Genomic DNA, 54913 nt, shown 5'->3' with positions numbered 1-54913 from the left:
AGTGGAATCCCTTCAAGTTCCTACGCGGGGCGGCTCGCAAGTCCGATGCGGACACCTCGGAAAGCCCCCCGGCGAGCGAACAGTGGCGTGACTCGTGGCCTGACATTCCGCGATTGTTCACACGGGAACCGTGGCGTGCTTTGGAAGAGTTCTTCCATGACCCGTTTGCAGGTCGCGGCGCCCTCGAACGATGGTTTGGCGACTTCAGTTCATCGCGCTTCCAGCCGCGCATCGACGTGGTCGACGAAGGGCAGGTGTTGCGCGTGACCGCCGAACTGCCCGGGATGGAGCGCGAAGACCTGAGTGTGAGCGTCGAAGACGGGGCGATCGTGTTGCGCGGCGAAAAGAAACAGGACGTGCGCAGCGAGGAAGACGGCTGCTACCGGCTCGAGCGCGCCTATGGAAGCTTCATGCGCACGATTCCGATGCCGGAAAACGCCGACCCCGATCACGCCCTGGCAAAGTTTGACAATGGGGTGCTCACGTTGACCGTGCCAAAAACGGAGCCGGCGCGATCCACTAGCCGCACGATCGATATCGGCTAGGCCAAACAGGCAAGAAGTGCCCTGGTCGCGGTGGACATCGGGCGAGACGGGCCGTTAGCTCAGCTGGTAGAGCAGCGGACTTTTAATCCGTTGGTCACTGGTTCGAATCCAGTACGGCCTACCCCGTCGGCTCGCTTGAGTCGGACCTTTGCACGCGCGACTGGACTGGATAGCCGGTGGCCGGTCAGGGGGTGCCGGATGAGCGCATCGGCTCGAGCCCGGCTTGCGGAAAGTTTCTCGTCAGCGAGTAGCTTGGTCATTCGATGATCGTCTTGCGGAAGACTCGCCGAGCTTGATCGATGAATTCCACCAAGGGCGTCCAGCGACACTCTGCTAACGAGAAAGTTGAAGGTCTTTTCAGGGTCGGGAGTGTGAGTTCGCAGATGCAGGAAGCTGCCGTCGGGTTGCTCAATGCCGCCACCGTCAGCAATGCGCCGCCACATTGCTGACGACCTGCTGGCTCGCGCGGGAAATCATCTGTTCCGACTCTCCGCGCTTCTGCCTGGCTTCGGTAGTCGCTTGCGCTACTGGACGCGCGGCCGAACTCACCTGCGGCAGCGCCCCTTTGGCTGGCGCGGAAAGGGACCGGCCAAACTGAACCCGGCCGGCCCCACGATGGCTAGCGGCCTGTCGCATCCTGCACAGCTTCCTTCGTGGTTTCCCCAAGTGGGGCGGACTTCGGCGCTGCCACTTCGAGATGTGGTTGCGCGACGCCCGCTTTATGGCGCCTGCGCGAGTAATGCGCTGGCTTGCTAGCACCCTCCAGTCGCGTCGCGTGAGGCGCGCCCCCGGGACGATGCACGTCGTGCGTCACGAATCCCGAATCGTGATCCGGTATCGCAAACCAGTCCGGATGCTCAAACGATGCGCGAATGTCGTCCAGGCCCGTCTGCCAGTGCTCGCTCATCGTGTCGATGCTGAATTCGTAATCCTTATAGTGCCCCTCATACGCCTTGTTCTTGTATATGAGGTGCACAACATTGACCGTACTGCCATCGGCAACTTCCCGTGCCTCCCGGATGAGCGGATGCTGCTTCTCCAGGCCCGGCGGCACATGCTTCAGTAGCTCCTTGATGAGCTGTGCATGACGCTGGGTCGACCCGAGCATCGCGGTGATAGCGCGGGTCCGGCTGGAATACTGGATGTCCTTGGCGCGCTCGGACACATCCAGCATATCGCCCGGGAGGCCACCGCTCGCACTCCAGAGGTCAACCTGGAAGACCAGGGTGTCCTTGTGCTGCGGGTCGCTTACAACCTCGGTCAACGGGGTGTTCGACACCAGACCGCCGTCCCAGTAATATTCGCCATCAATCTCGACGGCAGGAAAGCCCGGAGGGAGCGCACCCGAGGCCATGAAGTGCTCTGGCGAAAGGCGCATCTGCGTGTTGTCGAAGTAGACCAGGTTACCCGTGCGCACGTTGACCGCGCCGACGGAGACGCGAATATCGCCGTCGTTGATTCTGTCGAAATCGGCGAATTGCAGAAGGGTCGCCCGAAGCGCGGTGGTATCGTAAAAGCTCACTTCTTCTGGCGAGCGCTTGCCCATCCCTGGGATGGGCACCGGAAGGCGCGGCGAGAAAAAGCCTCGCTGCCCTTCGGTGAGTGCGCGGCCTGCCGCCCAGCAGCTCGACCACTTGCGCGACAGGTCGTGCATGCCCGCGGCGCGGGGTAGCCACGCGCCAAGGTTCCCAAGCATGTCCGCCGGCTGGCAGATGGTGTTCCAGAATCCATGCAATGCCTCGGTACGCTTCCCCGGAGCGTTGCCCGCGATGATGGCTGTGTTAAGCGCGCCGATGGAGATGCCGGAAATCCAGTCCGGATGAATGCCAGCTTCCTCGAGGCCTTCGTAGACGCCGGCCTGATAGGAGCCCAGCGCGCCGCCACCCTGTAGCACGAGAGCGACCTCGTCATAGGCCGGAAGCTTGAAAGTCTTGCGAGGTGTGCCTGATGTTTCTTGATCTTGACGCACTGGGCGGCTCCTTAGTGCATCGACCAGCCGTGGCTGACGATAATGGACTGGCCCGTCAATGCGGACGATTCGAAGCCGGCGAGGAATGCCACGGTGTTGGCGACGTCTTCCACCGTCGTGAATTCGCCGTCGACCGTTTCCTTCAACATCACGTTCTTGACGACGTCTGCTTCCGAAATGCCCAACGCTATCGCCTGCTCCGGAATCTGCCTGTCGACAAGCGGCGTGCGCACGAACCCCGGACACACGACATTGGCCCGTACACCGCGCGAACCACCTTCCTTGGCTACCACGCGTGCGAGACCGAGCAGTCCATGCTTGGCCGTCACGTAGGCAGCCTTCAGCTTCGACGCTTCGTGCGAGTGGACCGAGCCCATATAGATAATCGACCCACCGTTGCCCGCAGCGTACATGTGCCCGACAGCAGCTTTGGTCGTGAGGAACGCGCCGTCCAGATGGATTGCGAGCATTTTTTTCCAGTCGGAGAAAGCATAATCTTCAATCGGGTTGACAATCTGGATGCCCGCGTTCGAGACCAGCACATCGATGCTGCCAAGCCTGTCGACAGCCTGCTGGATGCCGGCGTTGACCGCTTCTTCGCTCGTCACGTCCATTGATACAGGCAGCGCTTTGCCACCCTCCTTGCGGATGCTCTCGGCCACGCTCTCGGCAGCCTTGAGGTTCAGGTCCGCGATTACCACCGACGCGCCGAGCGCCGCGAGCTTGCGTGCGCACTGTTCACCGATACCACTTGCAGCGCCCGTCACGAGCGCGACCTTGTCTTTTACGGACATGCCTTTTCCTTAATATGTCAGAGGGTGCTTACTGATTCGCGGCAAGCTTGAGTGCCGGCGCCTCGGCGAGGTAATCGAAAGCCACCTCCCCGATGTCGAGCGTGAGATTGGCGATAACGTGCCGCGCGCCGACGATTTTGCGCACCGGCAAATCAGCCACCGGAGCCAAGGCATGGGGGTGCAGCTCAAGCGCGGCCGGACCGCCCCACGCGCCGAGCACCGTGACATCCCGCAGGAAGTAGCGCACGAGCTCGCAGATGCGGGCTGAACCGTCGACGTCCGGAATGACTTTCAGTAGATAGTTCGGCGTGTTTGCCAGCTTCTTGCGCTCGACCTCGAGGTCAAGTGGCTCGTACTTGTAGCCCATCGTGCCCGTGGCAATGCGCTGGGTGCCATAGTCGAGCGTTCCAAGCAGCGTGTCGTTGCCGTCAACACGCAATTTCGGACTCGCCAGCTTCTTGGGGAAACCCCAAATCTCACGACCGCCGGCAATCGGGCCTTCGTCGTCGAGGTACATCGCATGCGTGTAGCTGCCTGTCGTTCCGGTTTCATCTCTCACCGAGATAACCTGGCCGCTTTCCGTGTAATCGCCGAATCCCGACGAGTCTGGCATGCGAATGAATTCGTAATGCACGAGGGGGCTTGCGACTGTCAGTGGTTCCGGGACCACGGCGCGCAATGCGTCCATGTCGGTCTCGTACGAAATGATGAAGTACTCGCGATTAAGGAAGCGAAACGGCGGGCGGGGGTAGGAAGGATTGTGGACGGGCATCGCAAAAGCATCTTTGCGGATTTGTTCGATTTTCAACTATCTCTCCAGTAGTGACGTCAAATGACGTCGCGTCTTTAAAGCCCACGCATGCGCACCAGAGGTGCTGCGCTGCACACCGCGCCTCTGCCTTATCACAGCGTGTCGGTTTCGAGTGGCCCTGTGCTTTGCATCGTTGTACAGAGCACGGGCAATAGTAGCGCCTTGGTCCATGCATCGGTGTCCTTGCTGGCCGTAAAACACTGTCCCCCTCGCCGCAACAATTGGTTCGATCCTTGTGCGCGCCCGCTTCTCATCGGCGAAACGCCGCGTGTAGCGATGTCGCTTCGTGATAGGCAATGTCGCACATATAGGCGTACGTATTAATTGCCACATGGCTCGTTGTCTCGTCCCCGATGCCTCGCTTGCTTCAGGCATGTCGATTCGAAATCGCGTCCCCGAGAATATAAACGCGTGCAAGGTCACAGTTGGACATTAACGGAAGCCGCGACCATCATTGCGCCTGCGTTTCGCGGCGGCGGATCGCCTGCTCTGGGAGAGTACACGGCGTCGCCCGCCTCAATCGGATGACCGCTCAACACGCACGTCCCCGGCCCCTTCGCGATGAACACCCGTCAGGGCTGGTAATCACAGCGACCGCTGCACGAATCGCACCAGGAAACCGACAGGGTCTGCAAAGGGTTCGGCGCCACTTTCAGGTCAGGCGGATCTTCGGTTGGACGAGACCGTTGATCTGTTCCGCTGTCCACAGCAGCGTCGCCTTTCGAAAGCCATGGAGAGCCTGCTGATGGCGCCGGTAGAGCATGGCGTGACTCAGTTGAGCGAAACGTCCGCGCACGAAACCGCCACGAAAGAGTCCGAAGCGCCCAAGCGTGCCGAACGCGTTGTAGTCGCTCAGCGAGACGAGCGAACCGAAATCGCGGAAACGGAAATCGGCAAGTGGCTTGCCGGCAAGCCACCCCGGAAGGTGACGCGCGAGATGCTCGGCCTGCTGCGTGGCGACCTGCGCGGTCGGTGCAAGTTGCCGTTCGTGACCGGCAAGTGTCAGGCTTGCGCAATCGCCAAGCGCGAACACGTGATCGTCACGCGAAGACTGCAGACTCGCTCCGACGACGATCTGGTTGGACCGGTTCGTTTCGAGTCCGTCGAGATTGTTCATGAAATCCGGCGCCTTGACGCCCGCTGCCCAGACCATCAGATCGGCCTCGGCAAGCGTGCCGTCGCCGTGGCGAAAACCATTCGCCTCTGCCGCGGTAACACGCGCCGAAGTCAGCACGCGAAAACCGATATGCTCGAGCTGCGACTGGCTCGATGCCGATATCTCCGGCGCAAACGCCCCGAGCACGCGCGGGCCGCTTTCGAGCAGCGTCAGACTCAGCCGCTCTCGCACAGTCGGGTCTCCGTAACTCGACGCAACGTCAAGCAAGCGGCTCAGTTCAGCGGACAGCTCAACACCCGTTGCACCCGCGCCGACGATCGCCACACGCAGTGGTTCGTCCTTCGCGACGCTTCGAAATACGCGCGCTCGCAACGCGGCGTTGAACGCTTCGGCCTGTTTTTGACTGTCGATGAAATGGCAGTGCTCTTTCACGCCCGGCACGCCGAAATCGTTCGCCCGGCTACCCAGCGACAGCACAAGCACGTCGTACCCGACCGTTCGCGGACCGAGCACTACTTCACCTTCCGGCGTCCTGAGCTCGTCGAGCTGGACCAGCCGCCGGCTTCGATCGAGCCCGTGCATTGCGCCGGGCTGATAGGTGAAGCCGTGATCGCGGGCATGGGCGAGGTAGATCACCTGCTGCTGCTGAACATCGCGCGTGCCGGCTGCAATAGTGTGCAGCATCGGCTTCCATATGTGCGTCGGGCTGCTGTCGATCAGCGTGACGCTGGCCCGGCCGCTGCGCCCTAACAGGTCGCCGAGTCGGGTAGCCAGCAAAATTCCCGCAATCCCGCCGCCAACGATGACAATCCGTTTTGGTTGTGACATAATCAATTCAACGCGTGATGAATAAATCACATCGTAGCCTAAAGCACGAGCTCCGTCAAACCGTGGCCCTCCTCAGCCTCTCACGCGCCGTCAGTTAAACTTCGGCTGAATTGACGATCCACAACTCACACCCAAATGAACGACGTAAAGTCAGGACCTGCCAGGCTGATCGAGAAAAAGCGTACCCGCGGACGACCCGCGTACAGCGCTTCCGTCGGTGCCGACATCCTCCTGCGACATGCCCGGCACACCTTCGCAAAGCGTGGATTCGACGCTACCAGCGTGCGGGAAATCGCGCGCGACGCGGGTGTCGACCCGGCGCTGATCGCGCATCATTTCGGGTCGAAAGAAGCGCTATGGGTTGCGGTGGTAGAGCAGATCGCGGATCAGGCTGCGCCAATGATCGACGCCACAGCCAGGTTGCGCTCGGCCACGCTAGGTGCGCGTGAGCGTGTCGAACACGCAGTGGTTCTTTTCATCGATCAGGTTTTCGACGAACCCGACCTTGGTATGTTTTTTTCGACTGCCGCGACCGAAGAAGGCGAGCGCTTCAACATACTCATCGGGCGTCTGGTGCGCCCCTATCACGACGTGTTCGTGCCTTTGCTCGAAGATGCATCGAGGGCGAAGGAATTGAAACCGCACCACCCCGAAGTCATGTTTTCCATGCTGATGAACGCCATCAGCAATACCGTGGCTTACCACCATATGCTGCGGGCTTTCTCGTCACTTCCTGAAGATCAGACCAGGTTCAAGCGCGCGGTGCGGGACACGGCGCTGAACATGATCGGAAAGTAGTCAGCAAGACCCAATGCCCTTCGCGACAAGCCCAGAATCCGCCACCTGCTTATCGTGCGTGTCGTCCCCTGACGCATTCGCTGCCCAAGAGAACTACCATGGCGATGACCGCCCCAAGGAACGTGTCCACGATCCGCTCGCCGACGAGGGCGAGGGGAGCGCTCGTCCCGCCCACCGCTGAGATGGTCAACGCGGTTGGGGTAATGAAGGTCAGGGCCAGGGCGTAGTGCCGCGCGGCCACGACTTCGATCGCGAACTGGAGCAGCGCGAGGACCCCGACGAGCCAGAGGCCTTTCGGGTCGACGAGCTGGATCAAGCCAAAGACAGCCGCGCCCAAGACCGTGCCCACAACGCGGTGCACGGCCCGAATGGCACTTGAGCGCGAGACGTGGCTGCCCTGCAGCACCGCACCCGCGACCATCACCGTCCAGTAGGCACGGTGCTCCCCAAAACACAGGCTCAGCAAGCCGGCGCTGGCAACCGCCACGATCACCCTCGCGGCGATCGTGGCCTTTTCGCCGTCGAGCAAGCTGGGAGGAAACCGCATGCGCAAGCTGGGCGCTTCGCCCTTGCGCTGGTGCACAAGCGGCAGCGCGAGGGGTGCGATCACGAGCAAGTACGCACTGAGCGCGCCGACCGCGACCAGAGAGGGGATCATAAAGACGCCAAGGGGCGAACCGCTGAAACGCGCGGAAGCGGCCAGATGACCGCTGACACCGGCGACCAGCACGAACTGCATCGGCCCGGGCGGGCCCATTCCGACACCGAGCAGAATGATGCTGGCGAGCGCAGCCACGGCGACGAGGCAGGCGATGGTCAGCCACGCATTCGTCGCGCACAGTACGCCCAGCGTGGAGGCGGCCACGAACCCCGCCGCGACGAACGGCAAGGCCTGGAGCCGGTCGCCCAGGCGCAGCGTCGAGCCGTAGAGAGCCGTGAAGGCGCCGAGAGAAGTGATGAGCCCGAGTGACGGGTGGCCGGCCAGCATGAACGCGCTCAGAGGCACGCCCATGGCGACGCCCCCTCCGACGCCGGCCGACCACCGCCACGGGCCGTCGTTGAAGCCGAGCAGGCTTTTCAGTACGCGGGGCGGCAAGAAAGGTCTTCTCATTTGGGATTGTTTTGTGAAGCGGCCAGGCGATTGGAATGAAATTTGAATCGAAGGCCGGGATCGCGTTTTCGCTCCGACGGCGCTCCGGATTGCACGCCTTGTCTGTCGACACTTCAGAGCCGCATTCCGCAGGGTCGCAAGTGACCAACCGCCTTTTTGCGGCTTCAAGACGGCCCTCTCCTGACGACCCGTCGGTCTACACGTTCGTGCTACCAGTTCGTTCGTCGCAAGTGCCGCTTCCCCCGAACCCACCGAGGTTCAAGTGCGCGAGCGCGATCGAATGACGTTCACGTGACGGCCATCATGCGGACCGCTTGCCTCGCGCAACGGTGTGCGACGACGTGATGGCTCCGGTCCTCCGACTTTCAACCAACGCACGCGTACGCTGCGAGATTCGCGCCGCTGCCTCCCGGATCGATTCGACAAGACGGTCCAGATTGGCAAATTCGAGTCGCTGGGTCGGCACGATCACCGCAAGCGAACCGACTGCTTCACTGGAGTCGTCCGTAAATAGCGGCGACGCCAGTGCAGAAACGCTGCTTTCCAGTTCGCCCCTCGACAGATAAAAACCGGCACGCCGGATTTTGAGCAGCGACGCGCGAAACTCGTCGAGTGTCGCCCCAAGGCCGCTTTGCGCGATCTCGTCAGCATACTGATCGAACAGGACCGCGAGCTTGGCCTTCGGAAAGGTGGACAGGATCGCTTTTGGAGCGGCGCCGAGAAACAGGGGGCGAGGACGGCCCCGGCCGTACCGGAGGTCAAGCGCCGCGCCGTGAGTCTCACGATGCGTGTCCACGAGTTCGTTACCGTACCAGCGCGACATCACCACATCGAAGCCGGAGTGTTCACTCAACTCACGCATGATCGGCTGTCCGACCGCAAGCAGCGGATCCGACATGCGCAGATGGTAGTCAAGCTTGATGATGCGAGGGCCGAGACCATAGTCTCCTCCTGCAAACCGGATGAGCAAGCCTGCATCCAGGAGCTCGCGTACATAGCGATAAGCCGTTGGGGTTGAGCAATCGAGTTCGGCGGCAACGTCTTCGACGGACAGGAACGGCTTCGCCTCCGAAAACAGCTCGAGTATGGATAAAAGTCTCGTAATGCTCGACATCTATTGCGCTGCGCCTCCTCGTGTGTGAACGGAATTATATGCACTGGCAAGATCGCCATTGACGCCTTCAACGACCACCGCGCGGAAACAGTCGCACGCGAGTCACGCAGCGCCACGCTTATGCAAGCCCCATGCGCTCGGCCATTTCGGTTTGCCAGACACTTCGCGGCCTGAATCCCGATAGCGTTCTTGCGTGGCGTTCGACAGCCGCCATCAGTTCAGCATCGGGCAAGCCGAAGTCCACCGGCACCCGCATCGGCTGGTCGACGTACCACGGCGTGTCGATGTAGAGCTCGAGGCGATTGCCTTCGGGATCGCGCGCATAGATCGAAACCGAATTGCCGTGGGTGACGGGGTTGATTTCCTGCAGGCCTTCCGCAATGAACTGCCGATGAAACCGCCTCAACGTGGCAAGGCTGTCAGCTGTGAACGAAATCTGGTTGATCGGATTGAACGTCAAGTGCTCGGGGCGGCCGCTCGCGAGCACGATCTGGTGATGCACCGCGGGATCGCGGCTCAAGAATACCAACTGCACAGCGCCGTGCGGCGTCTGCAGCGAACCCCGATCCGTCACGGTGAATTCCATCACCCGCGTATAAAAGTCCTCCACGCGCGCCATGTCGCTCACATAGAAGCCCATGTGACTGAGCGACAGCCCTGCCCTTGCTTTCTTCATACCGTTCATGCTTGTCTCCAAGTAGTGATAAACCCTAGCAAAAAACACGTTGTGACCTTAGCTATATTTAGTCTATTCTCACTATAAGATAAATGCACGGGTTTTTTGCGAATCCGGGCCTTGATCCCACCTACTTTTTATCTACCCGGAGCATCAATGAAACTCGCCAGCTTTTCCACCCACCTTGGCTCATCGTTCGGCATCGTTCGCGATGAAACCGTGTTCGACCTTGGCAAGCGTCTCGGCGGCCGCTATGGCGATCTGAAGGCACTGATTGCCGCCGACGCATTCGGCGAGGCCGCGCAGGCCGCCGATGGCACGCAGGGCGACTACCCGCTGTCGGAAGTCACGCTGCTGCCTGTGATCCCGAACCCCGAACAAATCTTTTGCGTGGGACTCAACTACGCAGACCACGTCAAGGAAACCAACCGCGAAACCACCGAGCATCCGGTCATCTTCATGCGGGTGCCGGCTTCCCAGGTGGGCCATGGCCAGCCGATGCTGCGTCCGCCTGAGTCGCTGAAGTTCGACTATGAGGGTGAGATTGCCGTCATCATCGGGCGCGGTGGACGACGCATCGCCGAGGCCGACGCGTGGAATCACATCGCTGGCTACGCCTGCTACAACGACGGTTCCGTGCGCGACTGGCAGCTTCATACGGGCCAGTGGGGCCCAGGCAAAAATTTCTATCGCACCGGCGCGTTCGGACCGTGGATGGTGACGAGCGACGAGATCGAACCCAATGCGGTGATGACGCTCGTCACCCGCCTGAATGGACAGGAAGTGCAACGCGCGACGACGCAGATGCTGATTCACGGCATTGCCAGACAGATTGCCTACCTGTCGACGTTCACCCCGCTCTCGCCGGGAGACGTGATCGTGACCGGCACGCCTGGCGGCGTCGGCGCGAAGCGCAATCCGCCGCTGTTCATGAAGGCCGGCGACGTGGCGGAAGTGGAGGTTGATCGGATCGGCGTTCTGTCCAATCCAATCGCCGACGAAGCGTAAAAGTCGTAGCCGGGCGCGTTCGTGCGCGCTCGGCGTCTTATCTGGCGGAACAAGACATGTTAGAGAAAACTATTTCGACGCACGCGTGCGACTACGACGTGGCCGTTATCGGTCTCGGGCCCACCGGGGCGACGCTCGCGAACCTGCTGGCAATCGAAGGCTTGCGGGTGCTGGTGCTGGAGCGAGACAAGGAGATTTTCGCGCTTCCTCGCGCGGTGCATTTCGACGGTGAATGCATGCGCGTGTTCCAAACCCTCGGTTTAACCGACAAGCTGCTACCCAAGCTGTTCGTGGGTCCCGGCATGAAATTCGTGAACGGGGAAGGCAAGTTGCTGATCGACTGGCAACGGCCAACCTGTATCGGACCACAGGGGTGGAGTGCGAGTTACAAGTTCCATCAGCCCGATCTCGAGAATGCGTTACGCGAGCGTCTTGCGCAGCAATCGAGCGTTGACGTCCGGTTGCGCCACGAAGTGTTCGCGCTTGACGAGGCGAGCGATGGCGTCCAGTTGCGCTTCGAGGATACGTGCTGCGGCAAACTTGGACGTACCACCGCGCGATATGTAGTCGGCTGCGACGGTGCGCGCTCGATTGCGCGACGCTTCATGGGCACCGAATTGAGCGATCTGAAATCGCATGAACGCTGGGTTGTGGTCGACGTATTGCTCGATGCACCGCGGCCCGATCTTGGCGATTACTCGGTCCAATACTGCGACCCGGCGCGCCCGACCACTTACACGCGTGGTCCCGGAAATCGGCGCCGCTGGGAAATCATGGTGATGCCCGGTGATGATGTGACGCAACTCACGTCCCCCGAATGGCTGTGGGACAAACTCGCTCGCTGGATTTCTCCGGCCGATGCGCGCCTCGAACGTTCTGCCATATATACATTTCACTCGGTCGTGGCGAACGGTTGGCGCCGTGGCCGACTGCTGCTTGCAGGCGATGCCGCACATCAGACGCCACCCTTTATGGGCCAGGGGATGGGAGCCGGCATTCGCGACGCGTCGAATCTCGCGTGGAAGCTTGGTGCCGTCATTCATGGCGAAGTGCCCGATACCCTCCTCGACAGCTACGAATCCGAACGCTCGCCGCACGTGCGCTTATTTATCGAAACGGCGGTACAGCTCGGCTCAGTCATTCAAACGACGAGGTCAGACCTGGCCGAAGTCCGTGATGAAGAAATGAGCGCAGCGATTCGCAATTTCGTGACCCCACAACCCAGGCTTGGCCCGGGCGCATGGATCGATGAACCATCGGGCGTGGCCGGGCATATTGCACCGCAACCCCGCCTGCTGGACGGACAACTCGTGGACGACGTGGTCGGCTATCGGTTTGCGCTGCTTGCGCGACCCGAATTGCTCCGTGAATGCCCCGACGTCGCCAATAGCGCTGCGCAAGCGGGCGTCGGGATTGTGGCCAGCGATGGAGCGGCTGTTCGCGAGTGGTTGGAGTCGATCAACGCTCCAGCGGTGCTTGTACGCCCCGACCGGTATGTGTACGGCGTCGCGCAGGACGGTGAATCCTTGCAAAACCTTCTGCACCACGCCGTACCCGGCTTGCAAACCGAAGGTGCTGTGGCCATGTGAGCCCGCAACCCCCGTTGTCACGCGAGATGTCTCGCGGTCGACGCACATAGACCATCGGACAAAGAATCCGATAATCAAATTGGAGGAGTCATGGGAATATCCCACAACCCGGTCGGCGGCGCCGACCGTTCACAGCCATCCGGCTTGTCCCCGTCGCAGTGGAAGATGATTCTCATCGCAAGCCTTGGCGGCTCGCTGGAGTTTTACGATTTCATCGTCTACGGCTTTTTTGCCCATAACATCGCGGCCCAGTTTTTCCCGAACTCGTCGTCGCTGGTCAGCATGCTGGCTACTTTCTCCGTGCTCGCAATCGGGTACGTGATTCGACCGCTCGGCGGAATTGTGCTCAGTAGCTGGGGCGACCGGTATGGCCGGCGTCCAGTGTTTCTCGGCTCAATCATTGTGGTCACGACCGCGACGATCTGTCTTGGTCTGCTGCCCAACTTTCAGAGCTGGGGCATGACCGCATCGATCCTGTTGATCCTGCTGCGCATGCTTCAGGGTTTTTGCGTGGGCGGAGAAATGCCCGGCGCGATTACCTACGCAGTGGAAGCCGCGCCGCATCGGGCGGGGCTCGCCGCGGGCATTATTATCTGCGCGGTGAACCTGGGTGTTTTGCTGGCCACATTCGTCAACCTCGGCATCCAGACCTACCTGTCCGCCACGGACGCGGCGGCGTATGGCTGGAGGATCGCGTTTCTTTTCGGCGGCGTTTGCGGGATCGCGTCGTACCTGATGCGCCGTAATCTGGACGAGTCGCCCGAGTTCAAGAAGATGCAAGGAGCTGTCGTCAAACAGCCGTTTCGCGAGACCTTGCGACGTCATGGCAAAGCGGTCGCGACGGGGGCACTGGCGATCGCCGTGATGGCCGGCGTCAACGGCATACTTTATGGCCACATGCCCGCCTACCTCGTCCAGCAGCTGCACTATGCGCCACGGACCGCGGCAATTGCCCAGAACGCTTATCTGATCGTCAGTTCCCTCGGCCTCCTCACCGCAGGCTGGCTCGGGGACAAGATTCCACGCCGGTACCTGCTTCGAGCGTCAGCGGCGCTGCTGATCGCATTGAGCTACCCGTTCTATGAAGCGCTGGCGAGTCACACCGTCAATCCGGTGGTGCTGTTTGTGCTTGCCGGCGTGGTTTTTTCACTGGCAAGCGGGACATGGGCGTCGGTGCTCGCCGACCAATTCCCTGTCCAGGTCAGATTCAGCGGAATCGCGCTGGCTTACAACCTGGCCGTTGTCGTATTCAGCGGCTTTGCGCCCTTGCTGGCGACCATGCTGATTCGCATGACCGGCTCCTTGGCAGCGCCAGCCTGGTATGTCATCGCCGCATGCACGGTCGCGCTGCTTGCGAGCTATGGGTTGCCGACGGGAAAGTCTCGGGCCGGGTCGCCTTCGAAGACAGATGGACTGAGCGGCGAACTGTTGCGTTGAGCCGAATCGAGCGACGACGCGGCCGGCACCGTCTCTGACAAGAGGTATCCATGCAGTATTTTCGGGAGATTTACGATGAAAGATGCGTCCATTCAGGCCGCCGTCGAGGCGCTGGAACAACAGCGCTGCGACGCCACGGTGGCTGGAGACCTGCTCAAACTCGCGTCGCTACTCGACGACGATCTGACGTTCGTCCATTCAGCTGGCTACGTTCATGGCAAGTCGGAGTATCTGTCCTTCCTTACCGAGAAGATCAAGGTGCGTCAAATCGTGCGTCCGCAACCGCTCGCGTATAGGTTCCTGCCAGACACCGTGATCACGACCGGCCATCTCGAGCAATCCCTGGTGCGCAGGACCGATGGATCTGAGCTCAACATTCGCGCGCTCATAACTGAAATCTGGGTCAAACGCGAGGGCGGCTGGAAACTGCTGCATCTCCATTCCGGGCGCTTGCCGGATTGACGCAGATCCCTATCTTGCCATCCGTCTCGGGGTAAGCCTGGACACCGATCCTGAACAGGTTCGCGAACTCCCCCTGCTTGTGCGCGATGGAAGCAATCGTAACGATGCGTGGCCGGTCAGGCGATTCAGTCGCGGCAAGTTCGAGAGCGGGCATGAGCAGCGCCGAGAGTGTGTAGTGGCCAGGCATATTGGTGCCGAACTGCAGCTACAAGCCATCGGCGGCGTTCCGCGAGTTTCTTCTGCGCGAACGAGCGGACCGACGCGACGGAAGCGTGAAGATTGAATATGTGGGATCGAGACTATCGCGGCGGCGATCCAAAAACACTGCGCCGAACGAGATCAGCGTGCGCGGACCGAAGCGGTCGATCAGCTTGCCTTGAAACGGCGAAAAAAACGTCTGCAGAATGATTAGCAGCGCGAACGTCACCTGCAGTTCAGGCAACGCGATGCCCAATTTCGCGGCGAGCGGTTTGGTCATCAACGTCCAGACATATTGCGGACTCGAGATCGCCATCATGCAGACGAGACCCAGTCCAAGTTGAATCCAGCGGTTATGCGTGGCGGACGTCGAGACATTCTCGATACGCGGCGCCATCGGTTGCAAGCGTGTGTTCATGGTGTTCTCCGTTTCCTGAGCGCATGCCAGCCGGCATGCGCGAGACGTGCGTCGTCCTCCGGGCCTGAACGGCCGGAACGGCAAGTCGTTTGAGAAAAAGCGCGCGGTGTCTACCAGCCCGCAGCGGCCCCGTCACTGCGCGGATCGTAGCCCGCTTCGATTAACCCATCAGGGTGCCGAACGATTGCGCCGGCATGCCCCATCGCTTCATCGTAAGACGCCATCATCTCGACCTCGTGCCCGAACGCGCTGAGCGTTGCTGCCGTGTGCGCGGCGAAGCGTGGCTCGAGCTTGAGCGTGTCGGTCGATTGGCCCCATGTGCGGCCGAGCAGCCAGCGAGGCGCGCCGATCGCCGCCTGCGGGTTCCAGCCGAAATTCGCGATGCGTGAAAACACGGCGCTTTGCGATTGGGGCTGTCCGTCTCCGCCCATGTTGCCGTACACCATCGTGCGGCCATCGGCAAAGCGCGCCAGCGCCGGATTGAGTGTATGAAACGGCCTGCGCCGCGGCATCAGCGGATTGAGCGCGTGCTCGTCGAGCGAGAAACTGCAGCGCGCCGCGAGCGCATTCGGCGCGACGGCCATGCCCCTCGCGCCGCGCGTCGGATTCAGAAAACTAGATGACATATTGGACGGGGCTTTTGCTTGTATACATACCCATCACTGACGCGAGAAGCATGCCAGCACGCGAGTCGCCCGCTCATGCGCGCCAGATAGGGTTTCGCACGGCTCGGTACGCGCGGCGATGTCGCTACCTGGTGCCCCGCAACCTGGGTGGTGCATAGGGGACCGCATTCGGCCCCATTGCAGTGCGTGCGCGTTGCAGGCGCTCGCCCGTCAAGGTGCGCACCGCAACGCGGCTACCCTCGATATGGCGCGCGATCAACTCAACGCTACGATCCGTTTCCCGACAACGAATCGCATCGAGGATCGCGACATGTTCGTCGTAGGTTTCGTCGATGCAGTCGCCATACACGAGATCGAGCCGCCGCACGACCCGGATGCGATCGGTCACGCGCTGCATCGCATTGGTCAGCTCGGCGTTATCGGCGGCCTGCACGAGGGCGTGATGAAATGCTTCGTCGAGCGCGACCATCTCGCGGCCGTCACGCCGACGATGAGCAGGCGGGATCTTCCAGATTTGTTCAAGCTGACCGAGCATCTGTGCGACGCCTTCGGAGAGCTCTCCTTCGGCACTCGCAAGCTTCGAGACCGCAAAGGTTTCAATCAGCTTGCGCATTTCGTACAGGTCTTCGAAGCGTTTGAAATCGACCGGCACGACTTCCCAGCCGCCGCGCACATAGCCGCGCATCAGGCCGTCACTTTGCAGGCGCTGCAAGGCCTCGCGCGCAGGCGTACGGGACACGCCGAAGCGCTCGGCGATGCTGCCTTCCGTCACGCGGTCGCCGGGCAGCAGGCGCATATCGAAGATATCTTCGCGGACACTGACATAGACATGATCAGCCCGCGAGGGGGGAATGCCGGTGATGTCGTTCACGCTTGGAACCTGAGTTGGCGAGTGTCGGGGCTGAGATTATTGTCCGACCCGAACGCGCCATGTCAACACGCGATGAAAAAACCGGCATCGCACGGACATCAGCCGCGAGCGAAATACGCCTTTACAGCCGACAGAAACGTATCGATGTCCGCGCGCCTGCAGCGCGGACGATTTCGATTGAATTGAAAATCGGGTTATGCCGCCATGCGCTCACGAGTAGCTGCTGGCGAGCGAAAGCGCCGGGTTGCGCGAGGACTCTGACCTCGCCGGCCACCACGGCAAAACCACGTCCCTGGCTACCTGCCCGCGCGGCCTCGACCGCCGCATTCAGCGCGACGATGTGGTCTGGAACGAGATCCCGTCGATGACCGAGATGATCTCCGCGATGCGCGCCGACGACGCCCGTATCCCATGCATCGTCTCCACCACCCGCCCGACCGCCATGCCGCCTTCCCCAGCCGTTTCCGAGGCGTGCCTGGCAAGCTCGTCCGCGTGTCCCGCGTTCGCAGCGTTGGTGGCCACGCTCGCGTCGAATTCCTTGAGTGCGCCGGTGGCCTGCTCGAGCGCGCTGGCCTGGAGCTCGGTGCGCGCGCCAAGATCGGCATTGCCGGCGGCAATCGCGTGACTCATGTCGGCGACTGCATCGGCGCCATCGCGCACCTGTCCCACGATGTCCGCGAGCGCTTCTCTCATCCGCACGACAGTCGCCATCACGCTACCCGTATCGCCGGTGCGCAAGTCGGCGCACTGGGAAAGATCGCCGCGCCGGATCGCATCGGCGAACGCGATCAGCTCTCGCGGCTCGGTACCGAGCGACCGGCCTATGTTGCGCACGACAAGCACCGCAACGCCAAGACCGATCACGCACGCAAGCCCGGTCAGCGCGAGCATCATCAAGCGGAAATCGACGCTTATCTGGCGTGCCTCGGCGCTGCCCTGCCGGTTCAGTGCTTCCTGAAAGTCGATCAACTGGTTGATTGCCGCGAGCCACTCGAGCAGCGCGGGGGCTGACGTCCGTCTCGACGGCCAGTACCTCCTTCGCGCCTTCAGCAGCCACGCTGGCAATCGCCTGCGTCGCATGCGTCAGGCGGTCCTCACCCAGATCCGCAATGCACACGCGAAGCCCGAGCTGCGCGAATCGACGTGGTCAACGCCGTCAATGCGCAGAACCTGATCCTGCCGGGCGGCACCGCGAAGATCGGCACGAAGGAATACAACGTACAGATGAACGGCAGCACGGACACCGTAGCCGCGCTCAACGATCTGCCCACCGCAAAAAGAGTTTGACAGACAATCTTAAGATATATATCGTAAGATGCATCTTACGACACTCATAGGAGAGTCCCAGATGCGTCATCCTCATCATTTTTGCGGTCCGCGCGGCGCGCGCGACCGTTTTCATGCCGGTTTCCGCCTTCCGTCGCCGCAGGCGAGCGAAATCGCCGACCTGGGCGCCGCCGAAGCATGCGCTTCCTCCGGCGCCCGCCACCACTACCTGCTGCACGTTTTGCGTCACGCCTTTGGCCGCCATCACGAGTGGCGCTTCGGCGGCCGCGGCTCGCGCTTCGGCGGTGGTTTCGGCGGTCCGGGCAGATACGGTGGCGGCGGCCCCGGCGGCTTCGGCGGCGACGGCGATGGTTTCCCGCGTGGCCGCAAATTCAGCTCCGACGATCTGCAACTGCTGCTGCTATCGCTGATCGAAGCGCAGCCGAGTCACGGCTACGAGTTGATCAAGGCGCTCGAAACGCGCTCGAACGGCTTCTACAGCCCGAGCCCCGGCATGGTCTATCCAGCGCTGACCTATCTCGAAGAACTCGGCTACGTCACCGTGCAGCTCGAAGGCAACCGCAAGCGCTATGAGCTGGCGGATGCGGGCCGCGAATATCTGGCCGCGAACCGCGAGCGCGTCGAGCTGATGCTCGCGCGACTCTCGCATATCGCACGCAAGATGGATTCGGTACGCCGCGCGTTTGCCGGCGAGGAGCCGGCCGACGTCAGCGAAGGCGGCTGGGTGCCCGAGTTGAATGAAGCGCGCCGCACGCTGAAGAACGCGCTGCTGCGCCGCGACAACGCGCCGGCCGACGAACAGCGCCGCATCGCAGCGATCCTGATGCGCGCGGCCAAAGAAATCGAAGGCGGCAACCGTGGCGACATCGCAAAGCCCGGCAACGACAGCGAGCCGACCGCCTGACAACGCGCGCCCGTCCCCGAGGCGACCCGCGCGTCCTCCCGAACCGAACTGGAGCATCGCCCACATGCAAGAGCAACCCACTCGCCCTGATCTCGCCGTGCATCGCGTACGGCATCCGTTGAAGTTTCGTCTGCTGCAGGTCAAGCAGGTGCGCGCGCTGACGCCGCACCTGATTCGCGTGACCTTCACCGGCGCCGATCTGGACGACTTCGTCTCAGCCTCGTTCGACGATCACATCAAGGTCTTCTTCCCCGACCCCGGCGCCGACAAACCTACGCTGCCGCAAGCCGGCCCCGACGGCCCGGTGTTCCCGGAAGGCAAGCGGCCGACCGCGCGCGATTTCACGCCGCGCCGTTTCGATCGCGACGCCCGCGAGCTCGACATCGAGTTCGCGATGCACGACGCGGGCCCCGCGGCGACGTGGGCCGCGCAGGCGCAGGCGGGCCAGTATCTGGGCGTCGGCGGCCCGCGCGGTTCGCTGGTGATTCCGACCGGCTTCGACTGGCATCTGCTGATCGGCGACGACACCGCGCTGCCCGCGATCGCGCGCCGTCTCGAAGAGTTGCCGGCCGGCACGCGCGTCGCCGCGGTGATCGAGGTCGCCGATCCGTCGGCGCGCATCGAGTTCACGACGCAGGCCGAGCTGCACCTCGTCTGGTGCTATCGCAGCGAAGCCGACACCCGGACCGGCGCGCGCAGCGAAGCGCTGTTGCACGCGGTGCGCGATACCTGGCTGCCGGAGAACGGTGAAGGCTATGTGTGGGCCGCCGGCGAAGCGGCGACGATCCGCGCGGTGCGTCAACATCTGTGCGGCGAACGCGGCGTCGACAAAACGCGGATTCGCGCGGCCAGCTACTGGAAACAGGGCGCGGTCGCGGTCCACGAAACGATCGACGACTGAGCTTCTGCTCGCGTGGCGCGCGGCATTAGCGGCGTACTTCGAACAACGACAAAAGGAAATCAACCGATGTACTCAATCACTGCACGGCACGAGCGTCGTTTGTTGTGGCTGCTCGCGCTCACGCAGTTCACGATCATCATGGACTTCATGGTGATGATGCCGCTCGGCCCGCAGATCATGAGCGCGTTCCAGATCGCGCCGGCCGCGTTCGCGACGGCCGTATCCGCGTATTCGTGGTGCTCGGGGCTCTCGGGCCTGTTCGCGGCGACCTATATCGACCGCTTCGACCGGCGCCGTCTGCTGCTCACCATTTACGCGCTATTCGCGCTGTCGAACCTCACGTGCGCGCTCGCGTCGAGCTTCGCGCTGCTGCTCGCCGCGCGCGCGTTCGCGGGCATCACCGGCGGCGTGCTCGGCTCCGTGATCATGGCGATCGTCGGCGACGTGATCCCGCTGCAACGGCGCGGCGCCGCGACCGGCACGATCATGACCGCGTTCTCGCTCGCGGCGATCGCCGGCGTGCCGGCCGGCGTGATGCTCGGCGCGCAGTTCGGCTGGGCGGCGCCGTTCTTCCTGCTGGTCGCGTTGTCGCTGCTGGTGTGGTTCGCGGCCTCGCAACAGGTGCCGTCGCTGGCCGCGCATCTGAGCCGCCGGCAGCCGCCGCTCGCGGAAGTACTGCCCGAGCTGTGGCGCCTGCTGAGCAACCGAAGCCATCTGAACGCGTTCGCGCTGACGTTCATGATGATGATCGCGCACATGCTGGTGATCCCGTTCATCGCGCCGATGCTGGTCGCCAATCACGGCGTCGCGCCGCGACAGCTGTCGTGGCTGTACATGGCCGGCGGTGCGGCGACCTTCTTCACGTCGCGCCTCGTCGGCAGATTCGCCGACCGCTTCGGCACGCAGCGCGTGTTTCGCTGCGCGGCGCTGCTGTCGTTCGTGCCGGTGCTGTTCATCACGCATCTGCCGAACCTGCCGTTCTACGCGCTCGTGCTGTTCTTCCCGTGCTTCCTCGTGTTGATGAACGGCCGCATGGTGCCGATGCAGGCACTGCTGACCACGGTCCCCGAGCCCGCGCGACGCGGTGCGTTCCTGAGCGCGAACAGCGCGCTGCAGGCGCTCGGCACCGGCACTGGCGCGTGGCTCGGCGGCTTGATGCTGAGCACGTCGGCTGATGGCCGCATCGCCGGGTATGGAACCGTCGGCTGGGCGGCGGTGGCGGTCGCATGCGCGGCGGTGCTGTGGGTCTCGCGCGTGAAGGGCGTGCCGCGCGAAGTGGCGGCGGCCAGCGCCGCTGGCGCGACGATGCCTCGCGCCGGCATCGAAGCTCACATCGCTGGAGAAGGTTAGCGATGCCAGGCAGCGCGCGGTGTCGCTGCGCCAACTGCGCGCCGCGCGTTACGCCTCATCGTCGGTGCTGCCCGTCAGCGCGCGCCGCGCGGCCTCGCCCTGCCCGTGCGACGCCGAGTAAAACACGCGCGCCCGGCCGATCACGATTTTCAGCGTCGCGATCACGGGCACCGCGAGAAAAATCCCAGCGACGCCGCCAAGCTGGTCGCCCGCGAGCAGTCCGACGATCACCAGAAACGGACTGACCTCGACGCCTTCGCTCATCAGATACGGATTGAGCACGTAGTCCTGGAACAGCCGGTACAGCCCGATAAAAATCACGAGCCACAACAGGTGCGGATAGCCGCTGAACACGGCGACCACGAGCGTGATCGCGACCGCGGCAAGCGGCCCCGCGAACGGCACGAATTCGAGCAGCCCCGCGCTGACCGCGAGCAGAAACGCGTACGGCACGCCGAGCAGCGAGAACACGACGCCGTAGCTAAATAGCGTGGCGAGCGACAGAAACAGCAGCGCGCGCACGTACTTCGACAGCAGCACGTTCAGATCGTCGACGATCTCGTTCCACAGCACGCGATGCCGGCTGTTCAGCAAACCCAGAAACGCGTCGCGCATCCGTTCGCCGTCCTTGATCAGCAGGAAGCTCAGGATTGGAATCAGCACCAGGTAGATCAGGTTGCTCGCCGCGTGGACGACACCGAGCCCGAGGCTGCGCGCCAACGGCACGGCGTTGTCCGAGCCGGTCTCGATCTGGCTGCGCACGAAATCGACGATCCGCTCGCGCAGCGGTTCGAGAAAATGCGGCAGCGGAAAACGGTTCGGCACATCGGTGCGCAGCAGCGCGGGCAGTTGCGTGAAGAGGCGCGTCGCCTGATCCTGCAATTCCACGCCGAACAGTGAGCCAACCACCGCGAGCAGCGCGACCACGACGACGAACACGACCGCGATCGACACCACGCGCGGCATGCGGCGCGGCCTCACGCGTTCGACCAGCACCACCATCGGGTAGATCAGATAGCTGAAAAACACCGCGAACACGACGACGAGCACCGTCGTCGACGCGATATAGATGAGGAAAAATAGCAGCGCGAGCAGAGACGCGGTCCAGACTTTCCTGGCCGCGCCGACGTCGAATCCCAGCATGAAGCGTCCTCGAATGGGCGATGCGGCGCCGGCGCGACGAGTGCGCCGGCTGACTCTGGACCGTAACAGAAATTTACACGTTCCGGGTGTCGAACGCCGCGCCGCGAGGGCGCGACGCGGCGAGCACCGGCAGCGTGCGAGGCGCTACGCACGCGGTGCGTCACTGCACGGCTTGCGTGCCTGACTTGATGCGCCCGAAACCGGGGGGCGGGATAAATGAAGCTGCGGGTACGTGAAGTTTCGGCTCGCTAACTCTTCACACGCTCTGGTACCTGTTCCGTTTCTTCGCCGATTCTCGCCTGTATCCTGCCGGCTATTTTTTCGGCCGCTCCTTCGGCCTGTTTCGCGCGATTGCCGGTGACCTTGCCAATCGCTTCCTTGACCGAGCCCTTGAGCTCCTTCGCTGTACCTTCTACACGATTCCTGTCCATGGTGCCTTCCTGCCAGGTTTGACTGTGGAGTTGCCTGCTGGCGTTGCAACGAAACAGCCAACGTACGGCGCGACGCGCCTCGTTATGGCGCGGATCGCTTCGCCAGAGGCGATCCGCGTCGGAGCAACCTTAAAATTCCTAGCATCCGGCGTTCCCGATACCCGGTGCGCCGCGCATCGTCACCTCACCGTGACGGTGTCCTTCGCGGCGTCGTTGGCGGCATCCTTGCCGTGAGCCGGATCAGGATGATCATCTTTCGCGCCATGAAAGATATGCTTGAAAAGTTCCTTGTTCTTTGCGCCATTCAAGAGGTTTCGCAGCGCGGCTTCGTCATCGGCCGGCTTGAACGAAAGCACTCTCTTGCGGTAGCGCTCCCTGCGTTCATCGAGCATGTAACTCGCCGGTAGCGGCAGTTCGCGGCTGCCCACGTCGAGATCGATGCCTTCGAAGGTCAGCAGCCCCGCATCGTGATTGATGAAGCACGCGGGAGGCTTGGTCCGGTCGATCACGTAGACGCACTGCTTCTGCAGATTGCCGGCGTCGGGCAGTTTGCCGCGGAAGATCTTGTCACGCAGGAACGTGCACATTTCTTCCCAGCACTCCTCGGTGGATTTTCCCGCCGCGCAGGACCGCAAAATTTCGGTCTTCAGAATGGCCTGTGGCACGGCATAGTAAATCGGATAACCGGCCCTCAGGTAAAGTTGCAGTTGCAACACTTCGTAACAGCGGCCCAACGCATGGATCGACGGCACGAGCAAAGACCGTTCATCCGACTCGTCGCCTTCGGTGGGTCCGGTCGCCGTCTGACTGCGGATCGACGGATGTTCCGGCAGCCCGGAATTCTCCGGTTCCGGCTGTCCGCCGCCCCACAGGATCAGATCGCGAAACAGGATCATCGGCAGGAACGAATGGACGATCAGATCCGTCGACGCCCTGCGTTTGGCGCGCTCGTTCGCGTCGGCTTCCACCGGCAGCGTCGGATGCCACTTGCGCGACGAGCGCACGATATCGCCGATCGCCTTCGCCACGCAGATGCCGTTCGGTAGTCCGCCGCCCTCCTCGTCGGCCCAGGTCTGCACCAGGTCCCACGGCTCGCCAATCGGCACGCCGAGAAAGTAAAGACCGAGCGACACCGCCGTCAGCAACTCGACGTAGAACTGATTCGCCTGATATGGCGCCGCAGGAATGCCCCGCATCAACTGCGAATCGGCGAGCAGCTTCTTGCCCGATCCGACCTTGCACAGCGCGCCGGCGCAGTGCTTGAGCCGGTCGACGAGACCGCGCACGTCGCGACCGGCAAGCGGCGACTGCCCGCCGACCAGGTGGTGTCTGACCATCAGCGAGATCGGCGTCGTGAAGTTCGACCGGTCCGTGTTTTTCGTCGGTACCACGATGGACATCACCAGGTCGCTGATGATCTCCAGGTCGGCCAGCATCGCATCGATGGAAGTAGTCATCACTCGACCTCCGCCGCTATCTCTTCGATCGACGGATCGTATTGGCCGTCGATGGTCGCCGTCTGCCTCGGCTCGGACGTGGCGATGATCGCCACGGCATCCCGGATCAATCCCTTGCAGCGCGCGGCCAACACTCGCTTGCGAATTCCCGATGGCGCGTCTCCTTCGTTCGCCCATTCCTTGAATCCGAGTCTTTCGAGTACGTGATCCTCGTTCTGTCCGAAGGTGGCCGCGCCGTCCGCGGGTATGGCCTGATGGGCATCGGTCAGGCAGGTGCAGATGTACTCCTCGACGGTCGGGCCACGCGCCGCCAGCGTTTGAATTTCACGCTTGGCCCAGCGGGCGAGCGATACCGAGATCTCATCCATGTCGTGCGTCAGGTTGCGCACCTTGACGTCCTTGCCGCGATCGTCGCCGAGAATCTGATAGACGGTCCGGTCGACCACATGCAGCCACAGCGAAGTCTGCGCAATGCGGATCTTGTGTTCGCACACGACGTCTTTCGAGTCGGCCTCGAGCGCGCGCCGTACGTGCCACAGCACGACGTAATGCCATACGAGTCCAATGAACTTGCCGAAGAAGAGTGCCTTGTCCTGCATCGAGCCGTCGTCGAACTCGGGATATTCGAGAGGCGTCACCAGCGTCATCTTCGTGCGCGCGCCTTCCTTCAAGGTCCGATAGAGCGTCGCCGCGGGGCTGCTGCGATAGCCGTCCCAGGACTCGCGCGCCCACCATTGCTTGTCGATATCGAAGAAACGATAGATCGAAAAAATGCCTTTTTCAGACTCCTGAACGTTCGCCGCGCCGCCGTGAGCCTGGTGCGCCGCGCCCGGCTGCAAGCGCTTCCTCTCCTCTGCGCGGGACTGGTCGTGGTTCGGGTCGCGATAGGCGTCGTAGATCACGCGAAGACCATAGCGGGTTCCCATAGCGTTATCGATGCTGGCCACCTTGTCGCTGAGCTCCTTGCGGATGGTCTCGAGCACCGCTTCCTGCTCGTCGACGAGCTTGCGTTGCTGCTCGAGCGCGCAATAGTGTTCCGCGGCCACGTAAATGGCGGCGAGCGCCAATGCGAGTACGACCGCATCGGTATAGCCCTCCCATATCTCTCCGCCGAACAGCAATACCGCCGGGACGTAGCAGAACACCGGAATGCACCAGCGCGACGCGAACCAGCTTCGCAGGATGCCGACTACCCCCTTCGAGCGGGAGTCGACGTCGGGAGCGGCCTCGCCTTCCTCTTCCGCGATACGCTTCTTCTGCTCGAACTCGCGTTCCGCGATGGTCCGCGCCCGTTCTTCTTCTCCACGGCAAATGTGGACATAGAACACGAGGAACGTGAAGGCCGTGACCAGCAACGCAAGCAGCCAGCTCTCGCCCATGCTGGTTGCGCGATCGGCGTCGCTGACTTCCTTCATCACCGCGGCGATCTTTTTAACGCACTCGATGCCGGGAGGAAAGCAATCCGCATCCGGCACGCGATGCGAAAAGGTCACCACCCAGTAGATACCGCTGCCCACCAGAACCGCAATGCCTCCTAGCGCGGTGAGGGCGAGCTTTTTTGCATGAGGGCCCCGCTCGAGGTGGGAAGCGGGTTTGTCGCCGAACGGTTTGGAGCGGCGACTCTCATCTGACGGCTTTTCCATACGCATTGCCTCCTGATCGATCAAGAGCACGGAAATGCGGGAAGCGGTGACGTATAAACGCACCGTAGGTCGGACGAGCGCCGTGATGAGGGCTGCGAGCAGGCTTTGCCGGTCGGGACGGGGCTGAACTATCTATCTAAGATTGCGCCCGGAAAGATGTCAATTGGCGCGCGTAGTCTGTGTCCGCCAGACCACAATTGGCACCGGCGGCTGATGGGCGGGACATGCCAAGCAGACCTAAGGGCGGGCGCGGGTGCGCCGGGCCGCGCGCCCCGCGCGGCATGCGATACGCCGCGCAAGTCAGTCGCCATGCTCCGCGCCCAGCGCCGCGAGTGGATGCGCGTCGCCATGCCACGGCGAACTCAGGAAATGCCGCACGCGCTCGGGTTGCACATCGGCGAGCGTCGCCGGTGACCAGCGCGGCCGACGGTCCTTGTCGATCAGTTGCGCGCGCACGCCCTCGCGGAAATCGCCTTCCTCGATCGAGCGCTTCACGATGCCGAGCTCCATCCGGAAGCATTCGGCAAGCGTCATCTGCCGGCCGCGCAGCAGCGCTTCGCGCGTCACGTGCAGCATCGTCGGCGAATGGGCAGTCAGTGCGTCGTAGGTCGCTTGCAGCCATTGCCGCACCTCGCGCGGCGGTTCGCGTTCGAGATCCTGACGCAGTGTCGCGACGATGCGCTCGACGCCCGAACGCCGGTCGAAGTGGCGCAGGATCAGTTGCGTCAGCGCGCCGAGCGGCGCGTGCGGCACGATGTTGCACGGCGGCTCGAACACGGCGCGCAGCGCGTCGATGCGCTCGCCGTCGTGCGACATGCGCTGCAAACGTTCCTCGAAGCTCGCGAGCCAGTCGGCCGGCACGCACAGGTCGGCCAGTTGCAGGCGCATCGCGTCGGCGCCCGCTAGCGTCGCGCCGGTCAGCCCGACATACAGCGCAAGCTCGGCCGGCATCACGCTCAGAAAGCGGCTCGCGCCGACGTCGGGCAGGAAGCCGATGCGCGTCTCCGGCATCGCGATGCGGCTGCGTTCGGTCACGATGCGCAGCCGCGCCGCCTGGCCGAGGCCCATGCCGCCGCCCATCGCGATGCCGCCGCCCATCGCGATGCCGTCGAGCAGCGCGACCACCGGCTTCGGAAACGTGTGCAACGCGTAATCGAGCCGGTACTCGTCGACGAAGAACGCGAGCCAGCGTGGGTCGCCCTGCGTCGCGAGCCGATGTACCTCGCGCACGTCGCCGCCCGCGCAAAAGCCCTTGTCGCCAGCGCCCTTCAGCACCAGCGCGACGATCCTGGCATCGGTGCGGCAATGCTCGACCAGCACCGCGAGTTCGCGCACCATCGCGTGCGACAGCGCGTTGAGCGCGGCAGGCCGGTTCAGCGTGATGATCGCCACGCGGTTGACGACGCGAAACAGCACGTCGGGTTCGGCTTGCGTGTTCGTCGTGTCGCGCATTTCGACCGCAAAGCCGCGCAAAGTGCTCATCGCTGCGTCTCCCGCGATGCACGGCTCGTCTGCCAGCGCGGCGCGCGTTTTTCGAGGAACGCGTTGACGCCCTCGCGCTGATCGGCGCCATCGAACAGATCGACGAAGCGCTCGCGTTCTAGCGCGAGCGCGGCGGCGCGCGGCACGCCATGCCGCGCCTGATGGATCAGCTCCTTGCTGAAGCTGACCGCCTGCGGGCTCAAACCGGTGACGCGCTGCGCCATGTTCAACGCGGCTTCACGCGCGGCGCCGCGCTCCACCACTTCTTCGACGAGACCGATGCTGAGCGCGGTCGCCGCATCGACGCGCTCGCCGGTCAGAATCATCCGCTTGGCCCAGCCTTCGCCGACGAGCCACGGCAGCGTCTGCGTGCCGCAGCCGCATGGCAACAGACCGACCGCCGTCTCGGGGAGCGCCAGCACCGCATGCTGCTCGGCGATGCGGATATCGCAGGCGAGCGCGCATTCGAGACCGCCGCCCATCGCAAAGCCGTTGAGCGCCGCGATGACAACGGGCCGCGCGTTCTGCAGCGCCTCGAAGGCCGCGCCGAAACGCGCGGCCGCGGTGCGCGCGACTTCGCGATTGCCGTCGGCGAACGTGTTCAGATCGGCGCCCGCGCTGAAAAACTTCGGACCGTCGCCGGTGATCACGAGCGCGCGCACGCGCGCATCGGCGTTCAACTGCGCGACGGTGCGTTGCAATTGCAGCAGACCGTCAGGCGTGAAAGCGTTCGCGGGGGGCCGTTTCAACGTGATCAAAGCAACGGCGCCGTCATGTGCGTAATCGAGGTCGATCATTGCGTGCCTCCCTGGCCGTTACCGCCGCGCTCACGCGAGCGATACAGCTTGATCACCGCCGAAAAGTCCAGGCGCCCCGCGCCGTTCGCGCTCATCGTTTGATAAAGCTGCTGCGCGAGCGCGCCGAGATAGACCGGTTGACGCACGCCGCGCGCGGCATCGGTGGCGAGGCCGAGATCTTTCAGCATCAGGTCGGTGCCGAAGCCGCCGGTATAGCCGCGCGAAGACGGCGCGGTCTCGATCACGCCCGGCATCGGGTTATACGTGTCCGAACTCCAGCAGCGCCCGGTCGACGTATTGATGATGCCACCGAGCACCTTCGTGTCGATACCGAGCGCCTCGCCGAGCGACATCGCCTCGGCGACGCCCGCCATCGAGATGCCGAGCACGAGGTTGTTGCAGATCTTCGCGACCTGGCCCGTGCCGGTGTCGCCGCAATGCACGATGTTTTTTCCCATCGCCGACAGCACTGGCTTGACCTGCTCGTACGCGCTCGCACTGCCGCCGACCATGAAGGTCAGCGTGCCCGCCGCCGCGCCGCCCGTGCCGCCCGAGACCGGTGCATCGACGAAGTTGTTGCCATGAGCCGCGGCGAGTTCGGCAAACGCTTTCACGCTGGCGGGATCGATCGTGCTCGAATCGATGATCGGCACGCCCGGCGCGATGCCGGCGAGGATGCCATCGTCCGCGACGAGCACGCTGCGCACGTGAGCCGCGGCGGGCAGCATCGTGATCACGCATTCGACGTCGCTCGCGGCGGCTTGCGGTGAGCGGGCCGGCTGCGCGCCCGCGTCGACGAGCGTGCGCAGAGCTTGCGCGCTGAGGTCGAACACGGTGAGCGCGTGGCCCGCCTTCAGCAGGTTCAGCGCCATCGGCGCGCCCATATTGCCGAGTCCGATAAAGCCTATTTTCATGGTGTCGTCTCCGGGTGTGCCCTCAGTGCCTTCAACGCAGGCGGATCGTCGTGTTGACGCCATCGTTGACGGTGTCGTCGTCGAACCAGCGCGCGGTGACCGTCTTGGTCTGCGTGTAAAACTGCACGACCTGCTTGCCGTAGGGACCGAGATCGCCAAGCTTCGAGCCGCGCGAACCGGTGAAGCTGAAAAACGGCACCGGCACCGGGATAGGAATGTTGATACCGACCTGGCCGATATCGATCTCGCTCTGGAACTTGCGCGCCGCCGCGCCGCTTTGCGTGAAGAGGCCGACGCCGTTGCCGAACGGGTTGGCGTTGACGAGCGCGATCGCATCGTCGAGCGTCGCGACGTTCAGCACCGCGAGCACCGGCCCGAAGATTTCGGTGCGGTAGATTTCCATGTCGGCCGACACGTCGGTGAACACCGTCGGGCCGATGAAGTTGCCCTGCTCGTAGCCGTGCACGTTCACATCGCGGCCGTCGAGCACGAGCGTCGCGCCCTCTTTCACGCCAGCGTCGATCAGACCGAGAATGCGCTGCTTCGCGGCGCGCGACACGACCGGCCCGACATCGGTGCCCGGCTCGTGACCCGCGTTGACCTTCAGCGTCTTCGCCTTCGCGACGAGCTCGGGCAGCCACTCGCGCGCGGCGCCGACCAGCACCGCCACCGAACTCGCCATGCAGCGCTGACCGGCCGCGCCGAACGCGGCGCCGGCGAGCGCGTTGAGGGTCTGTTCGCGATTCGCGTCGGGCAGCACGACCGCGTGGTTCTTCGCGCCCATCATCGACTGCACTCGCTTGCCGTGTTCGCTGCCGAGGCGATACACGTGCGTGCCGACCGCCGTCGAGCCGACGAACGAAATCGCCTTCACCAGTTCATGCGTGCACAGCGCATCGACGACTTCCTTGCCGCCGTGCACGACGTTCAGCACGCCCTTCGGCACGCCGGCTTCGAGCGCGAGTTCGACGAGCTGCATCGTCGACAGCGGGTCCTGCTCGGATGGCTTCAGCACGAAGGTATTGCCGCACACGAGCGCCATCGGGAACATCCACAGCGGGATCATCGCGGGAAAATTGAACGGCGTGATGCCGACGCATACGCCGAGCGGCTGGCGCAGCGTGTAGGTGTCCACACCACCGGCGACGTTCTCGGCGAACTCCCCCTGCTGCAACGTGCCGATCGAACACGCGTGCTCGACGACTTCCAGACCGCGGAAGATGTCGCCCTCGGCATCGGGAATCGTCTTGCCTTGCTCGGCCGACAGCGTCTTCGCGATGCGCGGCATATGCTCGCGAATCAGCGCCTGGTACTTCAGCATGATGCGCATGCGCGCGCCGATCGGCGTGTCCTTCCACGTTTTGAACGCGGCATGCGCGCTGCGCACCGCTGCGTCGACTTCCGCGACGGTCGCGAACGGCACGCGCGCGAGGACCGCCTGCGTGGCCGGGTTCACGATGTCGCGCCACTCGGTCGTCTTCGATTCGACGAACTCGCCGTTGATCAGCAGTTTGACGGCGGCCACGGCGCCGGCAACGTCGCGGCCGGTCTCGTTCGAAGCAAGGGTGCTCATGCTGAAACTCCTGTGATTTAGAAAACAGTGCCCCGACGCGTCGAATCCGAAGCTCGAATTCAACACGTGCGATTCAAACCGGGGCGGCAAACCAGCAATGGCGAGGAATAAAGACAGTCACCGCAAGTCGGGAAAATCCTCTTCCCAATACTCGTCCGGCAGACGCGCGGGCTCGGCTGCGCGCTCCATTTCGCGGCGCCGCAATTCGACGCGGCGGATCTTGCCGGAGATCGTCTTCGGCAGTTCACTGAATTGCAGACGGCGAATCCGCTTGTACGGCGCGAGTTTTTCACGCGAGAACGCGAACACCGCGCGCGCGAGTTCGGGACCGGCTTCGTAGCCGTGACGCACGGTGACGAACGCCTTCGGCACCGCCAGACGCAACGCGTCCGCGCTCGGCACGACGGCCGCCTCGCCGATCGCCTCGTGTTCGATCAGCACGCTTTCGAGTTCGAACGGACTCAGGCGATAGTCGGACGACTTGAACACGTCGTCCGAGCGGCCGACGTACACGTAGTAGCCGTCGTCGCGACGCAGCGCGACATCCGACGTGCGATAGAGGCCGTTGCGCATCGACTGCGCGGTCGCGTTGGGGTTGTTCGCGTAACCCGTCATCAGGCCGAGCGGCCGTTCGGCGAGCGGCAGCGCGATTTCGCCTTCGCCGACCGGGTGGTCGTCGGCGTCGAGCAGCTCGACCCGGTAGCCCGGCAACGGACGCCCCATCGAGCCGGCCACGACCGGCTGGCCCGGCGAATTGCCGATCTGGCAGGTCGTTTCGGTCTGGCCGTAGCCATCGCGAATCGTAATGCCCCACGCGTGCCTGACGCGCTCGATGACCTCCGGATTCAGCGGCTCGCCGGCGCCGACGATTTCGCGCAGCTTCACCGGATAGTCGCCGAGCGGCTCCTGCACGAGCATGCGCCAGACGGTCGGCGGCGCGCACAGCGTGGTGACGTTGAAGCGCACGAGCGCGGCGAGTGTGTCTTTCGGCACGAAGCGCGGGACGTTGAACACGAACACGCATGCCTGCGCGTTCCATGGCGCGAAGAAGCAGCTCCACGCATGCTTGGCCCAGCCCGGCGAGCTGATGTTCCAATGGATGTCGCCGGGTTGCAGGCCGATCCAGTACATCGTCGACAGATGTCCGACCGGATAGCTCTGGTGCGTATGCTCGACCAGCTTCGGCTTCGAGGTGGTGCCGGACGTGAAGTACAGCAACAGCGGATCGCTGGCGTGGGTGACGCCGTCCGGCGTGAAATGCGGCGAAGCCTCGTACGCGGCGGCAACATCGATCCAGCCGTCGCGCGGCGCACCAACCGACAGGCGGGTGAGCGGCACGTCGAGCGCATCGAATTTGCCCAGCTCCGCGCTGTCGACCACGACGAACTTCGCGCCGCCGATCTGCACGCGGTCGCGCACGTCCTCGGCGGATAGCTGCGTGGTGGCGGGCAGCACGATCGCGCCGAGCTTCATCGCGGCGAGCATGACGTCCCATAGCTCGACGCGGTTCGGCAGCATCAGCAGCACACGGTCGCCGCGGCCGACGCCCGCGCCGCGCAGAAAGTTCGCCATCCGCGACGAGCGCTCCGACATCTGCGCGTACGACAGACGCAGGCCGTCGCTGGAAGGATCGTCGACGATCCACAGCGCGGGGTTGTCGTTGTCATGCGCGATCGCGTCGAAGTAGTCGAGCGCCCAGTTGAACTCGCCGAGCGCGGGCCACGCGAATTCGCGGTACGCGCGCTCGTAGTCGGTGCGATGGCGCACTAGCAGATCGCGCGCTTCGAGAAAGGCTTTCGCTGCTGTCATCGTCGTCTCCTGTCGACCAGAGTTAGCGCTTTAGCGCTTACTCCGGTCCCATGCAACGTAGTTGCGAGTGGCGCGGGGCGCGCTCGGTTATTTTGGCCGCGGTGATCCAGGCGAGCATCCACGGCCAGGCTATTGTGCGCTCAAACGCCGCCCTCAAACATGGCGCGCGATCACCATCCGCTGCACTTCGCTCGTCCCTTCGTAAATCTGCGTGATCCGTGCATCCCGATAGTGGCGCTCGACCGCATAGTCCTCCAGATAGCCGTAGCCACCATGAATCTGGATCGCGTTCGAACAGATCTCCTCCGCAAGCTCCGACGCAAAAAGCTTCGCCTGCGACGCCTCCGACAGACACGGCCGCCCCGCCGAGCGCAGCCGTGCCGCGTGATGCACGAGCAGGCGCGCGGCATTCAGGCGCGTCGCCATGTCGGCAAGCATGTTCGCGATCGTCTGGTGGTCTTTCAGCGGCTTGCCGAACTGTTCGCGCTCGTTCGCGTAGCGGCGCGCGGCGTCGAACGCGGCGCGCGCAATGCCGACTGCCTGCGCGGCGATGCCGATGCGTCCGCCTTCGAGATTCGACAGCGCGATGCGCAGACCCTCGCCCGGCTCGCCGAGCAGATTGGCCTCGGGCACCGCGCACTGATCGAGCGAGATCGGACAGGTGTCGGACGCGCGAATGCCGAGCTTGTGCTCCGGCCGACCGACGTCGAAACCCGGCGTCGAGGTCGGCACGATGAAGGCGGACAGGCCGCGCTTACCGCGCTCGGGATCGGTGACCGCGAACACGATTGCGAGACCGGCGCGCGCACCATTGGTCACGAACTGCTTGCTGCCGTTCAGAATCCACTGCCCGTCGCGCCGCTCAGCGCGGGTGCGCAGATTGTTCGCCTCGGAGCCCGCCTGCGGCTCGGTCAGGCAGAACGCGCCGATCGTCCGGCCGCTGGCGAGCTCGCGCAGATAGCGGTCTTTCTGCGCGGCGCTGCCGAAGTTCAGGATCGGCGCGCAGCCGACCGAGTTGTGCACGCTCATCAGCGTCGCGCAGGCGGCGCAACCGGCCGCGATCTCTTCCAGCGCGAGCGCATAGGCGACGTAATCGGTGTAGGTGCCGCCCCACTCGGCCGGCACCATCATGCCCAGAAAGCCGAGTTCGCCCAGTTGCGCGACGACCCCGGCCGGCAGTTGCGCGTCGCGATCCCATTGCGCCGCGTGCGGCGCGAGACATTCGGTCGCGAAGTCGCGCGCGGCGTCGCGGATCATCCGTTGTTCGTCGGTGTAGAAGCTGTCCATGACTGCGTCCTCGTTGGTGCTGACGGCCGTGCTGGCGATCGCGGTGATGCGGCAAGTGTAGGCAAGCGGCCCGCGCCGTTCGATGCTCGCTCCGCTCATTCTTGCTGAGCGCTTTTGCCATCCTGCTACCATGCACGTGCATGAAGCCTCGCCATTTCAGGGGCTTCATGAACCACGACCCAGCCTATGCTGAGCGCTTTTGCCAGAAAAGCCGAATCCCGATGAAAAGCGACAAAGGCACGATCTCCGTCAGTCTCGTCGAGGAAACGCTCGCGCTCGCGACGGCGCGCGGCCTCGACGCGCGAGCGCTCGCCGAAGCGGCCGGCATTGCCGCGGCGATGCTCGCATCGCCGAAAAGCCGCGTATCGTCGGCGCAATACGGCGCGCTGTGGGCCGGCATCGCACGCGCGCTCGACGACGAATTCTTCGGCCAGGACTCGCATCCGATGAAAAGCGGCAGCTTCATCGCGATGACGCAGATGGCGCTGGGCGCGCGCAACGGCGCGCAGGCGCTTGCGCGCGCGGTCGGCTTCATGCGGCTCGTGCTCGACGATCTCGGCGCGACGATCGACACCAACGCGCAGCGCGTGCGCCTGAAGTTCGTCGAGCGCGCGGGCACGCGCAAGCCGGCGATGTTCGCTTACGCGACGTATTTCATCCTCGTGTACGGGCTCGTGTGCTGGCTCGTCGGCCGGCGCATTCCGTTGCTCGAAGCGCGCTTTCGCTGCGCCGCGCCGCCGGCCGCGCACGAATACCGGCTGATGTTCTGCGAAGAGATGTATTTCGACGAGCCGGAGTCGTCCGTCGATCTCGACCCTGCGTTTCTGGAACTGCCGGTGATCCAGACTTCGCGCTCGGCGCGGCCGTTTCTGCGCGATGCGCCGGGCAGCTTCATCGTCAAGTACCGCAATCCGGGTTCGCTCGCCGCGCGCGTGCGCAAGACGCTGCGCGCGCTGCCGATGTCGGGCTGGCCCGCGGCCGATCAGATGGCCGCGCGCCTGCACGTCGCCGAGGCGACGATGCGGCGGCACCTGAAGCAGGAGGGCCACACGTATCAGTCGATCAAGGACGCGCTGCGGCGCGACATCGCGATCGCCGAACTGCAGCGCACGCAGCGCACCATCGCCGATATCGCCAACGCCGTCGGCTTCGCGGAGCCGAGCGCGTTTCATCGCGCGTTCCGCAAATGGACCGGCATGCGCCCGACCGACTATCGGCCGGCCCGGGCCGCGGGGCTCGATCTCACGCGACGCGCCGAATCGGACTAAGCTTTAAGCGGCAACAGGCCAGCCTTGATCGAGGGTAGGGGCCCGCGCCGCCGGTTCGCACCGGCTGGCGCGACGGCCGTCAGCGATGAACACGACTCCGCGTCTCCCGCTCCGGCAGTCCGGTCCGCGCAGGCCGCTTATCCGTGGCGGCATCGTGGGCCGTTTGATGCGCGGCATCGCCGTGCTCGGCGTGCTATGCGCGTTCGGCTTCGCGACGCGCGAAGCGCTGGCGCCGCTGCAAGCGGCCAATGCGGCGAGCGCGGCGAACGTCGCCGCCGCGACCGCCAACAGCGTCGTCGTGATTCCGGTGAATGGCGCGATCGGACCGGCCACCGCCGATTTCATCGTGCGTGGTTTGCAGCGCGCGGCCAGCCAGCGCGCACAGCTCGCGGTCCTGCAACTCGATACGCCCGGCGGCCTCGATACGTCGATGCGGCAGATCATCAAGGCGATCCTCGCCTCGCCGGTGCCGGTCGCGACCTTCATCGCGCCGAGCGGCGCGCGCGCGGCCAGCGCCGGCACCTACATCGTCTACGCGAGCCATATCGCGGCGATGGCGCCGGGCACCAACCTCGGCGCCGCGACGCCGATCCAGATGGGCATCGGCGGCAACGAGCCGCCCGCCGGCGGCCCGCCGGTAACGCCAGCCACCCCAGGCACGCCGGGGCTGCCGGACATGCGCACGCCGCCTGGCGGCGCGTCTGCGCCTGCGCCTGCGTCACCCGGCGCATCATCCGAAGCCGCCAGAGCTCTGCCGCTCGACACCCAATCGACCGAACTGCGCAAGCAGGTTCACGATGCCGCCGCCTACATCCGCGGCCTCGCGCAGATGCGCGGCCGCAACGCCGAGTGGGCCGAGCGCGCGGTCCGCGAAGCGGTGAGCCTGTCCGATGAGGAAGCGCTCGCGCAGCACGTCGTCGATATCGTCGCGCGCGACGTGCCGGACCTGCTGCGCCAGCTGGACGGCCGCACGTACGTCACGAGCGCGGGCAGCGTCACGCTGCACACCGCGCATGCGCCGCTGATCACGCTCGAACCCGACTGGCGCAGCCGCTTTCTCGCCGTGATCACCGATCCGAGCGTCGCGCTGATTCTGCTGATGCTCGGCATGTATGGCCTGTTCTTCGAATTCGCCAATCCGGGCTTCGTGCTGCCCGGCGTAGTCGGCGCGATCAGCCTGCTGCTCGGCCTGTTCGCGATGCAGATGCTGCCCATCAGCTACGTCGGCCTCGGGCTGATCTTTCTCGGCATCGCCTTCCTGATCGGCGAAGCGTTCCTGCCGACCTTCGGCTCGCTCGGCTTCGGCGGCGTGGTCGCGTTCGTGGTCGGCGCAACGATGCTGATGGATACCGACGTGCCCGGCTACGGCATCCCGCTGCCGCTGATCGCCGCGGTCGTCGTGTTCAGCGTCGCGTTCGTGCTCGGCGTGTCGCGGCTCGCGCTGCGCGCGCGGCGGCGGCCGGTCGTGACGGGCTCGGAGGCGCTGATCGGCTGCGTCGGCGTGGTGCTGGACGGCGGCTTGCTGCCCGAACCCGAACACGCGGCGGGCGGCCCGCTGGCCGGCTGGGCGCGCGTGCACGGCGAGCGCTGGCGCGTCTCGAGCACCACGCCGGCCGCCCCGGGTCAGAGCGTGCGCGTGACGGCGCGCAACGGCCTCACACTGACCGTGGTGCCCGTCACGTCGGTCGACGCCTTACAAGGAGAACGCTCATGATCGGCTTCACATTCGGCTTCGGCAGCATCCTGATCCTGCTCGTGGTCGCGCTGATTGCGTCGTCGGTGCGGATTTTTCGCGAGTACGAACGCGGCGTCGTGTTCATGCTCGGCCGCTTCTGGAAGGTCAAGGGGCCCGGGCTCGTATTGATCATTCCGATCGTGCAGCAGGCGGTGCGCATGGATTTGCGCACCATCGTGTTCGACGTGCCGACGCAAGACGTGATCACGCGCGACAACGTGTCGGTCAAGGTCAACGCGGTCGTGTATTTCCGCGTCGTCGATCCGGAGAAGGCGGTGATCCAGGTCGCGCGTTACTTCGAGGCGACCAGCCAGCTGGCGCAGACGACGCTGCGCGCGGTGCTCGGCAAGCACGACCTCGACCAGCTGCTGTCCGAGCGCGAGCAGCTGAACACCGACATCCAGAAAGTGCTCGACTCGCAAACCGACGCGTGGGGCATCAAGGTATCGATCGTCGAGATCAAGCACGTCGATATCAATGAAACGATGATCCGCGCGATTGCGCGTCAGGCCGAAGCCGAGCGCGAACGGCGCGCGAAGGTGATTCACGCGGAAGGCGAGTTGCAGGCATCGAAGCAATTGCTGGAGGCGGCCCAGACGCTCGCGCGGCAACCGCAGGCGATGCAGTTGCGCTATCTGCAGACGCTGGTGACGATCGCCGCCGACAAGAACTCGACGATCGTGTTTCCGCTGCCGATCGACCTCGTGAGTGCGGGGCTGGAACGCTTCAACAAGCCATCGGCGTGATAGGACGATATTTGTCAGGACATCCATTCGGCGCGGATTAGCGTCGACGTTTCGGCATACCCGCCCGCTTGCGCGTTGCTTGCGCTGAGGTGGCGAACGAGGCTCGCGGCGGGTTCGATTTGCCGGCAGAAGTGGTGCGTTGCTTGTACTGCCTTACCCGGCGCGCCGAAAAACCACCAGGTCCGGCTGTTTTTCCGCTCCGCAGGAGCCCGTCATGAAACTGTCTTCCCGCATTGGACTCGGCGCGCTGTTGGCCGCCGTGGGTATCAGCACCGTCTACGCGCAAGCGGTGACGCAGCCCGCCGACCCGTCGGCGCCGAAAACGCGCGCCCAGGTCCGCGCTGACCTCGCGGAATGGCTCGCCGCCGGCTACGACCCGTTGGACTGGATCGACTATCCGGAGAACGCGCAGCGCGCGGGCCGCATCGTCGCGCAACACCGCGAGCAGCAGCAAGGCAACGCCCCGACGGCCGTGCAGTAAGCGGTCGCGGCTTGCGTAATCGCAGCCTGCATGCCGCTCGCCGCGAGCGGCATGGCACGGCTTGCGTCGCGCCAAGGTATCATCCGGTCCCGCCATCCCCCACGCAGCAAACCAGCCGCACACAGCCGGAACCCGCACCATGCCAATCTGGGTCGATGCCGACGCCTGCCCGGCCGTCGTCAAGGACATGCTGTATCGCGCGGCGCGCCGGACCGGCATGCCGCTGACGCTGGTCGCCAATTCGTTCCTGCGCGTGCCGCCGTCGCCGCTGATCCGCGCGATTCAGGTGCCGGCCGGCTTCGACGCCGCCGATCAGTTGATCGTCGAGCGCGTCGTCGCGGGCGACCTCGTGATCACCGCCGACATCCCGCTCGCCGCCGCCGTGCTGGCAAAAAATGCCCACGCGCTCGATCCGCGCGGCAACTGGTACACGCCCGGCACGATCGAAGAACGGCTGCGCGTGCGCTCGATGCTCGACCAGTTGCGCTCGAGCGGCGTCGACACGGGCGGGCCGGCCGCCTTCAGCGCGCGCGATGGCAAGGCGTTTGCTGGCGAACTCGATCGCTGGCTCGCGCGTCAGGCGCCTCGCGGTGATGCGCAGGCGCCACAGTCGCACGGCAAACCGCCCGCCTGACGGGCCCGGGCGGCCTGCTGGCGCCGCCGCAGGCGCCGCGGCGCTGCCATTCGTGATTACAATTCCGCCGTAACGCCGCCGCGCGGCCTGCCTTGCCGCGCCGCGCTGTCACCGCCTCGATGACAAAAACACTGTCTGAACGACGAAAGAGAGGAAACCCGCCACATGGACTCGATCAAACGCTACTTCGGCTTCGACGCCGTCGACACCAACCTGCGCACCGAAGTGCTAGCCGGCGTGACCACTTTCCTGACGATGGCCTACATCATCTTCGTGAACCCGGCGATTCTCGGCGACGCCGGCATGCCGAAGAGCGCGGTGTTCGTCGCGACCTGCCTCGTGGCCGCGCTCGCGTCGCTGATCATGGGTCTGTACGCGAACTACCCGATCGCGCTCGCGCCCGGCATGGGCCTGAACGCGTACTTCGCATACACGGTCGTCAAGGGCATGGGCTACACGTGGCAGGCCGCGCTCGGCGCGGTGTTCATCTCCGGGTGCCTGTTCCTGATCGTCACGCTGTTCCGCGTGCGCGAGGTGATCGTCAAGGGCATTCCGCATTCGATCCGCATCGCGATCACCGGCGGCATCGGTCTCTTTCTCGCGATCATTTCGCTGAAGTCGGCCGGCGTAGTGGTCGGCAATCCGGCCACGCTCGTCACGCTCGGCAATCTGCATGACCCGCACGTCGTGCTCGCGGCGGTCGGATTCTTCGGCATCGTCACGCTGGATCATATGCGTGTGCGCGGGGCGATCCTGATCGGTATCGTCGGCGTGACGATCCTGAGCTTTTTCTTTGGCGGCAACCAGTTTCACGGCATCGTGTCCGCGCCGCCGTCGATCGCGCCGACGCTGTTGCAGCTCGATATCCGCAGCGCGCTGTCGAGCGGCGTGCTGAACGTGGTGCTGGTGTTCTTCCTCGTCGAGCTGTTCGATGCGACCGGCACGCTGATGGGCGTCGCGAACCGCGCGGGGCTGCTGGTGGAAGGCAAGATGCATCGGCTGAACCGCGCGCTGCTCGCGGACAGCACCGCGATTCTCGCCGGCTCGATGCTCGGTACTTCGTCGACCACGGCGTATATCGAAAGCGCATCGGGCGTGCAGGCCGGCGGCCGTACCGGCATGACCGCGATCACGGTCGCCGTGCTGTTCGTCGCGGCGCTGTTTTTCGCGCCGCTCGCCGAAGTGGTGCCGCCGTATGCGACCGCGCCCGCGCTGCTGTACGTGTCGTGCCTGATGCTGCGCGAACTGGTCGACCTGCCGTGGGACGACGCGACCGAAGTCGTGCCGGCCGCGCTGACCGCGCTGCTGATGCCGTTCACCTACTCGATCGCGAACGGCGTCGCGTTCGGCTTCATCTCGTACGCGGGACTCAAGCTGCTGACGGGCCAGGCGCGCCAGGTGAAGCTGGTCGTGTGGATCATCGCGGCGATTTTCCTGTTCCGGTATTTCTATCTCGGCAGCGAATGAGGAGGTCGCGCTCGCGCGGCCGGGGGATCGAATGTGTCGTCGGGTTCGGGGACCGTTTATCATCCGATGTTTCGAATGATGATCGACCGGGTCGCGATCGACCCGGTCGCAGCGGCACGGGTCGCCACCCCAGGAGCCTCGATGTCCTCATATAACCGCACGACGGACCGCTACACGAAGCCCGCGATTTTCTTTCACTGGATGATTTTTCTGCTGGTCGCGCTGGCCTATCTGGCCATCGAAATCCGCGGCCCGCGCGGCTCCGACAGCCGCGCGTTCTGGACCGGCGTGCATTTTTGGGCCGGCACGCTGGTGCTCGGGCTGGCCGTGTTGCGGCTGCTGTGGAGATTGTGGGCCGGCGCGCCGGAGGAGCTTGAAAGCAATCGGCTGCTCGCTTTTCTCGGGCGCTCCGCGCACCTCGCGCTCTATGTGTTCATCTTCGCGCAGCCGCTGCTCGGCATGCTGATGGTCAATGCGGGCGGGCGGCCGGTGTCGCTCGCATGGACGGACATCAGCTTCACGCTGGTGCGTGCGGATGCGATCGCGCGGCCGCTGTTGAAGGACGCGCACGAGTGGCTCGGCAACGTGTTCTATTGGGTGATCGGACTGCACGCGCTCGCGGCGATCGCGCACCATGTGGTGTTCAAGGATCGGGCGCTGCGGCGGATCATTTGAAGTAATGGAGTTGGCTGCGTGCCGCCGATGCATTGCACGCGGTCGCGGCTTGCGCGCAGGCCAGCCAGCGGCAGCGGCACGGGTGAATCCGAACTTCGCGCTTCGGCAGCAGTCGCGCTTGCCGAAGCTTCGGTACCGGTAGCCAGCCGATAGTTTCAGATCGGTCAGTTACGCCAGTTCGCCTCGTAAAACCGCACGTAACCGCTTCTGAGCACGAGACACTGCGCGCGCGTTTCCGACAACAGCCGGCGCGTGGCGGCCTCGATGCGCGGCCGGTGCGCGTCGAACGCGACGATCATGTCCTCCAGCCGGGGGGACGCGGCGCCGAAGTGATCTTCGAGCGCTTCCGCGGTGATCATGCACTCCACCCTCTGCCCATCGACCATTGCCGGAAACGCCAAAGTAAGTTCGCGACCTGAATATTCAGGGGCTTCGTTCGGGAATTGGATCTGCATGGGAGTCACCTGGAAGAGTGCGCGCACGATGCGCTCGGGTAATGCACGCGCTGATTGCTTGCTATCGCGTCCGCCGCTCGTTCCTCCTTGTCCCATGCAGCCGACGCGGGCCGTCGCCTCGACGCGGCATCGTCAGTTCGCGCCACGCGGAGGTGAATTGATTCACTTTAGACGAGTTCGGGCCAGGTGCAAGATTTCCCCGATTTTTTCTTGAAGGCGCGGCTGACGCGCCGATGTTGCGGCGCGGCATAAAGCGCTGTCCGATCCCGTGTAAAGTGTCGCGCACCTAGTCTTTGACCTGCACGATGTCCGCCCCCACCCGCCCGCCTGTGGTTCGCGTCGAACCGCTCGGCCAGAGCTTCGAAGCGCCCGATTCGCTGACGATTCTCGAAGCCGCCGCTTTCGCCAATCTGCGTTTGCCGCGTTCGTGCCGCAACGGCACGTGCCGAACATGCTTGTGCCGGATGACGTCTGGGCGTGTGCGCTACTCGATTGACTGGCCCGGCGTGAGCCGCGAGGAAAAGGCGGACGGCTATATCCTGCCGTGCGTGGCGGTCGCGGAAACCGACTTGGTGATCGAAGTGCCGGATGCGGTCGCGATACCGGCACGGTGAGCGGGAGCGTAGGGGCCTGGCGCCCCGCTAGCCGACGCTTTCACGCGCTGTGTCTTACCGCCCGTTGCCCATTGCGCGGGCGATTTTCTTGTCCGTGTTGTACTGGCTCAGCGAATACACCGACCAGATGGCCGCCGGCACCCAGCCGATCAGCGTGATTTGCAGAATCAGGCAGATGATGCCCGCAAACGGACGGCCGATCGTGAAAAACTGCAGCCACGGCAGAATGATGGCAAGCAACAGACGCATTCGGTTTTCCTGTTCCTGTGATTACGGCAGCATGGGTGAGTCCGCGGGGGACGCATCTGCCTCGTTGTTGAACTCATCGAGCGGCGCAAAACGCGGCACCTCGACGCCTTCCTGCTCTACCAGCTCGAAAAACACCGTCGCTGTACGGGTCCAGATCGTACCATTGGCCGCCTTGTAGACGATCATCGTGACCGTCGGATCCGATTCGAGCGTGGCCTCGCAGACCAGTTCGTAAATGCCGCCTTTGTAGTGTCGGTAGCGCATGGTGTGTGACCTTATTTTGGGCGTCGTCGAAGCATTTTCAAGCACGGCGCGCCTGAGCTCAGCCGCCCTCTTTCATCTGCTTCAGGATCTTGTAGACGGTCGCGCGGCCCATCGTCAGCACCGCGGCCACGTAATTCGCCGAGCTGCGGCCGCGAAACGCGCCCTGCGCGTGCAGCGCCTCGACGATTTCACGCTTGTGCTCGCGCGTCAGCGCATTGATGCCGATCTGCCGGTCACGCAGCCACGTGTGCAGATACGTGTTGATGCGGTCCTGCCAGTCGTCGCGGAACAGATCGTCGGCAGGCGCGTCCGTCATCGCGCCGCCCTTGATGAACAGATCGAGCGTCGAGCGCACATCCTCGAACACCGCGATGTTGAAGTTCACGCACAGGATGCCGGCGGGCTTGCCGTCGTCGTCGAACAGGATGTTGCTCACGCAGCGCATGCGGCGGCCGTCCCAGTTCAGTTTCTCGTAGGGGCCGATGGTCTGGCCGCGCGCCGCGAAGTGCGCGTCGTCGAGCACCGACGGCGCGCCCACATCGAGCCGCGACAGATTGTTCACCAGATACGCGATGGTCTGATCGCGCAGATCGTGAATCACCACCTCGGCGCACGGATAGAGCAGCGCGGCGATGCCGTCGGCGATCGGCGCGTAGCGCTTCAGCAGCAGGTCTTTGACAGGAGACACGTTCGGGTTGCGCATGGAAAAAACGCGAGGTTCGAAGGAGGCGGCGCGCAATAGCGGATGAAGACGAAGCCAGATGCCCGCAGTGGACGCCGGCGCGCCCGCTCGGTCCGCAATTCAGGAAGTCGCCATTGTAGCGGCCTCGCGCTGGCGCTGCGACTCGACGCCGGACGGCAATTTTGTCCACCTCGCGAGCGCATTTTTTTCGTGCGATAAACACTGATCCGCCGACACCCAACCGAACGGAGCCAACCGATGGCCACACTCGAAGCGCTTCGCGCCGTGCTCGACGACAAGCGCACGCCGGAGATCATTCGCAACCACATCATCGATTCGCTGCAGTACGCGCTGCGCAACCATGGTCAGGTCTTCACGGCCAAGGAAGTCGAATGGTTGACCGGCTGGGACGATGCGCGCCTGCCGCTGGCGGCCGCGCGCGAATTGCAGAAGCGCGTCGCCGAGACGTCGCGCTGACGCACGCGTTCGGATAGGAGCCTCGCGCGCGCAATTCGCGCGATTCGCAATTCGCGCGTCCGTCGCCCGTCCCGCCTCCGACACGACTTCGCCAACCGCCCGCGAAGCCCTGCCAGTCGGGCGTTCCGGTCGTGCGCTGAAGTTTGCACTATCCAATCAGCCCTATTTCAGGCATCATGTTGCAATTGTTGTACCTCGCACCCATATAGCACTGGCAGCACCAGGCAGTCTCAACCCGGCATCTCCGCACCACCCCCGACTGTTCGACCGCCCTTATCTGCGATCCCGTCACTCCGGCAATGCGCCGCCCGCATTCGCCGTCGCGAGAAGTACACCGAGCGGTTCAGCATCATGCGTCCGGCGCCCGAATTGACGCGCCGCTTCAGCGTTTTTTCGGTCGAATCCGCGTTTTTGCGCGACCGCTCGGGCCATTGTCATTGAGCCCGCCGGGTCTAGCAGGTCTGTGCCAACCATTTTTATCGCCGGCGCGCCCATCGGTGCTGCGCCGCCGGTCCGCGCCGTGACGCGTCAAAGGAGCGTTGCCGGAAGCAGCGCCCCGCACGCGGCGCGTGGACCACGCAATACAGGACATGTTTCTCATGAATTCAGCTGTCAGGACCTACAAGGGTTACGAAATTCACCCGCTCGTTTATCCGCGCCGCCCCGCGGGCGCGCAAGCGACCCGCAATCCGGGCGCCGGTTACGACGCTTCGGTGCGCATCTGCCGCGTCGGCGCCAATGCGGCGGCCGACGGCCGGGTATTTCGCCTGCAGTATCTGTTTCCGTTCGACGGCATGGGCAAGGCGCGCATCGCGTGCATGGCGCATGCGGAACGGCTGATCGACGGCCAGGTGAGCGGTCAGTCGGTCACCGATCTTTGAGCGGCGTCATCGGCGCGTCACTCATGTCGCGCAGCGTGCTTTCGGGCGCCGCTGCTTTTCAAACGAATCCACAGTCGCGCCGCTGGCAATGCCTGCGGCCGGTTTCCCCTTTATCCCATCGACCAGGAGTTATGCATGGCGAAAGAAGAACTGCTTGAACTTGACGGTATCGTCGACGAAGTGCTTCCGGATAGCCGCTACCGCGTGACGCTCGACAACGGCGTCGTGGTCGGCGCCTATGCGTCCGGGCGCATGCGCAAGAACCATATCCGTATTCTCGCGGGCGATCGCGTAACGCTCGAATTGTCGGTCTACGACCTGACCAAGGGGCGGATCAATTTCCGCCACAAGGACGAGCGTGCGAGTGGCGGCGGTGCGCCACGGCACGCGGCGCGGCGGAGGTAAGCAGGGGTCACGGCGCCGCCCTGCGTACCTGTGATGTTGTGCAGGCGATGCGGGCAGCCCGCCCGAACCCATGCGAAAGCGCGAGGCCCGACAGACTCGCGCCATACCTTCCGACTCCGCGTTCTGCTTGAACGCGCTACGTCAGCCTCGCCGCCCAAGCGCGTGAAATAGACGTCCCTGACATTCGGGATGCTCTCCAGCGCATGCGCGAACGTCGTACGCCGCAACACGCGCGGCGTCTTGATTGGAATCTGGCGGCACGCCGCTTCGGCGACCACGCACGTCGCAGCACGTCTCGCTAAACTCCAAACACCGCCCCCAAATCCTCCCCACCCGCGCTTTTGCGCACCTGCTCGACCACCCGGGCTCCTCCAGCTCCATCTGCGCCCGCTGCTGACCTCGATCAGCCCGTTGATGACAGCGATTCGCGACGCGACCGGCTTGAGCTTCTACGGCGCGTCATTGCTGACCAGTCTGCCGGTGGTCGCGACGAACGCGATGCGCCGCTTCGGTGCATCGGGCGTCCGCCGTCCTGCATGCCCCGCGCCGGTGCAGCGCGACCGGCGTGGCCGCGTCACCTCTTTCGCGGACGATTCGCAGCGATCGCCCGCAAAAAACCCGATCGATCCCCGCCATTCGCGCGAATGCGCTCACACACCTCGCCAAGCCCCGTCGCACGAAGGCTGGCATATCCATTGCTTTACTGATAGTCAGATGTCCCTTCCCCGACTCCATGCTGCGTGTTCTCCTTGTCACCGACACCGACAAACCCATCGGCGATCTGCGCGATGCGCTCGCCTGTCTCGGCTGCGAAATGCTCTCCGGCACCGCGACGCCGCAGGCGCTGCATCGCGCGGTTCAGGACGAGCGGCCCGACGTCATCATCATCGATACGGAGTCGCCGTCGCGCGATACGCTCGAACAGCTCGCCGTGATGCACGCGACCGCGCCGCGCCCCGTGCTGATGTTCAGCCACGACGCGAACCAGCAACTGATCCGCCAAGCGGTCAACGCGGGCGTCACCGCGTATCTGGTCGAAGGCCTCGCGACCGAGCGGCTCGCACCGATTCTCGAAGTCGCGCTCGCGCGTTTCGCGCAGGAGTCGCAATTGCGCGAGCGGCTCGCGCAGGCCGAAAACGAACTGGCCGAGCGCAAGCTGATCGATCGCGCGAAACGCCTGCTCATGGATCAGCAGAAACTCACCGAACCGGCCGCCTACGCGAGTCTGCGCAAACGCGCGATGAACCAGGGCGTCAAACTCGCCGAGGTGGCGCGCGAGGTCGTCGCGTCGGCCGGCTCGCTCAAATGATGCGCTCATGAATCCAGCCACTTCCGTCACCGCCGCGGCCTTTGCGGAGCCGCCTGAAAAGACCCATCTGCGGCTCGGTTTCGTCGCGTTGTCCGACGCGGCGCCGCTGATCGCGGCGAAGCTGCTCGAGTTCGGCCATGCGCACGGGCTCACGCTCGAACTGTGCCGCCAGCCGTCGTGGGCCGCCGTGCGCGACAAGCTGCTAGCCGGCGATCTCGACGCCGCGCACGCGCTTTACGGGCTCGTGTATGGCGTGCAACTCGGCCTCGGCGGCCCGCGCACCGACATGGCCGTGCTGATGGTGCTGAACCGCAACGGCCAGGCGATCACGCTGTCGAATCGGCTCGCCGATGCGCTCGCGAAGCATGGGACCTTGCGCGAGGCGCTCGCGACGCTCGGCCGCAAGCCGGTGTTCGCGCACACCTTCCCGACCGGCACGCATGCGATGTGGCTGTACTACTGGCTCGCGGCGCAAGGCGTCGATCCGTTGCGCGACATCGACAGTGTCGCGATTCCGCCGCCGCAAATGGTCGCCGCGCTTGCCGAAGACCGGCTCGACGGTCTGTGCGTCGGCGAGCCGTGGAATGAAATGGCCGAGGCGCATGGTGTCGGCAAAACGATCGCTTATTCGAGCGAGGTGTGGCCCGAGCATCCCGAGAAAGTGCTCGCCTGCCGACGCGATTTCGTCGATGCGCATCCGCGCACGACCCGCGCGCTCGTGCAGACCGTGCTCGAAGCGTGCCGCTGGCTCGACGGCGCCGGGCATCGCGACGAGATCGCCCGCTGGCTCGCGCGGCCCGATTACATCGGTATCGACGAGACGCTGATCGCGGCGCGGCTCGGCGACCACCTCGACCCGGCGAACCCGCGCCGCCTGCCGATGCGTTTCTTCGACGACGGCGCGGTCAACTATCCGCATCCATTCGAAGGCGCGTGGTTCCTCACGCAGTTCGAGCGCTGGGGGATCATCGATGCGCACAACGACTACGACGCGGTCGCCGCGCGCATCAACCAGACGCAGTTGTATCGCGAGGCCGCCGCGCGCGTGAACGTGCCGGTGCCCGGCGAGGACGTCACAAGGGAACTGATCGATGGCGCGGTGTGGGGAAGCGGCACACCATCCGCCGCTTATGCGCGGCGTTTTGCGATCCGCCGCTGAGCGGAGCGCACGCGAAATCCCCGAGATCCGCTGCGCCGACTGCCCACGACCCGCCAACGGCGATCAGGTGGACAGTCGGCGTTGCCGAAGCTCAGAAGTTGTACTTGTCGATGTTGCTCGCATCGAACGTGGTCGGCGGCCCGAGAATGATTTCGCCGTGCGCGCCAATCGTGCGCTTGCCGAGCTTGCCGGCGTCGAACGTTTCGCCCTCCTTACCCGTGATCGTGCCCGACGCGAGCGACGCCGCCGCGTACGCGGCCAGATAGCCGAGCTCGCTCGGATCCCACAACTGGAACGCGGTCACGGTGCCGTTCTTCACGAACGCGCGCATCTGGTTCGGCGTGCCGAGGCCCGTCACCGCCACCTTGCCCTTGCTCGACGACGACGAGATATAGCGCGCCGCCGCCGCGATGCCGACCGTCGTCGGCGCGACGATCGCCTTCAGGTTCGGATACGCCTGCAGCAAGCCCTGCGTTTCGACGAAGGACTTCTGATCGTCGTCGTTGCCGTACGCGATCTTGACGAGCTTGATCTTCGAGTACTCCGGTTTCTTCAGTTCCTCCTGCATCCACTTGATCCAGGTGTTCTGGTTCGTCGCGTTCGGCGTCGCCGACAGAATCGCGAACTCGCCCTCGCCGCCCATCAGCTTCGCGACCAGTTGCACCTGGCCGCGGCCGATGCCTTCGGCGTTCGCCTGATTGACGAACAGCTGGCGGCCCTCGGGCGCGGTGTCGGAGTCGAACGTGACGACCTTGATGCCCTGACCCATCGCCTTCTTCAGATACGGCACGACCGCGTTCGCATCGTTGGCGGCAATCACGATCGCATCCTGGTGCTGCGTGATCAGCGTGTTGATGTACGACACCTGCGACGACGCGCCCGCATCCGACGGCCCGACCGCCTTGCCCACGCCGCCGAATTCCTTGATCGCGGCGAGGCCGCCGTCGTCGGCGATCACTTCGTACGGGTTGTTGATCTGCTTCGGCACGAACGCGATCTTCAGCCCGCTTTTCAGTTCCGCGGCGAACGCGCCGCCGCAACTGATCGCGAGCAACGCGGCGCAGAGCGCGGCCATGCCGGTGTGACGTAGAGGTTTGAACATGAAGTGTCTCCTGCGTTGTTGTTGGACAGAGAGGGGAAGCTAGGTTGCGGATGGAGAAGACGTGGCTGCGGACTTCGCGATGAAACGCCGGTCGCGCGCCGCCCGCCAGCGCGCGACGAGGTTCGGAATCAGCACCGACGTGAGCAGCAGCACGCCGGTCACGATGGTCAGCGTTTCGCTCGATACGTCGACGAGCGTCAGCGCGTTCTTGAGCACGCCGATGATCAGCAGCGACAGCAGCACGCCGACCATCGAGCCGCGTCCGCCGAAAATGCTGACGCCACCGAACAGCACCGCGGCGATCACCGACAGCTCGAAGCCCTCGCCGTTGTCGCCGCGCGCGCTCGTGAAGCGCAGCGTATAGACGATGCCCGCGAGCGCGCTGACGAGACCCGACAGCACGAACAGGCGCAAGCGGATCTTCGCGACCTCGATGCCCGAGAACGCGGCGGCGGTCGGATTCGCGCCGATCGCATAGAGACTGCGGCCGAACGCGGTGGCTTGCAGCAGAACCGTGAACAGCACGGCGGCGACGATCACGATCACGAACGGCAACGGAATGAACGTGGGGCCAAGCGTGTTCATGCCGAACGCCGTATACGCGGCCGGAAAATCCGCGACCGCCTGATCGCCGAGCAGCACATACGCGAGACCGCGAAACAGCGCGAGCGTACCGATCGTGACCGCGAGCGACGGCAGGTTCAGCTTGACGATCACGAGGCCGTTCAGCAGGCCCGCCAGCGCGCCGGCGATCAGCACCAAAACGATCACGACCGGCATCGGCAGCCCCATGTGCCACAGCACGCCCATCAGCGCGCTCGACGCGCCCAGCACCGACGCGACCGACAGATCGATTTCGGCGGCGACGATGATCAGCGTCATCGGCAGCGCCATTAGCGCGATCTCGGTCAGATCGGCGAATACGTTGCTCAGGTTCGCGCCGGTCAGAAACACCGGCGACAGCCAGCGGCCCAACACCAGCGACACGATCAGCACGATCACCAGCAACACTTCCCATTGCAGCGGCGTTTCGCGCTTGCGCGTGAGCAGCGCGGAATCGGGTTTAGCCATGATCGCGTTTCCTCATCATGCGTTTGGCGACGGAGCGGGCCAGCAGCGTATCGGCGGCGATCGCGGCGACGATCAGCGCGCCCTGGATCGCCTGCTCCCAGAATGGCGACACGTGCAGCACGACGAGCGCGATGCTGATCACGCCGAGCACGAGCGCACCGAGCGTCGCGCCGAGGATCGTGCCGACGCCGCCCGTAATCGCGACACTGCCGACCACCGCCGCCGCGACGACCTGCAATTCGATGCCCTTCGCGGTGCTGGCATCGACGGTGCCGAAGCGCGCGAGCCACAACGCGCCCGCAAAGCCCGCAATCGCCCCGGACAACAAAAAGCCCGACATCACGCGACGCTCGACGTTCACACCCGCGAGCCGCGCGGCTTCCGGATTCGAGCCGATCGCATAGTGCTCGCGACCGCCGCGAAACTGCTTCAGATACACCGACAGGCCGGCGAGTACGACGATCGCGATCAGCGCGAGCGTCGGGATGCCGAGCAGCGTGCCGGTCGCGAGCCGCGAGTACGCGTCGGGCAGACTGGTCGCGTTGATCTGGCCGCCGTGCACCCATGCGTAATCGGCGCCGCGAAAGATGTACAGCGTCGACAGCGTCGCCACGAGCGAAGGCACGCGCCCCACCGCGACGAGCAGCGCATTGATGCCACCCGCGACGAGCCCGATCGCGAGCCCCGCGGCCAGCGCGACGAGCACCGGCATATGCGGGAACGCAACGTACAGGCTGCCCACCGCGTACGCGCTGATACCCACCGTCGAGCCGACCGACAGATCGATATGCCGCATCAGGATCACGACGGTCATCCCAGCCGTCAGCAGCCCGATGATCGACACGTTCAGCAGCACGTCGCGCAGGTTCTGCAGATTCAGGAACTGCGGCTTCGCAAGCCCGGTCCCCGCGATCAGCAGGATCAGCACGACGAACAACGTGGTTTCGCGGCTCTTCGCGACGCTCGCGACGAGGCCGCCCGATGAAGCCGCGGAACGCTTCGGCAGCGACTGCCGCACCGGCGCGGGATGGGTCGAATGGCGCATCATGCTGCACGTCCCAATGGTGAAAGTCCCTGACCGAGCGCGGCGCCCATGATGCGCTCCTCGTTCGCGTCGGCGCGCGCGAGCTCCGCGCTGATGCGGCCTTCGTGCATCACGAGCACGCGATCGGCCATACCGAGCACCTCGGGCAACTCGCTCGAAATCATCAGCACGGCCATGCCATCGCGCACGAGTTCGGCGAGCGCGCCATACACCTCGGCTTTCGCGCCAACGTCGATGCCGCGTGTCGGTTCGTCGATGATCAGCACTTTCGGGCCGGTCGCGAGCCACTTGCCGAGCACGACCTTCTGCTGGTTGCCGCCGGACAGCGTACCGACCGGCGCCCCCGGGTCGCTCGCCTTCAGGCGCAGACGCGTGCCCCACTGGTTGGCGAGCCGCGTTTCGCTGCGCGTCGAAATGAGCCCATGCCGAACGAGTCGTCCGAGCACCGTCATCGACGCATTGCGCGCGATGCTCAGTTCGAGCGCGAGCCCTTGCTGGCGGCGATCCTCCGGCACCAGCGCGAGCCCGGCGCGCACCGCGGCCGCGGGCTTGCCGGTGTCGAGCCGCTTGCCGGTCAGCCACACTTCGCCCGAATCGAGCGGATCGATACCGAAGATCGCCCGCGCGACCTCGCTGCGTCCCGCGCCGACGAGGCCCGCGAGCGCGACGATCTCGCCGGCGCGCACGTCGAACGAGACATCCTTGAACACGCCGATGCGCGTCAAGCCGCGCACCGACAGACGCACGTCGCCCGGTGTGCAATCGGCCTTCGGATAGAACGTTTGCAGATCGCGGCCGACCATCTTGGCGACGATCGCGTCGGTGCTCAGATCGGCGGTCAGCGCGTCGAAGACTTTCGCGCCGTCGCGCATGATCGTCACGCGCTGCGTCAGCGCGAATACTTCGTCGAGCCGGTGCGTGATGAACAGAATCGCGACGTCGCGTTCGCGCAGCTTGCGCACGATCGCGAAGAGCCGCTCGACTTCGGGCAGCGACAACGCGGCCGTCGGTTCATCCATGATCAGCACGCTCGCGTTCAGCGACAACGCCTTCGCGATTTCGATCACCTGCTGATCCGCGATCGACAGACCACGCACCAGTTGATCCGCGCGCAACTCGACGCCGAGCGACGCGAGCAGTCCGTCCACTTCGCGATGCATCGCGTCGTACTGGATGCGGCCGAAGCGGTCGACCGGCTGCCGGCCCATGAAGATGTTCTCCGCGATCGACAGATCGAAGAACAACGTCGGCTCCTGATAGATGACCGCGAGCCCGGCGTCGCGCGCTTCGGCCGGCGTCGCGAAGCGGCGTGGCTCGCCGTTCACCACAAGCTCGCCGGCGTCGGGCTGATGCACCCCGGCGAGAATTTTCACGAGCGTCGATTTGCCCGCGCCGTTCTCGCCGAGCAGCGCATGCACCTCGCCGGGCCACAGCACGAGGTCGCCGTCGGACAGCGCGCGCACCCGGCCGAAGGATTTGCTCGCGTGCCGCAATTCGAGTCGCGGCACCGTGGAAGGGGATGGCTGCACTGCGTGTCTCCTTTTTTGCGGCTGTCTTCTCTTCGACGCGCCGCGCGTCAAATCCGGTAGTACCGTTGCGCGTTGCGCCGAAACAGCGCGTCCTTCTCAGCCTCGCTCGCATCGCCAATGATCGCCGCATACGCGCGCCACAAATCCGTATACGAACCAAACAGCCGGTCGACGGGAAAATTCGACGCGAACATCGCACGTTCGACGCCGAACGTATCGATCGTTTCGAGCACATAAGGCCGCAGGCTTTCGACGGTCCAGTGATGATCGAACATCGCGAGCCCGCTGATCTTCACCGCGACGTTCGGACACGCCGCGAGCAGGCGCATGCCTTCGCGCCACGCGCGGTAACCGGCCACGCTATTACGATCGACGAACATGCCCGCATGATTGACGACCAGAAGCGTGTCCGCATGCGCACGCGCCAAGGCGGCCGCCTCTTCCATTTGCGACGGATACAGTTGCAGATCGAACGACAGGTCGTAACGGCGCAGCAACGCGAAATGCTCGCGCCACCGCGGCTCGCGCATGTAATGACGGCCGACGTAATCGAACAGTTTGTTGTCGTGCACGTTGAGAATCTGCCGGATGCCGCGCGTATTCGCGAACGACGCATGCGCTTCGAGCAACGCGGGCGCATTTTGCGCGGACAGGTCCACGGCGGCGACGATCGCATTCGGCATGCCGCGCGAGGCGTCGCGATCCGCGATCGACTGCAACCAGCGCGTTTCCTCGACGGGATCGGCCGGATCGTGATTCGCTTCGACGTGCACGAGCTTCAGCACGTCGATGTCGCCCGCTTCACTGAGCAGATCGTCGAGCAGATAGTCGTGCTTCAGATCGCGCGCATCGCCGACGAACGACACGCCCGGGTTCTCCAGCCACGGATAGCGATGCGTCTTCAGATCCCACAGATGGATATGCGAATCGACAACCTGCATGCGGCACCTTCGTTCGGTGAAAAGCGTTTCGAGGTTCGTGCGTCGTTGCGGGGTTCAGCTGGGTTCAGCTCGACTCAATGACTGAGACGAAAGACCGGTTCGAGCGTCTGCGACAGCGGCGTGTGATCGGGCGCGGTCTGCATGATGTCGGCCATGTAATCCCACCATTTGCGCATCACGTCGAGTTGCGGCAACTGGTCCATCGTATGATCGCTGGTGCGCGAGAGCACCGCGAAAAGATGATGCGTGTCGGGGTCGAAAAAAATCCGGTAGTCGCGCACGCCGGCGTTGTGCAGCGCGTCAACGAGCTCGGGCCAGATCTGCGTATGACGCCGTTCGTATTCTTCGCGCATGCCGGGGTTCAGCACCATCCGAAAAGCGATTGTCTCCATGGCGGCCTGTCTCCTGTCGACCTCTTCGAACGACTATAATTCCTGCATCGATAGCCTCTCAATCCGTTGTTGGGATTGGTCGATCCACAAACCGAATCGCACGGGCACTCCTACTGGCACCATGAGCCAACATTCAGCCGCCGTCGCACTCGTCAATCGTCTCAAGTTCAAGCATCTCGCCCTGCTCGTCGCACTCGACGACACCCGCAACCTGCATCAGGCCGCCGAGGCCGTCAACGTCGCGCAACCGAGCGCGAGCCGCATGCTCGGCGACATCGAGGAAGCGTTCGGCTTCCTGCTGTTCGAGCGCAACGCGCGCGGCATGACGCCGACGCCGCTCGGCGTCGTCACGCTCGCTTACGCGCGCCGTGCGCTCGCCGAGCTCACACGCTTCGCCGAAGACCTCGATGTCAAACGCCGCGGCGGTCACGGCCAGTTGACCGTCGGCGCGATCATGGGCGCCGCGCCCGATCTGCTGGCGATGTCGGTCGCCGCGCTGAAGACCGAAAGCCCGCTGCTCAGCGTGCGCATCCTCGGTGAAACAAGCGATCAGGTCGTGCAATTGCTGCATCGGCGCGAGGTCGATCTCGCGCTGGGGCGCCTGACCAACCCTCTGCAGCACAACGACTTCAGCTTCGAGCCGCTCGCGCGCGAAACGCTGCTGCTCGTCGTTCGCGCCGTGCATCCGCTCGCGCGGCGCACGCGCATCACGTTGCGCGAACTGGTCGCGTGGCCGTGGGTTGCGCAACCCGTCACGAGTCCGGCGCGCGTGCTGTTCGAGGAAGAACTCGCGCGTGCCGGGCTCGCCACGCCAGTCAATCTGACCGAATGCGCGTCGATCTTCGCGACGCTGCAATTGCTCGAGAATTACGATGCGGTCGCGATGCTGCCTGAGTCGGTCGTGCGCGATCATGTGCGCGGCGGGCTGCTGGTCGCGCTGCCACTCGAAATCGGCAAGAGTCTCGCCGGTTTCGGCATTCTCACGCGCAAGGAAGAGCAGCTCGCCGAGCCGGCGCTGCGCTTCATCGAACTGCTGCGCGGCTTCTCGCGCGACCTCGCGCGCGACGATCCGGCCGCCGCACCCGGCACGCCGACTACGCCCGTCACGGTCAATTGACGCCCGCATCGCGCATCGCCTATTGCAGGTTCACGAACAGGCCGCCGTCGACGAGCAGCGCGGCGCCCGTCACATAGCGCGCGCGGTCCGAGGCGAGAAACACGACGCAATCGGCGACGTCGTCGGGACGCCCGAGGCGGCCAAGCGGAATGCGCTTTTCGAAGTAGGCCTTCTTCGCTTCGTCGGCGAGATCTTCGGCGTTCAGATCGGTCGCGATCGTGCCCGGCATGACAGAGTTGCAGCGGATGCCGAACGGCCCCAACGCGATCGCGCACGACTGCATCAGCGAATGCACACCGGCCTTGGTCGGCGTGTAATGCGTTTGCATGCCGCCGCCCACCAACGCGCTGATCGAACTCGTCGCGACGATCGCGCCGCCGGTGCCCTGCTGTTTCATCTGCTGCGCGGCAGCCTGTGTCACGAAGAACGCGCCGTTCAGATTGACCGCGACCGTCGATTCGAGCACGTCCGCCGGCATGTCGAGAAACGCGTGAAACGGGCAGATGCCGGCATTGCTCGCGAGCACGTCGAGCTTGCCGAACGCGTCGAGCGTCCGTCGCACCAGCTCCTGGCCGGTGTCGCGCGCCGCGACGTTGCCTTCCACCGCGATCACGCGCCGCCCCAACGCCTCGATTTCGCCGACGACTTCCTCGACCGCCGAGCGCCGGCCATACGATGCGTCGTTGTCGCCCCAGTAGTTGATCGCCACGTCCGCGCCTTCGCGCGCGCAGGCCACCGCGATCGCGCGTCCGATGCCGCGCGAGCCACCGGTGACGATCACGACTTTGTCCTTGAGCAGCACCCTAATCTCCTTTGCGGCGATTCGCCGTTCGGCACAGGTTCAAAACGTTCGACACGTTCAATG

The 54913-nt window shown here is 64.4% G+C and carries 58 protein-coding genes, 1 tRNA gene and 3 pseudogenes (2 of these 62 only partly in view); 27 read left to right on the top strand and 35 right to left on the bottom strand.

Annotation, left to right across the window (positions count from 1 at the left end; translation table 11 throughout):
• From F6X37_RS07045 to F6X37_RS07035, 3 genes are all read left to right on the top strand, one after another.
• A protein-coding gene (locus F6X37_RS07045; protein WP_187610788.1) for an Hsp20/alpha crystallin family protein crosses the window boundary here: on the top strand, positions 1-545 show its 3' portion. 19 nt of this gene lie to the left of the window's left edge; only the last 545 of its 564 coding nucleotides appear in the window; its start codon lies off the left edge, out of view; its stop codon occupies positions 543-545.
• A 48-nt stretch (positions 546-593) separates the two neighbouring features.
• Positions 594-666, top strand: a tRNA-Lys gene (locus F6X37_RS07040).
• Between the two features lie 178 nt (positions 667-844).
• Complete coding sequence (locus tag F6X37_RS07035; RefSeq protein ID WP_187610787.1) at positions 845-994, top strand: hypothetical protein; 150 nt, start codon at positions 845-847, stop codon at positions 992-994.
• Between the two features lie 170 nt (positions 995-1164).
• Here the strand turns inward: F6X37_RS07035 and F6X37_RS07030 are convergent, their stop codons facing one another.
• The 5 genes from F6X37_RS07030 to F6X37_RS07010 form a co-directional block, all read right to left on the bottom strand.
• On the bottom strand, positions 1165-2514 hold the full coding sequence (locus F6X37_RS07030; RefSeq protein WP_187610786.1) for a DUF3734 domain-containing protein: 1350 nt from the start codon (positions 2512-2514) through the stop codon (positions 1165-1167).
• A gap of 11 nt (positions 2515-2525) precedes the next feature.
• Complete coding sequence (locus F6X37_RS07025; RefSeq protein WP_187610785.1) at positions 2526-3308, bottom strand: 3-hydroxybutyrate dehydrogenase; 783 nt, start codon at positions 3306-3308, stop codon at positions 2526-2528.
• Between the two features lie 28 nt (positions 3309-3336).
• Positions 3337-4116: an acetoacetate decarboxylase gene (locus F6X37_RS07020; RefSeq protein WP_187610784.1), complete on the bottom strand. Its 780-nt coding sequence runs from the start codon at positions 4114-4116 to the stop codon at positions 3337-3339.
• A 422-nt stretch (positions 4117-4538) separates the two neighbouring features.
• Positions 4539-4688, bottom strand: a complete 150-nt coding sequence (locus F6X37_RS37895) for a DUF3331 domain-containing protein (RefSeq protein WP_090809656.1) — start codon at positions 4686-4688, stop codon at positions 4539-4541.
• Positions 4689-4771: 83 nt separating this feature from the next.
• Positions 4772-6064: an NAD(P)/FAD-dependent oxidoreductase gene (locus tag F6X37_RS07010; protein WP_090809654.1), complete on the bottom strand. Its 1293-nt coding sequence runs from the start codon at positions 6062-6064 to the stop codon at positions 4772-4774.
• 135 nt (positions 6065-6199) lie between these two features.
• On the opposite strand from F6X37_RS07010, the gene F6X37_RS07005 reads away from it, so the two are divergent.
• A complete protein-coding gene (locus F6X37_RS07005; protein ID WP_187610783.1) occupies positions 6200-6862 on the top strand; it encodes a TetR/AcrR family transcriptional regulator in 663 nt (220 codons plus the stop codon).
• A 49-nt stretch (positions 6863-6911) separates the two neighbouring features.
• On the opposite strand, the gene F6X37_RS07000 is transcribed toward F6X37_RS07005, so the two are convergent.
• From F6X37_RS07000 to F6X37_RS06990, 3 genes are all read right to left on the bottom strand, one after another.
• Positions 6912-7958 carry an FUSC family protein gene (locus F6X37_RS07000; RefSeq protein WP_187610782.1) on the bottom strand — a complete coding sequence of 349 codons (1047 nt, stop codon included), beginning with the start codon at positions 7956-7958 and terminating at the stop codon, positions 6912-6914.
• Positions 7959-8274: 316 nt separating this feature from the next.
• Positions 8275-9087, bottom strand: coding sequence for an IclR family transcriptional regulator (locus F6X37_RS06995; protein ID WP_090809648.1), 813 nt, complete (start codon positions 9085-9087; stop codon positions 8275-8277).
• 118 nt (positions 9088-9205) lie between these two features.
• The gene (locus F6X37_RS06990) at positions 9206-9772 is read right to left on the bottom strand and encodes a VOC family protein (protein WP_187610781.1); all 567 of its coding nucleotides are present in this window, start codon (positions 9770-9772) and stop codon (positions 9206-9208) included.
• Positions 9773-9919: 147 nt separating this feature from the next.
• Here F6X37_RS06990 and F6X37_RS06985 point away from each other — a divergent pair, with 147 nt between their 5' ends.
• The 4 genes from F6X37_RS06985 (at position 9920) to F6X37_RS06970 (ending at position 14259) form a co-directional block, all read left to right on the top strand.
• Positions 9920-10771, top strand: a complete 852-nt coding sequence (locus F6X37_RS06985) for a fumarylacetoacetate hydrolase family protein (protein ID WP_187610780.1) — start codon at positions 9920-9922, stop codon at positions 10769-10771.
• Positions 10772-10827: 56 nt separating this feature from the next.
• Positions 10828-12360 (top strand): bifunctional 3-(3-hydroxy-phenyl)propionate/3-hydroxycinnamic acid hydroxylase, encoded by a 1533-nt coding sequence (locus F6X37_RS06980; RefSeq protein WP_187610779.1) that lies wholly within the window; start codon positions 10828-10830, stop codon positions 12358-12360.
• Between the two features lie 90 nt (positions 12361-12450).
• Positions 12451-13797, top strand: a complete 1347-nt coding sequence (locus F6X37_RS06975) for an MFS transporter (protein ID WP_187610778.1) — start codon at positions 12451-12453, stop codon at positions 13795-13797.
• A 75-nt stretch (positions 13798-13872) separates the two neighbouring features.
• Positions 13873-14259, top strand: a complete 387-nt coding sequence (locus F6X37_RS06970; RefSeq protein WP_184059839.1) for a nuclear transport factor 2 family protein — start codon at positions 13873-13875, stop codon at positions 14257-14259.
• Between the two features lie 322 nt (positions 14260-14581).
• On the opposite strand, the pseudogene F6X37_RS06965 reads toward F6X37_RS06970, so the two are convergent.
• The 5 genes and pseudogenes from F6X37_RS06965 to F6X37_RS06950 all read right to left on the bottom strand — a co-directional run.
• Positions 14582-14875: pseudogene (locus F6X37_RS06965) on the bottom strand (oxalate/formate MFS antiporter); the annotation flags it as partial.
• Between the two features lie 110 nt (positions 14876-14985).
• A pseudogene (locus F6X37_RS06960) lies at positions 14986-15426 on the bottom strand (gamma-glutamyltransferase); the annotation flags it as partial.
• 199 nt (positions 15427-15625) lie between these two features.
• Positions 15626-16372 (bottom strand): GntR family transcriptional regulator, encoded by a 747-nt coding sequence (locus tag F6X37_RS06955; protein ID WP_187610777.1) that lies wholly within the window; start codon positions 16370-16372, stop codon positions 15626-15628.
• A gap of 121 nt (positions 16373-16493) precedes the next feature.
• Positions 16494-16703: a methyl-accepting chemotaxis protein gene (locus F6X37_RS37585; protein ID WP_316251946.1), complete on the bottom strand. Its 210-nt coding sequence runs from the start codon at positions 16701-16703 to the stop codon at positions 16494-16496.
• Positions 16700-17452, bottom strand: a complete 753-nt coding sequence (locus tag F6X37_RS06950) for a methyl-accepting chemotaxis protein (protein WP_316251945.1) — start codon at positions 17450-17452, stop codon at positions 16700-16702. Before F6X37_RS06950 ends, F6X37_RS37585 begins: the two co-directional genes overlap by 4 nt.
• 63 nt (positions 17453-17515) lie before the next feature.
• On the opposite strand from F6X37_RS06950, the gene F6X37_RS06945 reads away from it, so the two are divergent.
• From F6X37_RS06945 to F6X37_RS06930, 4 genes are all read left to right on the top strand, one after another.
• A complete protein-coding gene (locus F6X37_RS06945) occupies positions 17516-17659 on the top strand; it encodes a hypothetical protein (RefSeq protein ID WP_222944779.1) in 144 nt (47 codons plus the stop codon).
• Between the two features lie 61 nt (positions 17660-17720).
• Positions 17721-18563 carry a PadR family transcriptional regulator gene (locus F6X37_RS06940; RefSeq protein ID WP_187610776.1) on the top strand — a complete coding sequence of 281 codons (843 nt, stop codon included), beginning with the start codon at positions 17721-17723 and terminating at the stop codon, positions 18561-18563.
• Positions 18564-18627: 64 nt separating this feature from the next.
• The gene (locus F6X37_RS06935) at positions 18628-19464 is read left to right on the top strand and encodes a siderophore-interacting protein (RefSeq protein ID WP_187610775.1); all 837 of its coding nucleotides are present in this window, start codon (positions 18628-18630) and stop codon (positions 19462-19464) included.
• Between the two features lie 66 nt (positions 19465-19530).
• Positions 19531-20814: an MFS transporter gene (locus tag F6X37_RS06930; RefSeq protein ID WP_187610774.1), complete on the top strand. Its 1284-nt coding sequence runs from the start codon at positions 19531-19533 to the stop codon at positions 20812-20814.
• A 48-nt stretch (positions 20815-20862) separates the two neighbouring features.
• Here the strand turns inward: F6X37_RS06930 and F6X37_RS06925 are convergent, their stop codons facing one another.
• The 10 genes from F6X37_RS06925 to F6X37_RS06880 all read right to left on the bottom strand — a co-directional run bounded on the left by F6X37_RS06925 (position 20863) and on the right by F6X37_RS06880 (position 33350).
• Complete coding sequence (locus F6X37_RS06925; RefSeq protein ID WP_187610773.1) at positions 20863-21957, bottom strand: AI-2E family transporter; 1095 nt, start codon at positions 21955-21957, stop codon at positions 20863-20865.
• 248 nt (positions 21958-22205) lie between these two features.
• Positions 22206-22388, bottom strand: a complete 183-nt coding sequence (locus F6X37_RS06920; protein WP_184066114.1) for a CsbD family protein — start codon at positions 22386-22388, stop codon at positions 22206-22208.
• Positions 22389-22567: 179 nt separating this feature from the next.
• The gene (locus F6X37_RS06915) at positions 22568-23845 is read right to left on the bottom strand and encodes a hypothetical protein (RefSeq protein ID WP_222944778.1); all 1278 of its coding nucleotides are present in this window, start codon (positions 23843-23845) and stop codon (positions 22568-22570) included.
• Positions 23845-25488 carry a hypothetical protein gene (locus F6X37_RS06910; RefSeq protein ID WP_187610771.1) on the bottom strand — a complete coding sequence of 548 codons (1644 nt, stop codon included), beginning with the start codon at positions 25486-25488 and terminating at the stop codon, positions 23845-23847. The genes F6X37_RS06915 and F6X37_RS06910 overlap by 1 nt, the downstream gene beginning before the upstream one ends.
• 300 nt (positions 25489-25788) lie before the next feature.
• Entirely contained in the window at positions 25789-26970 is a 1182-nt protein-coding gene (locus tag F6X37_RS06905) for an enoyl-CoA hydratase/isomerase family protein (protein WP_187610770.1), read from the bottom strand.
• A complete protein-coding gene (locus tag F6X37_RS06900) occupies positions 26967-27767 on the bottom strand; it encodes an enoyl-CoA hydratase (RefSeq protein ID WP_187610769.1) in 801 nt (266 codons plus the stop codon). The genes F6X37_RS06905 and F6X37_RS06900 overlap by 4 nt, the downstream gene beginning before the upstream one ends.
• Complete coding sequence (gene mmsB, locus F6X37_RS06895) at positions 27764-28681, bottom strand: 3-hydroxyisobutyrate dehydrogenase (protein WP_187610768.1); 918 nt, start codon at positions 28679-28681, stop codon at positions 27764-27766. Before mmsB ends, F6X37_RS06900 begins: the two co-directional genes overlap by 4 nt.
• Positions 28682-28712: 31 nt before the next feature.
• Entirely contained in the window at positions 28713-30254 is a 1542-nt protein-coding gene (locus tag F6X37_RS06890; protein WP_187610767.1) for a CoA-acylating methylmalonate-semialdehyde dehydrogenase, read from the bottom strand.
• A 117-nt stretch (positions 30255-30371) separates the two neighbouring features.
• Positions 30372-32063 (bottom strand): AMP-binding protein, encoded by a 1692-nt coding sequence (locus F6X37_RS06885; RefSeq protein WP_187610766.1) that lies wholly within the window; start codon positions 32061-32063, stop codon positions 30372-30374.
• 153 nt (positions 32064-32216) lie between these two features.
• Positions 32217-33350: an acyl-CoA dehydrogenase family protein gene (locus F6X37_RS06880; RefSeq protein ID WP_187610813.1), complete on the bottom strand. Its 1134-nt coding sequence runs from the start codon at positions 33348-33350 to the stop codon at positions 32217-32219.
• Between the two features lie 221 nt (positions 33351-33571).
• Between F6X37_RS06880 and F6X37_RS06875 the strand changes: the two genes are divergently transcribed.
• The 7 genes from F6X37_RS06875 to F6X37_RS06845 all read left to right on the top strand — a co-directional run bounded on the left by F6X37_RS06875 (position 33572) and on the right by F6X37_RS06845 (position 40356).
• Positions 33572-34618 (top strand): AraC family transcriptional regulator, encoded by a 1047-nt coding sequence (locus F6X37_RS06875; protein ID WP_187610765.1) that lies wholly within the window; start codon positions 33572-33574, stop codon positions 34616-34618.
• A gap of 85 nt (positions 34619-34703) precedes the next feature.
• Positions 34704-36332, top strand: coding sequence for an NfeD family protein (locus F6X37_RS06870; RefSeq protein WP_187610764.1), 1629 nt, complete (start codon positions 34704-34706; stop codon positions 36330-36332).
• Positions 36329-37099 (top strand): slipin family protein, encoded by a 771-nt coding sequence (locus F6X37_RS06865; RefSeq protein WP_184031463.1) that lies wholly within the window; start codon positions 36329-36331, stop codon positions 37097-37099. The genes F6X37_RS06870 and F6X37_RS06865 overlap by 4 nt, the downstream gene beginning before the upstream one ends.
• Before the next feature lie 214 nt (positions 37100-37313).
• On the top strand, positions 37314-37580 hold the full coding sequence (locus F6X37_RS06860) for a DUF4148 domain-containing protein (protein ID WP_184054530.1): 267 nt from the start codon (positions 37314-37316) through the stop codon (positions 37578-37580).
• A gap of 139 nt (positions 37581-37719) precedes the next feature.
• Positions 37720-38214 (top strand): YaiI/YqxD family protein, encoded by a 495-nt coding sequence (locus tag F6X37_RS06855; RefSeq protein ID WP_184066144.1) that lies wholly within the window; start codon positions 37720-37722, stop codon positions 38212-38214.
• Positions 38215-38379: 165 nt separating this feature from the next.
• Complete coding sequence (locus F6X37_RS06850; protein ID WP_184054534.1) at positions 38380-39681, top strand: NCS2 family permease; 1302 nt, start codon at positions 38380-38382, stop codon at positions 39679-39681.
• Positions 39682-39822: 141 nt separating this feature from the next.
• Entirely contained in the window at positions 39823-40356 is a 534-nt protein-coding gene (locus tag F6X37_RS06845; RefSeq protein WP_090810140.1) for a cytochrome b, read from the top strand.
• Positions 40357-40520: 164 nt separating this feature from the next.
• On the opposite strand, the gene F6X37_RS06840 is transcribed toward F6X37_RS06845, so the two are convergent.
• On the bottom strand, positions 40521-40811 hold the full coding sequence (locus tag F6X37_RS06840; RefSeq protein ID WP_026226687.1) for a DUF1488 domain-containing protein: 291 nt from the start codon (positions 40809-40811) through the stop codon (positions 40521-40523).
• A 305-nt stretch (positions 40812-41116) separates the two neighbouring features.
• Between F6X37_RS06840 and F6X37_RS06835 the strand changes: the two genes are divergently transcribed.
• Positions 41117-41425, top strand: coding sequence for a 2Fe-2S iron-sulfur cluster-binding protein (locus F6X37_RS06835; RefSeq protein ID WP_184066147.1), 309 nt, complete (start codon positions 41117-41119; stop codon positions 41423-41425).
• Between the two features lie 54 nt (positions 41426-41479).
• Here F6X37_RS06835 and F6X37_RS06830 read toward each other — a convergent pair whose 3' ends face one another.
• From F6X37_RS06830 to F6X37_RS06820, 3 genes are read right to left on the bottom strand one after another with little or no spacing between them, the layout of a single operon-like run.
• On the bottom strand, positions 41480-41674 hold the full coding sequence (locus F6X37_RS06830) for a YqaE/Pmp3 family membrane protein (RefSeq protein WP_090806541.1): 195 nt from the start codon (positions 41672-41674) through the stop codon (positions 41480-41482).
• Positions 41675-41695: 21 nt separating this feature from the next.
• Positions 41696-41938: a DUF1653 domain-containing protein gene (locus F6X37_RS06825; protein WP_187610763.1), complete on the bottom strand. Its 243-nt coding sequence runs from the start codon at positions 41936-41938 to the stop codon at positions 41696-41698.
• A gap of 58 nt (positions 41939-41996) precedes the next feature.
• Positions 41997-42641 carry a transcriptional regulator gene (locus tag F6X37_RS06820; protein ID WP_187610762.1) on the bottom strand — a complete coding sequence of 215 codons (645 nt, stop codon included), beginning with the start codon at positions 42639-42641 and terminating at the stop codon, positions 41997-41999.
• A 237-nt stretch (positions 42642-42878) separates the two neighbouring features.
• Between F6X37_RS06820 and F6X37_RS06815 the strand changes: the two genes are divergently transcribed.
• From F6X37_RS06815 to F6X37_RS06795, 6 genes and pseudogenes are all read left to right on the top strand, one after another.
• On the top strand, positions 42879-43097 hold the full coding sequence (locus F6X37_RS06815) for a hypothetical protein (protein WP_184054544.1): 219 nt from the start codon (positions 42879-42881) through the stop codon (positions 43095-43097).
• A gap of 599 nt (positions 43098-43696) precedes the next feature.
• Positions 43697-43978 (top strand): hypothetical protein, encoded by a 282-nt coding sequence (locus F6X37_RS06810; RefSeq protein WP_090810142.1) that lies wholly within the window; start codon positions 43697-43699, stop codon positions 43976-43978.
• Positions 43979-44113: 135 nt separating this feature from the next.
• Positions 44114-44383, top strand: a complete 270-nt coding sequence (infA, locus tag F6X37_RS06805) for a translation initiation factor IF-1 (protein WP_090806547.1) — start codon at positions 44114-44116, stop codon at positions 44381-44383.
• Between the two features lie 381 nt (positions 44384-44764).
• Positions 44765-44908 (top strand): annotated as a pseudogene (locus F6X37_RS37890) (MFS transporter); the annotation flags it as partial.
• A gap of 208 nt (positions 44909-45116) precedes the next feature.
• The gene (locus F6X37_RS06800; protein ID WP_090806551.1) at positions 45117-45692 is read left to right on the top strand and encodes an ANTAR domain-containing response regulator; all 576 of its coding nucleotides are present in this window, start codon (positions 45117-45119) and stop codon (positions 45690-45692) included.
• 7 nt (positions 45693-45699) lie between these two features.
• Positions 45700-46851 carry a CmpA/NrtA family ABC transporter substrate-binding protein gene (locus F6X37_RS06795; protein WP_187610761.1) on the top strand — a complete coding sequence of 384 codons (1152 nt, stop codon included), beginning with the start codon at positions 45700-45702 and terminating at the stop codon, positions 46849-46851.
• Between the two features lie 91 nt (positions 46852-46942).
• Here F6X37_RS06795 and rhaS read toward each other — a convergent pair whose 3' ends face one another.
• The 6 genes from rhaS to rhaM form a co-directional block, all read right to left on the bottom strand.
• Positions 46943-47953, bottom strand: coding sequence for a rhamnose ABC transporter substrate-binding protein (gene rhaS, locus F6X37_RS06790; RefSeq protein WP_184066155.1), 1011 nt, complete (start codon positions 47951-47953; stop codon positions 46943-46945).
• 39 nt (positions 47954-47992) lie between these two features.
• Positions 47993-49024, bottom strand: a complete 1032-nt coding sequence (locus tag F6X37_RS06785) for an ABC transporter permease (protein WP_187610760.1) — start codon at positions 49022-49024, stop codon at positions 47993-47995.
• The gene (locus F6X37_RS06780) at positions 49017-50072 is read right to left on the bottom strand and encodes an ABC transporter permease (RefSeq protein WP_018425424.1); all 1056 of its coding nucleotides are present in this window, start codon (positions 50070-50072) and stop codon (positions 49017-49019) included. Before F6X37_RS06780 ends, F6X37_RS06785 begins: the two co-directional genes overlap by 8 nt.
• Positions 50069-51598 carry a sugar ABC transporter ATP-binding protein gene (locus F6X37_RS06775; RefSeq protein WP_187610759.1) on the bottom strand — a complete coding sequence of 510 codons (1530 nt, stop codon included), beginning with the start codon at positions 51596-51598 and terminating at the stop codon, positions 50069-50071. The genes F6X37_RS06780 and F6X37_RS06775 overlap by 4 nt, the downstream gene beginning before the upstream one ends.
• Before the next feature lie 47 nt (positions 51599-51645).
• A complete protein-coding gene (locus F6X37_RS06770) occupies positions 51646-52539 on the bottom strand; it encodes an amidohydrolase family protein (protein ID WP_187610758.1) in 894 nt (297 codons plus the stop codon).
• A 74-nt stretch (positions 52540-52613) separates the two neighbouring features.
• Complete coding sequence (rhaM, locus tag F6X37_RS06765) at positions 52614-52931, bottom strand: L-rhamnose mutarotase (RefSeq protein WP_090806566.1); 318 nt, start codon at positions 52929-52931, stop codon at positions 52614-52616.
• A 121-nt stretch (positions 52932-53052) separates the two neighbouring features.
• On the opposite strand from rhaM, the gene F6X37_RS06760 reads away from it, so the two are divergent.
• Positions 53053-54048, top strand: a complete 996-nt coding sequence (locus tag F6X37_RS06760; RefSeq protein WP_184054564.1) for a LysR family transcriptional regulator — start codon at positions 53053-53055, stop codon at positions 54046-54048.
• 19 nt (positions 54049-54067) lie between these two features.
• Here F6X37_RS06760 and F6X37_RS06755 read toward each other — a convergent pair whose 3' ends face one another.
• Positions 54068-54850 (bottom strand): SDR family NAD(P)-dependent oxidoreductase, encoded by a 783-nt coding sequence (locus F6X37_RS06755; RefSeq protein ID WP_187610757.1) that lies wholly within the window; start codon positions 54848-54850, stop codon positions 54068-54070.
• A gap of 57 nt (positions 54851-54907) precedes the next feature.
• Positions 54908-54913 carry the final stretch of an L-rhamnonate dehydratase gene (gene rhmD / locus F6X37_RS06750; protein WP_184066173.1) on the bottom strand. Its footprint extends 1173 nt past the window's final position, so only the last 6 of its 1179 coding nucleotides appear in the window; the start codon falls outside the window, past its right edge; the stop codon is at positions 54908-54910.

The organism is Paraburkholderia sp. 31.1 (assembly GCF_014397645.1).
GTDB classification, from domain to species: Bacteria; Pseudomonadota; Gammaproteobacteria; order Burkholderiales; family Burkholderiaceae; genus Paraburkholderia; species Paraburkholderia tuberum.
The sequence above is the reverse complement of the archived record's forward strand: the minus strand, read 5'-3'. Positions and strand labels throughout refer to the sequence as shown.

Bases quoted from the DNA above. Each gene is read 5' to 3' on its own strand.
- F6X37_RS07035 (WP_187610787.1), top strand. From the start codon at position 845: ATGAATTCCACCAAGGGCGTCCAGCGACACTCTGCTAACGAGAAAGTT.
- F6X37_RS07025 (WP_187610785.1), bottom strand. From the start codon at position 3,308: ATGTCCGTAAAAGACAAGGTCGCGCTCGTGACGGGCGCTGCAAGTGGT.
- F6X37_RS07010 (WP_090809654.1), bottom strand. From the start codon at position 6,064: ATGTCACAACCAAAACGGATTGTCATCGTTGGCGGCGGGATTGCGGGA.
- F6X37_RS07005 (WP_187610783.1), top strand. From the start codon at position 6,200: ATGAACGACGTAAAGTCAGGACCTGCCAGGCTGATCGAGAAAAAGCGT.
- F6X37_RS06995 (WP_090809648.1), bottom strand. From the start codon at position 9,087: ATGTCGAGCATTACGAGACTTTTATCCATACTCGAGCTGTTTTCGGAG.
- F6X37_RS06990 (WP_187610781.1), bottom strand. From the start codon at position 9,772: ATGAACGGTATGAAGAAAGCAAGGGCAGGGCTGTCGCTCAGTCACATG.
- F6X37_RS06985 (WP_187610780.1), top strand. From the start codon at position 9,920: ATGAAACTCGCCAGCTTTTCCACCCACCTTGGCTCATCGTTCGGCATC.
- F6X37_RS06980 (WP_187610779.1), top strand. From the start codon at position 10,828: ATGTTAGAGAAAACTATTTCGACGCACGCGTGCGACTACGACGTGGCC.
- F6X37_RS06975 (WP_187610778.1), top strand. From the start codon at position 12,451: ATGGGAATATCCCACAACCCGGTCGGCGGCGCCGACCGTTCACAGCCA.
- F6X37_RS06970 (WP_184059839.1), top strand. From the start codon at position 13,873: ATGAAAGATGCGTCCATTCAGGCCGCCGTCGAGGCGCTGGAACAACAG.
- F6X37_RS06950 (WP_316251945.1), bottom strand. From the start codon at position 17,452: ATGCGACGCAGGCGATTGCCAGCGTGGCTGCTGAAGGCGCGAAGGAGG.
- F6X37_RS06940 (WP_187610776.1), top strand. From the start codon at position 17,721: ATGCGTCATCCTCATCATTTTTGCGGTCCGCGCGGCGCGCGCGACCGT.
- F6X37_RS06935 (WP_187610775.1), top strand. From the start codon at position 18,628: ATGCAAGAGCAACCCACTCGCCCTGATCTCGCCGTGCATCGCGTACGG.
- F6X37_RS06930 (WP_187610774.1), top strand. From the start codon at position 19,531: ATGTACTCAATCACTGCACGGCACGAGCGTCGTTTGTTGTGGCTGCTC.
- F6X37_RS06925 (WP_187610773.1), bottom strand. From the start codon at position 21,957: ATGCTGGGATTCGACGTCGGCGCGGCCAGGAAAGTCTGGACCGCGTCT.
- F6X37_RS06920 (WP_184066114.1), bottom strand. From the start codon at position 22,388: ATGGACAGGAATCGTGTAGAAGGTACAGCGAAGGAGCTCAAGGGCTCG.
- F6X37_RS06915 (WP_222944778.1), bottom strand. From the start codon at position 23,845: ATGACTACTTCCATCGATGCGATGCTGGCCGACCTGGAGATCATCAGC.
- F6X37_RS06910 (WP_187610771.1), bottom strand. From the start codon at position 25,488: ATGGAAAAGCCGTCAGATGAGAGTCGCCGCTCCAAACCGTTCGGCGAC.
- F6X37_RS06905 (WP_187610770.1), bottom strand. From the start codon at position 26,970: ATGAGCACTTTGCGCGGCTTTGCGGTCGAAATGCGCGACACGACGAAC.
- F6X37_RS06900 (WP_187610769.1), bottom strand. From the start codon at position 27,767: ATGATCGACCTCGATTACGCACATGACGGCGCCGTTGCTTTGATCACG.
- mmsB (WP_187610768.1), bottom strand. From the start codon at position 28,681: ATGAAAATAGGCTTTATCGGACTCGGCAATATGGGCGCGCCGATGGCG.
- F6X37_RS06890 (WP_187610767.1), bottom strand. From the start codon at position 30,254: ATGAGCACCCTTGCTTCGAACGAGACCGGCCGCGACGTTGCCGGCGCC.
- F6X37_RS06885 (WP_187610766.1), bottom strand. From the start codon at position 32,063: ATGACAGCAGCGAAAGCCTTTCTCGAAGCGCGCGATCTGCTAGTGCGC.
- F6X37_RS06880 (WP_187610813.1), bottom strand. From the start codon at position 33,350: ATGGACAGCTTCTACACCGACGAACAACGGATGATCCGCGACGCCGCG.
- F6X37_RS06875 (WP_187610765.1), top strand. From the start codon at position 33,572: ATGAAAAGCGACAAAGGCACGATCTCCGTCAGTCTCGTCGAGGAAACG.
- F6X37_RS06870 (WP_187610764.1), top strand. From the start codon at position 34,704: ATGAACACGACTCCGCGTCTCCCGCTCCGGCAGTCCGGTCCGCGCAGG.
- F6X37_RS06865 (WP_184031463.1), top strand. From the start codon at position 36,329: ATGATCGGCTTCACATTCGGCTTCGGCAGCATCCTGATCCTGCTCGTG.
- F6X37_RS06860 (WP_184054530.1), top strand. From the start codon at position 37,314: ATGAAACTGTCTTCCCGCATTGGACTCGGCGCGCTGTTGGCCGCCGTG.
- F6X37_RS06855 (WP_184066144.1), top strand. From the start codon at position 37,720: ATGCCAATCTGGGTCGATGCCGACGCCTGCCCGGCCGTCGTCAAGGAC.
- F6X37_RS06850 (WP_184054534.1), top strand. From the start codon at position 38,380: ATGGACTCGATCAAACGCTACTTCGGCTTCGACGCCGTCGACACCAAC.
- F6X37_RS06845 (WP_090810140.1), top strand. From the start codon at position 39,823: ATGTCCTCATATAACCGCACGACGGACCGCTACACGAAGCCCGCGATT.
- F6X37_RS06840 (WP_026226687.1), bottom strand. From the start codon at position 40,811: ATGCAGATCCAATTCCCGAACGAAGCCCCTGAATATTCAGGTCGCGAA.
- F6X37_RS06835 (WP_184066147.1), top strand. From the start codon at position 41,117: ATGTCCGCCCCCACCCGCCCGCCTGTGGTTCGCGTCGAACCGCTCGGC.
- F6X37_RS06830 (WP_090806541.1), bottom strand. From the start codon at position 41,674: ATGCGTCTGTTGCTTGCCATCATTCTGCCGTGGCTGCAGTTTTTCACG.
- F6X37_RS06825 (WP_187610763.1), bottom strand. From the start codon at position 41,938: ATGCGCTACCGACACTACAAAGGCGGCATTTACGAACTGGTCTGCGAG.
- F6X37_RS06820 (WP_187610762.1), bottom strand. From the start codon at position 42,641: ATGCGCAACCCGAACGTGTCTCCTGTCAAAGACCTGCTGCTGAAGCGC.
- F6X37_RS06815 (WP_184054544.1), top strand. From the start codon at position 42,879: ATGGCCACACTCGAAGCGCTTCGCGCCGTGCTCGACGACAAGCGCACG.
- F6X37_RS06810 (WP_090810142.1), top strand. From the start codon at position 43,697: ATGAATTCAGCTGTCAGGACCTACAAGGGTTACGAAATTCACCCGCTC.
- infA (WP_090806547.1), top strand. From the start codon at position 44,114: ATGGCGAAAGAAGAACTGCTTGAACTTGACGGTATCGTCGACGAAGTG.
- F6X37_RS06800 (WP_090806551.1), top strand. From the start codon at position 45,117: ATGCTGCGTGTTCTCCTTGTCACCGACACCGACAAACCCATCGGCGAT.
- F6X37_RS06795 (WP_187610761.1), top strand. From the start codon at position 45,700: ATGAATCCAGCCACTTCCGTCACCGCCGCGGCCTTTGCGGAGCCGCCT.
- rhaS (WP_184066155.1), bottom strand. From the start codon at position 47,953: ATGTTCAAACCTCTACGTCACACCGGCATGGCCGCGCTCTGCGCCGCG.
- F6X37_RS06785 (WP_187610760.1), bottom strand. From the start codon at position 49,024: ATGGCTAAACCCGATTCCGCGCTGCTCACGCGCAAGCGCGAAACGCCG.
- F6X37_RS06780 (WP_018425424.1), bottom strand. From the start codon at position 50,072: ATGATGCGCCATTCGACCCATCCCGCGCCGGTGCGGCAGTCGCTGCCG.
- F6X37_RS06770 (WP_187610758.1), bottom strand. From the start codon at position 52,539: ATGCAGGTTGTCGATTCGCATATCCATCTGTGGGATCTGAAGACGCAT.
- rhaM (WP_090806566.1), bottom strand. From the start codon at position 52,931: ATGGAGACAATCGCTTTTCGGATGGTGCTGAACCCCGGCATGCGCGAA.
- F6X37_RS06760 (WP_184054564.1), top strand. From the start codon at position 53,053: ATGAGCCAACATTCAGCCGCCGTCGCACTCGTCAATCGTCTCAAGTTC.